Annotated in this window: 54 protein-coding genes (1 of these 54 cut by a window edge); 26 read left to right on the top strand and 28 right to left on the bottom strand. The window is 67.4% G+C overall.

The window, feature by feature from the left end; translation table 11 throughout:
• Positions 1–95: 95 nt before the first annotated feature.
• The 3 genes from G6N34_RS23745 to G6N34_RS23755 form a co-directional block, all read right to left on the bottom strand.
• Positions 96–1,325: a cytochrome P450 gene (locus G6N34_RS23745; RefSeq protein WP_109788486.1), complete on the bottom strand. Its 1,230-nt coding sequence runs from the start codon at positions 1,323–1,325 to the stop codon at positions 96–98.
• 308 nt (positions 1,326–1,633) lie between these two features.
• The gene (locus G6N34_RS23750) at positions 1,634–2,125 is read right to left on the bottom strand and encodes a DinB family protein (RefSeq protein ID WP_085152202.1); all 492 of its coding nucleotides are present in this window, start codon (positions 2,123–2,125) and stop codon (positions 1,634–1,636) included.
• A gap of 44 nt (positions 2,126–2,169) precedes the next feature.
• The gene (locus G6N34_RS23755; RefSeq protein WP_085152203.1) at positions 2,170–3,303 is read right to left on the bottom strand and encodes a glycoside hydrolase 5 family protein; all 1,134 of its coding nucleotides are present in this window, start codon (positions 3,301–3,303) and stop codon (positions 2,170–2,172) included.
• Between the two features lie 383 nt (positions 3,304–3,686).
• Here G6N34_RS23755 and phoU point away from each other — a divergent pair, with 383 nt between their 5' ends.
• Positions 3,687–4,364, top strand: a complete 678-nt coding sequence (gene phoU / locus G6N34_RS23760; protein ID WP_085151973.1) for a phosphate signaling complex protein PhoU — start codon at positions 3,687–3,689, stop codon at positions 4,362–4,364.
• Positions 4,365–4,368: 4 nt separating this feature from the next.
• On the opposite strand, the gene G6N34_RS23765 is transcribed toward phoU, so the two are convergent.
• Positions 4,369–5,826, bottom strand: coding sequence for a phospholipase D-like domain-containing protein (locus tag G6N34_RS23765; RefSeq protein WP_085151974.1), 1,458 nt, complete (start codon positions 5,824–5,826; stop codon positions 4,369–4,371).
• 178 nt (positions 5,827–6,004) lie between these two features.
• On the opposite strand from G6N34_RS23765, the gene G6N34_RS23770 reads away from it, so the two are divergent.
• Positions 6,005–7,282: an MFS transporter gene (locus tag G6N34_RS23770; RefSeq protein ID WP_085151975.1), complete on the top strand. Its 1,278-nt coding sequence runs from the start codon at positions 6,005–6,007 to the stop codon at positions 7,280–7,282.
• Here G6N34_RS23770 and G6N34_RS23775 read toward each other — a convergent pair.
• Positions 7,258–7,842, bottom strand: coding sequence for a TetR/AcrR family transcriptional regulator (locus G6N34_RS23775; protein WP_264016523.1), 585 nt, complete (start codon positions 7,840–7,842; stop codon positions 7,258–7,260). The genes G6N34_RS23770 and G6N34_RS23775 overlap by 25 nt on opposite strands.
• A 96-nt stretch (positions 7,843–7,938) precedes the next feature.
• On the opposite strand from G6N34_RS23775, the gene G6N34_RS23780 reads away from it, so the two are divergent.
• The 3 genes from G6N34_RS23780 to G6N34_RS23790 are packed head-to-tail and all read left to right on the top strand — an operon-like array spanning position 7,939 to position 10,388.
• Positions 7,939–8,769, top strand: coding sequence for a mycofactocin-coupled SDR family oxidoreductase (locus G6N34_RS23780; RefSeq protein ID WP_085151976.1), 831 nt, complete (start codon positions 7,939–7,941; stop codon positions 8,767–8,769).
• Positions 8,766–9,569 carry a mycofactocin-coupled SDR family oxidoreductase gene (locus G6N34_RS23785; protein WP_085151977.1) on the top strand — a complete coding sequence of 268 codons (804 nt, stop codon included), beginning with the start codon at positions 8,766–8,768 and terminating at the stop codon, positions 9,567–9,569. The genes G6N34_RS23780 and G6N34_RS23785 overlap by 4 nt, the downstream gene beginning before the upstream one ends.
• A 24-nt stretch (positions 9,570–9,593) precedes the next feature.
• Positions 9,594–10,388, top strand: coding sequence for a carboxymuconolactone decarboxylase family protein (locus G6N34_RS23790; protein WP_085151978.1), 795 nt, complete (start codon positions 9,594–9,596; stop codon positions 10,386–10,388).
• Here G6N34_RS23790 and G6N34_RS23795 read toward each other — a convergent pair.
• Positions 10,383–11,663: a cytochrome P450 gene (locus tag G6N34_RS23795; RefSeq protein WP_085151979.1), complete on the bottom strand. Its 1,281-nt coding sequence runs from the start codon at positions 11,661–11,663 to the stop codon at positions 10,383–10,385. The two genes, G6N34_RS23790 and G6N34_RS23795, sit on opposite strands and share 6 nt — an antisense overlap.
• Before the next feature lie 25 nt (positions 11,664–11,688).
• On the bottom strand, positions 11,689–11,913 hold the full coding sequence (locus tag G6N34_RS23800; RefSeq protein WP_085151980.1) for a ferredoxin: 225 nt from the start codon (positions 11,911–11,913) through the stop codon (positions 11,689–11,691).
• Positions 11,914–12,019: 106 nt separating this feature from the next.
• Here G6N34_RS23800 and G6N34_RS23805 point away from each other — a divergent pair, with 106 nt between their 5' ends.
• On the top strand, positions 12,020–12,610 hold the full coding sequence (locus tag G6N34_RS23805) for a TetR/AcrR family transcriptional regulator (protein ID WP_085151981.1): 591 nt from the start codon (positions 12,020–12,022) through the stop codon (positions 12,608–12,610).
• 186 nt (positions 12,611–12,796) lie between these two features.
• Entirely contained in the window at positions 12,797–13,636 is an 840-nt protein-coding gene (locus G6N34_RS23810; protein ID WP_085151982.1) for a mycofactocin-coupled SDR family oxidoreductase, read from the top strand.
• A 25-nt stretch (positions 13,637–13,661) separates the two neighbouring features.
• On the opposite strand, the gene G6N34_RS23815 is transcribed toward G6N34_RS23810, so the two are convergent.
• Positions 13,662–14,828, bottom strand: a complete 1,167-nt coding sequence (locus G6N34_RS23815) for a metallophosphoesterase (RefSeq protein WP_085151983.1) — start codon at positions 14,826–14,828, stop codon at positions 13,662–13,664.
• Positions 14,829–15,066: 238 nt separating this feature from the next.
• Between G6N34_RS23815 and G6N34_RS23820 the strand changes: the two genes are divergently transcribed.
• From G6N34_RS23820 to G6N34_RS23845, 6 genes are all read left to right on the top strand, one after another.
• The gene (locus G6N34_RS23820; protein WP_085151984.1) at positions 15,067–15,567 is read left to right on the top strand and encodes a flavin reductase family protein; all 501 of its coding nucleotides are present in this window, start codon (positions 15,067–15,069) and stop codon (positions 15,565–15,567) included.
• Positions 15,564–16,292, top strand: coding sequence for a pyrimidine reductase family protein (locus G6N34_RS23825; protein WP_234812890.1), 729 nt, complete (start codon positions 15,564–15,566; stop codon positions 16,290–16,292). Before G6N34_RS23820 ends, G6N34_RS23825 begins: the two co-directional genes overlap by 4 nt.
• Before the next feature lie 170 nt (positions 16,293–16,462).
• Positions 16,463–16,915, top strand: a complete 453-nt coding sequence (locus G6N34_RS23830; protein ID WP_085151985.1) for an Hsp20/alpha crystallin family protein — start codon at positions 16,463–16,465, stop codon at positions 16,913–16,915.
• 233 nt (positions 16,916–17,148) lie between these two features.
• Positions 17,149–19,269: a catalase gene (locus tag G6N34_RS23835; protein WP_085151986.1), complete on the top strand. Its 2,121-nt coding sequence runs from the start codon at positions 17,149–17,151 to the stop codon at positions 19,267–19,269.
• Positions 19,270–19,315: 46 nt separating this feature from the next.
• On the top strand, positions 19,316–19,981 hold the full coding sequence (locus G6N34_RS23840) for a phosphodiesterase (protein WP_085151987.1): 666 nt from the start codon (positions 19,316–19,318) through the stop codon (positions 19,979–19,981).
• Between the two features lie 40 nt (positions 19,982–20,021).
• Complete coding sequence (locus G6N34_RS23845) at positions 20,022–21,035, top strand: iron-containing redox enzyme family protein (protein WP_085151988.1); 1,014 nt, start codon at positions 20,022–20,024, stop codon at positions 21,033–21,035.
• 67 nt (positions 21,036–21,102) lie between these two features.
• On the opposite strand, the gene G6N34_RS23850 is transcribed toward G6N34_RS23845, so the two are convergent.
• From G6N34_RS23850 to G6N34_RS23860, 3 genes are all read right to left on the bottom strand, one after another.
• Positions 21,103–21,312, bottom strand: a complete 210-nt coding sequence (locus tag G6N34_RS23850; protein ID WP_085151989.1) for a CDGSH iron-sulfur domain-containing protein — start codon at positions 21,310–21,312, stop codon at positions 21,103–21,105.
• A gap of 44 nt (positions 21,313–21,356) precedes the next feature.
• Complete coding sequence (locus G6N34_RS23855; protein ID WP_085151990.1) at positions 21,357–22,046, bottom strand: HemK2/MTQ2 family protein methyltransferase; 690 nt, start codon at positions 22,044–22,046, stop codon at positions 21,357–21,359.
• 181 nt (positions 22,047–22,227) lie between these two features.
• Entirely contained in the window at positions 22,228–23,202 is a 975-nt protein-coding gene (locus tag G6N34_RS23860; RefSeq protein WP_085151991.1) for a hypothetical protein, read from the bottom strand.
• Positions 23,203–23,418: 216 nt separating this feature from the next.
• On the opposite strand from G6N34_RS23860, the gene G6N34_RS23865 reads away from it, so the two are divergent.
• Positions 23,419–23,673, top strand: a complete 255-nt coding sequence (locus G6N34_RS23865) for a metallothionein (RefSeq protein WP_085151992.1) — start codon at positions 23,419–23,421, stop codon at positions 23,671–23,673.
• Positions 23,674–23,686: 13 nt separating this feature from the next.
• Here G6N34_RS23865 and G6N34_RS23870 read toward each other — a convergent pair whose 3' ends face one another.
• Positions 23,687–24,526, bottom strand: a complete 840-nt coding sequence (locus G6N34_RS23870; RefSeq protein ID WP_085151993.1) for an SDR family oxidoreductase — start codon at positions 24,524–24,526, stop codon at positions 23,687–23,689.
• A 104-nt stretch (positions 24,527–24,630) separates the two neighbouring features.
• Here G6N34_RS23870 and G6N34_RS23875 point away from each other — a divergent pair, with 104 nt between their 5' ends.
• Positions 24,631–27,198 carry a DEAD/DEAH box helicase gene (locus G6N34_RS23875; RefSeq protein ID WP_085151994.1) on the top strand — a complete coding sequence of 856 codons (2,568 nt, stop codon included), beginning with the start codon at positions 24,631–24,633 and terminating at the stop codon, positions 27,196–27,198.
• Positions 27,199–27,214: 16 nt separating this feature from the next.
• Positions 27,215–28,228, top strand: a complete 1,014-nt coding sequence (locus tag G6N34_RS23880) for an NAD-dependent epimerase/dehydratase family protein (RefSeq protein ID WP_085151995.1) — start codon at positions 27,215–27,217, stop codon at positions 28,226–28,228.
• Here the strand turns inward: G6N34_RS23880 and G6N34_RS23885 are convergent.
• The 7 genes from G6N34_RS23885 to G6N34_RS23915 are packed head-to-tail and all read right to left on the bottom strand — an operon-like array spanning position 28,172 to position 36,024.
• Positions 28,172–28,771 (bottom strand): TetR/AcrR family transcriptional regulator, encoded by a 600-nt coding sequence (locus tag G6N34_RS23885; protein ID WP_085151996.1) that lies wholly within the window; start codon positions 28,769–28,771, stop codon positions 28,172–28,174. The genes G6N34_RS23880 and G6N34_RS23885 overlap by 57 nt on opposite strands.
• 33 nt (positions 28,772–28,804) lie before the next feature.
• Positions 28,805–30,355 carry a fatty-acid--CoA ligase FadD4 gene (gene fadD4, locus G6N34_RS23890; protein WP_085151997.1) on the bottom strand — a complete coding sequence of 517 codons (1,551 nt, stop codon included), beginning with the start codon at positions 30,353–30,355 and terminating at the stop codon, positions 28,805–28,807.
• Between the two features lie 43 nt (positions 30,356–30,398).
• Positions 30,399–31,427 (bottom strand): spirocyclase AveC family protein, encoded by a 1,029-nt coding sequence (locus tag G6N34_RS23895; protein WP_163645490.1) that lies wholly within the window; start codon positions 31,425–31,427, stop codon positions 30,399–30,401.
• On the bottom strand, positions 31,424–32,428 hold the full coding sequence (locus G6N34_RS23900; RefSeq protein WP_085152207.1) for an LLM class flavin-dependent oxidoreductase: 1,005 nt from the start codon (positions 32,426–32,428) through the stop codon (positions 31,424–31,426). The genes G6N34_RS23895 and G6N34_RS23900 overlap by 4 nt, the downstream gene beginning before the upstream one ends.
• A 12-nt stretch (positions 32,429–32,440) precedes the next feature.
• A complete protein-coding gene (locus G6N34_RS23905) occupies positions 32,441–33,295 on the bottom strand; it encodes a mycofactocin-coupled SDR family oxidoreductase (protein ID WP_085151998.1) in 855 nt (284 codons plus the stop codon).
• 12 nt (positions 33,296–33,307) lie between these two features.
• Positions 33,308–34,864: a class I adenylate-forming enzyme family protein gene (locus tag G6N34_RS23910; protein ID WP_085151999.1), complete on the bottom strand. Its 1,557-nt coding sequence runs from the start codon at positions 34,862–34,864 to the stop codon at positions 33,308–33,310.
• The gene (locus G6N34_RS23915; RefSeq protein WP_085152000.1) at positions 34,858–36,024 is read right to left on the bottom strand and encodes a thiolase family protein; all 1,167 of its coding nucleotides are present in this window, start codon (positions 36,022–36,024) and stop codon (positions 34,858–34,860) included. Before G6N34_RS23915 ends, G6N34_RS23910 begins: the two co-directional genes overlap by 7 nt.
• A gap of 44 nt (positions 36,025–36,068) precedes the next feature.
• On the opposite strand from G6N34_RS23915, the gene G6N34_RS23920 reads away from it, so the two are divergent.
• Positions 36,069–36,509, top strand: a complete 441-nt coding sequence (locus tag G6N34_RS23920; protein ID WP_234812891.1) for a Zn-ribbon domain-containing OB-fold protein — start codon at positions 36,069–36,071, stop codon at positions 36,507–36,509.
• A gap of 13 nt (positions 36,510–36,522) precedes the next feature.
• Here G6N34_RS23920 and G6N34_RS23925 read toward each other — a convergent pair whose 3' ends face one another.
• The 5 genes from G6N34_RS23925 to G6N34_RS23945 all read right to left on the bottom strand — a co-directional run bounded on the left by G6N34_RS23925 (position 36,523) and on the right by G6N34_RS23945 (position 43,492).
• The gene (locus G6N34_RS23925; RefSeq protein WP_085152002.1) at positions 36,523–38,688 is read right to left on the bottom strand and encodes an acyl-CoA dehydrogenase family protein; all 2,166 of its coding nucleotides are present in this window, start codon (positions 38,686–38,688) and stop codon (positions 36,523–36,525) included.
• Positions 38,652–40,091: a phosphotransferase family protein gene (locus tag G6N34_RS23930; RefSeq protein WP_085152208.1), complete on the bottom strand. Its 1,440-nt coding sequence runs from the start codon at positions 40,089–40,091 to the stop codon at positions 38,652–38,654. The genes G6N34_RS23925 and G6N34_RS23930 overlap by 37 nt, the downstream gene beginning before the upstream one ends.
• Positions 40,088–40,927 (bottom strand): enoyl-CoA hydratase/isomerase family protein, encoded by an 840-nt coding sequence (locus tag G6N34_RS23935; protein ID WP_085152003.1) that lies wholly within the window; start codon positions 40,925–40,927, stop codon positions 40,088–40,090. The genes G6N34_RS23930 and G6N34_RS23935 overlap by 4 nt, the downstream gene beginning before the upstream one ends.
• Positions 40,924–42,195 carry an FAS1-like dehydratase domain-containing protein gene (locus G6N34_RS23940; protein WP_085152209.1) on the bottom strand — a complete coding sequence of 424 codons (1,272 nt, stop codon included), beginning with the start codon at positions 42,193–42,195 and terminating at the stop codon, positions 40,924–40,926. Before G6N34_RS23940 ends, G6N34_RS23935 begins: the two co-directional genes overlap by 4 nt.
• 70 nt (positions 42,196–42,265) lie before the next feature.
• Positions 42,266–43,492 (bottom strand): cytochrome P450 family protein, encoded by a 1,227-nt coding sequence (locus G6N34_RS23945; protein WP_085152004.1) that lies wholly within the window; start codon positions 43,490–43,492, stop codon positions 42,266–42,268.
• 146 nt (positions 43,493–43,638) lie between these two features.
• Here G6N34_RS23945 and G6N34_RS23950 point away from each other — a divergent pair, with 146 nt between their 5' ends.
• From G6N34_RS23950 to G6N34_RS23980, 7 genes are all read left to right on the top strand, one after another.
• Positions 43,639–44,472, top strand: coding sequence for an enoyl-CoA hydratase/isomerase family protein (locus G6N34_RS23950; RefSeq protein ID WP_085152005.1), 834 nt, complete (start codon positions 43,639–43,641; stop codon positions 44,470–44,472).
• Positions 44,473–44,476: 4 nt separating this feature from the next.
• Positions 44,477–45,907: a FadR/GntR family transcriptional regulator gene (locus tag G6N34_RS23955; protein WP_085152006.1), complete on the top strand. Its 1,431-nt coding sequence runs from the start codon at positions 44,477–44,479 to the stop codon at positions 45,905–45,907.
• An 83-nt stretch (positions 45,908–45,990) separates the two neighbouring features.
• Entirely contained in the window at positions 45,991–47,556 is a 1,566-nt protein-coding gene (locus G6N34_RS23960; RefSeq protein ID WP_085152007.1) for an AMP-binding protein, read from the top strand.
• A gap of 31 nt (positions 47,557–47,587) precedes the next feature.
• A complete protein-coding gene (locus tag G6N34_RS23965) occupies positions 47,588–48,028 on the top strand; it encodes a Zn-ribbon domain-containing OB-fold protein (RefSeq protein WP_085152008.1) in 441 nt (146 codons plus the stop codon).
• Positions 48,025–49,230, top strand: a complete 1,206-nt coding sequence (locus G6N34_RS23970) for a thiolase family protein (RefSeq protein ID WP_085152009.1) — start codon at positions 48,025–48,027, stop codon at positions 49,228–49,230. The genes G6N34_RS23965 and G6N34_RS23970 overlap by 4 nt, the downstream gene beginning before the upstream one ends.
• Before the next feature lie 92 nt (positions 49,231–49,322).
• Positions 49,323–50,432, top strand: a complete 1,110-nt coding sequence (locus G6N34_RS23975) for a DUF7064 domain-containing protein (protein WP_085152010.1) — start codon at positions 49,323–49,325, stop codon at positions 50,430–50,432.
• A gap of 31 nt (positions 50,433–50,463) precedes the next feature.
• On the top strand, positions 50,464–51,672 hold the full coding sequence (locus G6N34_RS23980) for a CaiB/BaiF CoA transferase family protein (RefSeq protein WP_085152011.1): 1,209 nt from the start codon (positions 50,464–50,466) through the stop codon (positions 51,670–51,672).
• An 8-nt stretch (positions 51,673–51,680) separates the two neighbouring features.
• Here G6N34_RS23980 and G6N34_RS23985 read toward each other — a convergent pair whose 3' ends face one another.
• Complete coding sequence (locus G6N34_RS23985; RefSeq protein ID WP_085152012.1) at positions 51,681–52,475, bottom strand: FadR/GntR family transcriptional regulator; 795 nt, start codon at positions 52,473–52,475, stop codon at positions 51,681–51,683.
• Positions 52,476–52,513: 38 nt separating this feature from the next.
• On the opposite strand from G6N34_RS23985, the gene G6N34_RS23990 reads away from it, so the two are divergent.
• Together G6N34_RS23990 and G6N34_RS23995 are read left to right on the top strand one after the other, a co-directional pair.
• Positions 52,514–54,019, top strand: coding sequence for an aldehyde dehydrogenase family protein (locus G6N34_RS23990; protein ID WP_179965797.1), 1,506 nt, complete (start codon positions 52,514–52,516; stop codon positions 54,017–54,019).
• A gap of 24 nt (positions 54,020–54,043) precedes the next feature.
• Positions 54,044–54,487 carry a DUF2599 domain-containing protein gene (locus G6N34_RS23995; protein WP_085152013.1) on the top strand — a complete coding sequence of 148 codons (444 nt, stop codon included), beginning with the start codon at positions 54,044–54,046 and terminating at the stop codon, positions 54,485–54,487.
• Here G6N34_RS23995 and G6N34_RS24000 read toward each other — a convergent pair.
• The 3 genes in view from G6N34_RS24000 to G6N34_RS24010 are tightly spaced (at most 25 nt apart) and all read right to left on the bottom strand, a layout consistent with a single transcriptional unit that may run on beyond the window.
• Complete coding sequence (locus G6N34_RS24000; RefSeq protein ID WP_234812893.1) at positions 54,477–55,214, bottom strand: DUF3298 domain-containing protein; 738 nt, start codon at positions 55,212–55,214, stop codon at positions 54,477–54,479. The two genes, G6N34_RS23995 and G6N34_RS24000, sit on opposite strands and share 11 nt — an antisense overlap.
• A gap of 14 nt (positions 55,215–55,228) precedes the next feature.
• Positions 55,229–55,870: an Rv1363c family protein gene (locus G6N34_RS24005; protein ID WP_085152014.1), complete on the bottom strand. Its 642-nt coding sequence runs from the start codon at positions 55,868–55,870 to the stop codon at positions 55,229–55,231.
• A 25-nt stretch (positions 55,871–55,895) separates the two neighbouring features.
• A protein-coding gene (locus tag G6N34_RS24010; protein ID WP_085152212.1) for an MlaD family protein crosses the window boundary here: on the bottom strand, positions 55,896–56,819 show its 3' portion. It continues 318 nt past the right edge of the window; only the last 924 of its 1,242 coding nucleotides appear in the window; its start codon lies beyond the right edge, outside the window — the gene reads right to left on this strand; its stop codon occupies positions 55,896–55,898.

The following is a 56,819-nucleotide window of genomic DNA, read 5'->3' on the forward strand; positions in this document are numbered from 1 at the left end:
GGCGCGAGCCGCACATCACTGTCGGGGCTGCCCGCTGTATCGAGACGTTCACCGATCACATCGGCATGCCCGCAATCGCGGGCATGACTCGACGATCATGTCGGGGTGGATCCAGCGCAGGCTCCGGGGGTGAATGCGATGGGCAGCACCGACGGGCCGGTGTTGCCGCTGTCGGGCAGCCACCGATCGCCGGGGAGGCGTCGCGGTGAGGTGAGTCGCTGGGCGAGCAGGTGAAGGGCTTCACTCATGTCGCTGCGTGCCACGAAGTGGCCGAGACAGTGGTGCATCCCGCCGCCGAACCCGAGCTGGGGACGCCGTTCGGCGGTGATGTCGAAGGAAACCTCGGCGCCGTCGGTGTCATCGGTTCCCGCCAGTCCGTTCAGCAGGTGGACTGTCGTGCCCTTGGCGATGTGCACGCCCTGGAACTCGAAGTCCTCCAGCGCCTCACGGGTCACCCAGGTGACCGTGGGAGCGACGCGCATGACCTCTTCGACCGCCGCACGGCCGAGTTCGGGCCGCTGGGCCAACAGCTTCCACTGGTCCGGGTGGTCGATGAAGGTGGTCAACGCAAGGCTGAGCTGGTTGCGAGTGGTGTCCATGCCGGCGAAGATCGCGTGGGCCAGCGCGGTGCGCAGTTCGTCGTGGGTGATGGTGGATTCGTCCCGCGCGGCCTGGACCAGTTTGGTGGTGAAGTCGTCTCCGGGGTTGGCGGTGCGGTCGGCGATCAGATCGTCGGCGTAGCCGTAGAGGCCGGCCAATGCCTTCTCGATCTCGTCGAGGTCGTCCCGGATGGTGACGGTCAGTGCCAGGCCGACCGCTGAGGACCAGCTGGCGATCGTCTTCCATTCGGACTCCGGGATGCCCAGCAGGATCGAGATGACCCGCGCCGCATAGGGTTCGGCGAACTCTGCGACGAAATCGCATTCGCCGCGGTCGATGAACGCGTCGATCAGTTCGTTGGCCAAGGCCTGGAATCGGGGCACCAGACCGTCGATGAGTCGCGGCGAGAACCCCGGGTTGTGCAGTCGGCGCAGCCGCGCGTGGTCGGGACCTTCGTAATTGATCACCGCGGTGCGCCAGAACTGGTGGAACAGGCCGTCGGTGACCCCGTTCTTCTCGGGCCAGGCGTAGCTGCCCTGCCGCAGTTTGCGGTTCTTCAGCAGCTTCGACATCTCCTCATAGCGCAGCACGGCCAACCCGTAGGGCGTGCGGGCATACCAACTCTGCGCTCGCGCAGCGCGGGCCTCCGCGGAGTCCATGGAGAAATTGGGGTCCGACAGGTCGAGAAATGGCACGTCGTTGGCGGTGGCGGTGTCCAGGCTCATGCTCTGACTCCTTCGCTTGGCCGGCGGGGATGCCTGCGGTGGATGCGCTGGCGACGATGACGCGTGCGAGAGGGCGAGCCGACCCCTCGGATGCCAAAACCCTACACATGGAGTTTTTAACGGCACGTATCGAGCAGAGCCGCTTCACGCGGCGGAAACGTCACTGGGACCAGCCGGCCAGTTTCGGCTTATTCCCTTGGGGCTGTTGTCATGCCGGTGAATCATCGGCGATCACCGGCCTGAACTTCCGATTGCACCGGTGAGCGCTCACCACGGTTCTTCAGTCACCACACACACCCAACCTGCCGTCAGACGCCGGCGGCCCCGTCGATGCGTTCACGGATCAGGTCGGCATGCCCGCAGTGGCGGGCATACTCGGCGATCATGTGGGTGTAGATCCAGCGCAGGCTGACCTCGCCACCGACGAACGGGCTGGTGTCGTCGAGCGAACGCGACGCGCAGTTGGTGCGAGCATGTCCGATCTCGTCCTGCCAGATCTGCGCGGCGACTCGGTATGACGACTGCGGCGTCACGTCGAAACCGCCTTCGTGGCCCTCGGGATGATCTCGTGGTCCGAAAATCGGTGGCGCATCCTCGCCGGTGAGCACCCGGCGAAACCAATTCCGCTCCACCTCCGCGGCGTGCTGCACCAAGCCCAGCAGGGTCAGCGCCGACGGCGGCACCGACGCAGCGCGCAACTGCTCGTCATCGAGGCCCTCGCATTTGGACGCCAACGTCACCCGATAGAAGTCGAGCCAATTCTCCAGCGTCGTGCGTTCATCAGCGTTCAGCGGCGGCATCGGCCGCTCCAGCGACGTCACGCCCACCGATGATGCCACCCCATTCACCCCGTGTGGGTCTGCGTCAGCTTCTGAATCAGCTCGATCTCGCGCGGCCGGTAGGCGGTGCCGTCAGGATTCAAGAGGTCGTGGAACCACGTCTTCGGCGGCTTCGGGTACGGCCGCCGCCACGAGTCCCACGGCAGATTGGTCTGGGTCTTGCCCGCCACGAGTCCCCACGCGTACGCACCGACACCGCGCCGCTTGGCGATCGGAAGGATGCCCTCGACGGTGCTGCCGAGGCTTCGGGCCAGGAACTCCGTGCACAGGATCGGCCGCCCCAGCGGTGTGAGTTCGGCGATGCGCTTCTCGAAGCCCACCGGCCCGGCATAGCTGTGAAACGAGATCACGTCGGATTCAGCGAGCTGAATGGCGGAGGCCGCCGTGCGGCGGGCCGGATCCGACCAGTTGCCCTCCCAGACTCCGCTGGTCAGCGGCTGGGACGGGGCGACGTCCCGCGCCCAGCGGAACACCTGGGGAAGCAGGTCGGCGACCAGCTTCTCCTTGTCCGGCCGTTCATACCGCTTGTACTGCGGTGCGGGGTTGTCGGGCTCGTTCCACAGGTCCCACGCCAGCACCCGATCATCGTCACGGAACTGGGCCAGCACCCCCATGACGTAGTCACACAGCAGGAGGCGCTGCCGGCGGTCGCCTAGTCGTTCGGCACCCGGACTCTGCACCCAACCCGAGTTGTGCACGCCGGGCCGGGGTGCCCGCTGCCTGCCCAGTTTCGGCGCGGGATCCCAGCACGAGTCGAACAGCACGAACATCGGCTTGATCCGGTGCCGCGCCGCGATCGTCACGAACTGCGCCAGTCGGCGCTGAAAACCGGCGCGATCCTGCGCCCACAGCTGGTCGTGCAGGAAGACCCGCACGGTGTTGAGTCCCGCCAGCCGCGCCCATCGAAGTTCTCGGTCGATGCGCAGCGCGTCGTAGGTGGCCGGCTGGAACATCTCCAGCTGGTTGACCGCAGTGGACGTGATGAAGTTTGTGCCGACCAGCCAGCCCTGCCCGTCGTACCAGCGACGTGCCCGTTCCGGGGACCAGCGTCCTGGCGCGGCGGAGGCCACGCCAAGCCGAGACAGCACCACTGCGGGCGCCAACAGCAGGGGCAGTTTCAGAAAGTTTCGGCGGTGCAGCGGGGAGGTGAGTCGTGGGGGCTCGGGGAGCAAACTGCAGTCCTTTGGGGCGTCGTCGTCACACGTTTCGCGCAGCAGAACTCAAAGGGTTCATCACCTCAGAGCGGGCGCCGGAACGCCTCAAGCGCGAGATCGAGTCGCGCGCACCTGAACTGGTCGGCGCCACAACGTCATTGAGCGGCGCACCGGTTCCGCCGGCAGCCGCGAGTCTACTGGGCCAGACACCCACCTGGCACATCCACAGGTCAGCGCGGGTCCCCACACCGGCGCGCGCGAAACCCACTTGACGTCAAGGCATATAAGCAGCAGGTTTATGGGTATCTGCCTGTTGTGGCGCTGATCACTGCGTGTGGCCGCCACCCAGGCAGGACAGGAGAAGCGCGGTGCGCTCTGAATTTCATCGACAGTTGGACGCACTCAACACGGACCTGGCACTGATGTGCCACACGGCGGGTGCGGCAATGCATTCCGCCACCGAGGGGCTGGTGGCGGTGGACGTGGACGCCGCAGAACAGGCGCTGTCCACCCTCGACGAACTGTCCCAGATGCGGCGCACCGTCGAACACAATGCGCTTGCACTGCTCGCCCTGCAGGCCCCCGTGGCCAGCGACCTTCGCGCGGTCGTGGCGGCCGTACACATCGCGTCGGACGCCGACCGGATGGGCGGACTCGCAGCCCACGTCGCCCGCACGGTGCGACGACTCCACCCCACCCCCGTCCTCCCTCATGAGGTGGTCGGACAGTTGGCCGAGATGGGCAACCTGGCGACCGACCTCGCTGAGGACGCCGCCGCGGTCATCAAGGACGGAGATCCTGTTCGAGCCAGCCGCATCCGCGACGACGACGAAGCGATGGACAACATGAACCGCGGCCTGTTCGCGATCGTGATGTCCCCGCACTGGCATCACGGGGTGGCGGCCGCCGTCGATCTGGTCCTGCTCGGCCGGTTCTATGAGCGGTTCGCCGATCATGCGGTGGCGATCGCTGCCCGGGTCCTTTTCCGCAGCACCGGTCGCGGCATCGTCAACCACGCGCCGCAGGCCCGTGGCCAGGCATCCTGACCCGTCAGCGGGTCAGGCCGGTGATGAGGCGGCGCAACGCCGACGTCAGCGACCGCGGTACCCGATCGGGGTCCATCAGTTCGTTCTCGGCTAGCGGACTGGCCTCGCCGGCCACGATGTCCTCGGTGAACGGTCGCAGCGTCCGGCCCTCGCCGCGGAGGTCCTCGATAGCCCGCAGGAACGACGCACCTTCCCGCACCCGCTGCTCGAACTCGTCGACTGTGACGCCGAGGTGCTCGCAGACGAGTCCGCGCCGCACCGACCTGACGACGGTGCGGACGTCCTCGCCGGCCGAGCTGTCGTGCGCGGCCTCGATGGCCACATCGCACTCGCTGTCGAACCCCATGGAGCGGTTGTTGAGGTTGGAGGACCCGACCCTCAGCAGCACGTCGTCGATCACCAGGACCTTGGAGTGCACGTAAATCGGCGTTCCCCCGTCGGTCACGGGCCAATACACCCCCAACCGACTGTGGGCGTCGGCCTCCCACAACCGGTGCAGCAGACGTTGGCGCGCGCTGTCCATCGACGCCTGTTCGAGACGGCTCTCCGATCTGCGCGGGATCACGATCACGACCTCAGGCCCGTGTGGTTCGGCCAGTCGCGCGGCGAGGGCGTCGACGACGGTGCGCGACGCGAGGTACTGGTTCTCCAGGTAGATGACCTGCCGGGCCGCGGCAATCGCGGCGAGATTCAGGGCCTCGATCTCGCGGATCTCGCGCTGTGGCTCGAGCCGTGGCATGGTGCGCGCCATCCCGACCTCGACGGCCCGCAGGTCGGGGTCCAGCCCGCGGGGCCACGTGGAGTGCGCGACCTCGAGCGGGGCGAGGGCCTGGCCTGTGGCGGTGCGCCAGCGGTCCCGCGCGATCTCTGCCAACGCCCTCGCCGCGGCGCCATCGACGGCGACGGCGACTTCGTGGCGCGGACCGTAGCCGCGCCCCAGCGTCCGACGGTCACGGCCGGCATCGGCGTGGGCCGTGGTGTCCCAGCGATCCAGGGTCATATCGATCCCACCGCAGAACGCCACGGCGTCGTCGACGACGACGATCTTCTGGTGGTGCACGGCGCCGGTGGGGTGCGCGCCGTCGACCGCGAGGTGCATTCGGCTGCTGCTGAGGCGGTTCACCAGACCAACTGGGGTCAGGCCGTACCAGAGATCGCCGAAGGCCGGCAGCAGGCGCAGGTTCGACTTCAGGACGTGGACATCGAGTGCTGCCCGCTTCCAGAGCAGCCAGTACAGGAGCGCCCCAAGTTGGTTCGGACCCGCCAGCGTGCGATCCCCGCGTTCGAGTGTGGTGCGGGAGTCGAAATCCCAGCCGATCAGGATGATGCGCCGACGTGCCCGCAGCAGGGCGGCCTTGACGTGCCGAAAGTAGTCGGCGCCGTCGACGATGTGGGCGAACCGCTCAGCGCGCTCGACCCGCCAGCAGGTGTGGCCCGGGACCAGCACGCGGTCGTCGGGCATGGGCTAAAAGCGGGCTGCACGGGCCATTGCGGACACAGCGGTTGTCTATCACAACGCGCAGGCCAGCGCCCGGCCAGCGAACACCAGGTGGCCGATAAATATTGATGTGCTATGCATATTCGGTGATCCCTCCGCGGTACGTCCGCCGCCGCGAATCCGCCCTGGGAAGGGTTCGCGGATGACGGCCGACAAGAAGCACGGGCTGGGTCGAACGCAGCCACGCAACGCGGCGGGGCTGATGTTCGACCCAGTGTTCGGCGTGCTGTTCTGGGGCAAGGTGTTCTCCGTCGTGGCGGTGTGGACACACAGCATCGTCGCGGCGATCGTGATGTACGACGCGACCCAGTCGGCCCTGATGGTGGGTCTCGTCGGCGTCATGCAGTTCGGCCCTCAGTTGATCCTGACCCCGACGAGCGGCAAATGGGCTGACACCGGGAACCCGGCTCGCCAGATCCTGCTCGGCAGACTCCTGTGCGTCGCCGGGTCGGGTTCCACCGCGACATGGTTCTTCGTGTCCCCCGCGATGCAGGGCATGACTGCTGCCATTCCCGTGCTGCTGGGTTCACTGCTGGTGGGACTCGGCTTCGTCGTCGGCGGACCGGCCATGCAGTCGATCGTGCCGAACCTCATTCGCCCCGGTGAACTGTCCACCGCAATGGCACTGAACAGCATGCCGATGACCATCGGACGCATCATCGGTCCCGCGGCAGGGGCCTACCTCGCGGCGCACCTCGGGCCTGCGGTGGCCTTCGCGGTCAGCACGGGCCTGCATCTGCTGTTCGCCCTCCTGCTGATCGCGGTGCAATTCCCGGCCCCGCGTCCGCTGCGCGAGGGCGCGGACTACCGGGTGCGGGTCGCGGTCCGGTACGTCATGCGGGACCGCCCCCTGCTGCTGGCTCTGCTGGCGGTGACGACGGTCGGTGTGGCGTCCGACTCCTCGATCACGCTGACTCCGTCGATCGCCGACGCACTCGGGGGCGGCCCCAGCCTGGTCGGGACGTTGTCGGCGGTGTTCGGTGTCGGCGCGGCAGTCGGCATGGGCATTCTGGCCCTGCTGCGGGGCAGGATCGTCTCGGCCCGCGTGTCGTCAATCGGCCTCATCGGCCTCGGCGCGGGGTGCGCAGTGCTCGCGGCCGCGTCAGTGCCTGCGGTCGCCGTCACGGGATTCGCACTCGCCGGCCTGGGCTTCGGCTGGGCCATGACGGGGCTGAGCACGGTGGTCCAGGAACGCGCGCCCGAGGAGTTGCGTGGCCGGATCATGGCTCTGTGGCTCGTCGGCTTCCTCGGTTCGCGGCCGATCGCGGCCGTGGTGCTCGGCGGGACGGCGGATGCCGTCGGCGTCTACGCGGCCTTCGCCGTCGCGGCCGCGCTGTGCATTGCCGTCGCGCTGTGGTGCCGGCCCGCGACCCTGACCGGCCCGCTGCCGTCTCCTCAGGGCGTTCCGGGCGCCTCGTAGCCGCGGGTCATCCAGTACACCGTGCGGTCGAGCGCGGGCAGGATGTCCGTGACGGCGATCTCGCCGGCCACGAATCGTCCCAGCAGGCCGTAGACCACGCTGGTGACGACGTCGTTGAGGTCGGCGGCGAACGCCACGTCGACCCCGTCGAGGATCTCCCGACCCGTGGGTGCCACGAAGTCCAAGCCGAAGCGGAACAGCTGCTGACCGTTCGGCGACGACCTGGCACGGAAGTACGCGGTCAGCATCCCGGGGTGACGTTCCCAGGGTTCGAAGATCGTGCGGAAGAGTTCCATCAGGCCCTCGTAGAGCGAGGCGCCCGGTTGTTTCGGCAGCGGGGTGATATTCGAGTAGCGATGCCGCTGCGTCCAGGCCTGCAGCGCCGCGAGGATCAGTTCGTCGCGGGTCGCGTACCGCTTGTAGATGGTCGCCAGCGAACTGCGGGCCCGCCGCGCGACCTCGCGCAGTTGCACGGCGTCGTAACCCTCGGTCTCCAGCATCTCCATGACGACGGCCAGAATCCGGTCCTCGCTCCGGTTGCCGTCGCCGGCGTCGGCCACCACTGATCACCCCTTGTCGCCGTCGAGTAACTCGGTTACAGTACGCGCAGTAACACGGTTACTCCACATTTCGCCCGCGCATCGAAGCGAGGTTTCATGGGTTCTCTCGACGGCAGGGTCGCGTTCATCACCGGAGTCGCGCGAGGACAGGGTCGCAGTCACGCGGTCCGCCTCGCCTCCGAAGGCGCGGCCATCATCGGTGTCGACATCTGCGCCGACATCGCCTCCAACGGCTACCCCATGGCGACACGGGACGAACTCGACGAGACCGTCGCACTGGTCGAGGCCGCGGGCTCGAAGATGCTCGGATCGGTGACCGATGTCCGCGACTTCCACGCGGTCAAGGACGCCATGGACTCCGGCGTCGAACACTTCGGTCGCCTCGACATCGTCTGCGCCAACGCCGGCATCGCGCCGACGGCGTTCCGCGAGATCGACATCCTCGAGGAACTCGACATGTGGAACGACGTCGTCGACGTCAACCTCTCCGGGTCGTTCCACGCGGCCAAGGCCGCGATCCCCCACCTGATCGCCGGTGCGCGCGGCGGATCGATAATCTTCACCAGTTCGACCGCGGGACTGCGCGGATTCGGCGGCATGCAGGGCGGCGGACTGGGTTACGCGGCCTCCAAACACGGGATCGTCGGCCTCATGCGTGCCTTGGCCAATGCCCTTGCGCCATACAGCATCCGGGTGAACACCGTGCACCCGACGGCGGTCAACACCATGATGGCCGTCAACCCCGCCATGACGGCGTTCCTGGAGGCCTATCCCGACGGAGGCCCGCACCTGAAGAACCCCATGCCGGTCGACCTCCTCGAACCCGAGGACATCAGCGCGGCCATCGCCTACCTGGTCTCCGACGCCGCGAAGTACGTGACCGGCGTGACCTTCCCCGTCGACGCCGGATTCTGCAACAAGCTGTGAGCGGGCGAATCACCGGAAAACGGGTGCTGGTGACCGGTGCAGCACGAGGGATGGGCCGCAGCCATGCCGTCCGGTTGGCCGAAGAGGGCGCCGACCTCATCCTGGTGGATATCTGCGAATCGCTTGCCGAACTCGAATATCCGCTTGCCACAAGGGAAGACCTCGACGAGACGGCCCGCCTGGTGGCCGCCCAGGGCCGACGCGCGATCACCCACGTCGTGGATGTCCGGGACGCCGAGTCGATGTCCGCGGCAGTCGACGACGGGGTGCGTCAACTCGGCGGACTGGACGCCTCGGTCGCCAACGCGGGCGTGTTGACGGTGGGCACGTGGGACACCACGACCTCAGCGCAGTGGCGCACCGTTGTCGACGTCAACCTGATCGGCACGTGGAACACGTGCGCCGCCGCCATCCCACACCTGGTGGAGCACGGCGGGAGCCTGGTCAACATCAGTTCGGCGGCAGGCGTCAAAGGCACTCCGCTGCATACGCCGTACACGGCCTCCAAGCACGGGGTGGTGGGACTCAGTCGCGCGCTGGCCAACGAACTGGCCGTGCACAACATCCGGGTCAACACCGTTCACCCGACTGGCGTCGAGACCGGGATGCGACCCGAGTCGCTGCACGGCGTGCTGGCCGAGGGCAGACCGGATCTCGTCCCCATCTTCCTCAATGCCATGCCCATCGTGATGGCCGAAGCCATCGACATCAGCAATGCGGTGCTGTACCTGGTCTCCGACGAGTCCCGTTACGTCACCGGCCTGGAACTCAAGGTCGACGCCGGCGTGACGCTGCGCTGACCGACACCTCGACGAAGGACACCCATGAAAACCAGCCCCCTCGACCGCTGCCGACAGGCGTTCGCCGATGTGATGACCGTTCCGGCGCCCGCGGATATCTCCGCAACGACGGCCACGATGCTCGAGTTTGTCTTCGCCGACGTGTGGCAGCGACCCGGATTGACCCGGCGTGAACGACGTTTCGTCACGCTGCCGTGCGTGGCCGCCGCCGACGCCGAGGGACCGTTGCGGGACCACGTGTACGCGGCACTCAACAGCGGAGATCTCAGCATCGTCGAAATGCAGGAAGCGGTCCTGCATTTCGCGGTCTATGGCGGTTGGCCGAAGGCATCGCGCTTCAACATGGTCGTCGACGAGCAGTGGGCCCGCATCCACGACGAGCGCGGCCTGCCGGTGCCCGCCGCCGAACCACTGCTGCCGCTCACGACCGCCAGCGATCCCGAGGAGCGCCTGACCGCGGGCGAGCGAGCTTTCCGGGAGGTCAACTGCCTGCCCTTCGCGCCGACTCGGGACAACCCATTCCACGGCGCGGGCATCCTGAACTTCGTCTTCGGCGAGATGTGGCTGCGCCCGGGCCTCGGCATGAAGGAGCGCCGACTGATCACGGTGGCATGCGTGGCCTTCCAGGACGCGCCGTATCCGATCCTGAGCCACGTGTACGCGGCATTGAAGAGCCGCGAGGTGTCGTTCGACGAGATGGACGAACTGGCACTGCATTTCGCCGCGCACTACGGTTGGCCCAAGGGGGCCAACCTCGCGCAGGTCATCAGCGAGCAGAAGGTGCGCGTCAGCGCCGAATGGGCCGCCGAGTCCTCATGACCGGCTGAACTCGATGCGCAACTCGCTCAGGCCACGCAGCAGGAAGGTGGGCTCGTAGCGCAGGTTTCGAGCCCCGGCGGGACCGTGGACGGTCTCGTCGAGCCGGATCTCGCTCATCCGATCCAGCATCCGGCGAATCGTGATCTGCCCCTCCACGCGCGCCAGCGGGGCACCGGCACAGGTGTGGATGCCACGGCCGAACGCGATGTGCTCACGCACGTTCTTCCGGTCCGGCCGGAACTCATGGGGATCCTCGAACTTTCGGGGATCACGGTTGGCCGCCCCAAGGCACAGCATGACGATCGTCCCGGCCGGCAGCCGCTCACCACCCAACGTCGTGGTCCTGCGCACCAGGCGGAAGTCGACCTTCGTCGGCGAATGCATCCGCAGCGCCTCTTCCATGAAGGTCGGTATGCCGTCCGGGTTCTCGCGCAGCTGCTGTTGGAACTCAGGACGGTCGGCGAGCACCAGCACTGCGGCACTGAGCAGCTTGGTCACGGTCTCCTGCCCCGCCGCGAACAGGAATGTGGCGGGCTTGACCACCTCGATGAGTTCGGGCGTCGATCCGTCGGGATAGAGCGCGGAGGCCATTCCCGACAGCACGTCCTCCCGCGGCTCACGGCGCCGCTCGGCGAGGTACCCGGCGAACTTGTCGTCGAGGTACTGCAGCGGATCGAGACCGACCGGCTCGCCGTCGAGCGCGCCTACGCGATTGCCCTCCCGGGGCTCCCCCGCGCCCAGAGCGGCCAGGAACTCGGGACGGTCCTCCTCGGGCACACCGAGCAGGTCGATGATCGCCGACGTGGCGAACGGCTTGGCGTACTCGGACAGGAACTCGCACCGGCCGTTGTCGATGAACTGGTCGAGTTGGTGGTCGACCAGTTGCCACATGTAGTCCTCGTTCTCCTTGAGCCGGCGCGGCGTCAGGAGCCGGCTCAGCAGGGAACGGGCCTTCTCGTGGGCCGGCGGGTCCATCACGACCATGTGCTCGTGGATGGGGAACTCGTGGCGGTGCGCCTCGATCAGGTCGCTGATGTCGTCGCCGACCGGCTCGAACGGCAGCGGGGGGAACGGGCCGCCGATCGCGTTGACCGCCGAGAACGTGTCATGGTCCTTGAACGCCGCCATGACCTCCTGATAGCCCGTCACCGCCACGACGCCGTAGTGCGGCTCCCGGTAGACGGGGTTCTTCTCACGCAACGCGTCGAAGTAGTCGTAGGGGCTCTGGGCGATGTCGGGGTCGGAGAAGAAGTCGGCTGCTGCCAGGTCCGTCACGGCTGGGCGTCCTTTCGTTCGGTCGTCAGTGGTCGGTGTCGGGAAGTTCGGAATCGACGACGCTCAGCGCCCCGCGGGGGCACGCGTCGATCGCTGCCAGTGCGAGCGGCCACAGGTCGTCACTCGGCTGTTCGGCGCACTCCGCAACCTCGTCGTCGGACAGGACGAACAGGTCCGGCGCGGACTCGATACACAGCGCGTGTCCCTCACACAGGTGCGCATCAACTCGGATTCGCTTGGACCCAGCCATCGCCGCCCTTCCGCCTCTGATCGATCGACCAAATTGATAGAATGCGCCCATGCTTAGCACGGCGCGCCGAAGCCGGTCAAGAATCCGCCTTGCGGGGCGGCCCTGAATGGCCACGTCCCGCAAGGCGAAGACCACCGACCACGGCGCACGTCAGCGACTGATCGAGGCAACCGCCAAGATCATGCGCGACGAGGGTTACGCGGCGGCGACATCGCGCCGGGTGGCGGCCGAGGCCGGCGTCAAGCAGGCCCTCGTGTACTACTACTTCCCCACCATGGACGACCTGTTCGTCGAGGTGCTGCGGTCGGGTGCGGAGGCCTCGTTGGAACGCATGCGAGAGGCGCTGACCCACGACGATCCGTTGTCCACGCTGTGGGCACTCAACAGCGACTCCCGAACCACCGGACTCAACACGGAGTTCATGGCACTTGCCAACCACCGCAAGGCCATCCGCGCCGAACTGAAGGCCTACGCCGAGCGTGTCCGCGACATCGAGTCCGCAGCCGTCGCGGTGGCACTGCGCACCCGCGGACTCGACCTGTCGGAGTACCCGCCGGTGGCCGTGTCGATGTTGATCGCCCAGACCGCCCGCAGCCTGTGCAATGAGAGCGCCGTCGGCGTGACCCTCGGGCATCAGGAGTTGCGCGAGTTCGTCGAGCGCCAACTGGCCGCGCTCGCGGCGCACCCCCAGCCCTGACCCGCGAGCGGGCAGGGGTCCCCGCTTGTGGGGCGTCTGCACGCCCCTTCTCGGCGTGTCCCGTCCCAGGGCGGCCGCTCGCGAGACACCACGTGGGGCACGAATGGTTGACAGTTGCACCCTCTGGTGCCACGCTTCCTGATCGATCGACCAAACAATCCACATCTCAGAAGCGAGGTATCCCCGGTGGGCGGACGAGTAGAAGGAAAAGTTGCGTTCATCACGGGCGCGGCACGCGGCCAAGGACGCAGTCACGCCGTGCGACTGGCCGAAGAAGGCGCCGACATCATCGCGATCGACGTGTGCAAGCGCATCAGCAGCACCGAGGAGATCCCGGCCTCCACGCCCGACGACCTGGCCGAAACCGCTGACCTGGTCAAGGCCCTGAACCGGCGCATCGTCACCGCCGAGGTGGACGTCCGCGACTTCGACGCCGTCAAGAGCGCGGTCGACAGCGGCGTCGAGCAGCTCGGCCGCCTCGACATCGTCGTGGCCAACGCCGGCATCGGCAACGGCGGACAGACGCTGGACCTGACCAGTCAGGACGACTGGGACGACATGATCGACGTCAACCTCTCGGGGGTCTGGAAGTCGGTCAAAGCCGCGGTGCCGCATCTCCTCGCGGGAGGCCAGGGCGGCTCGATCATCCTCACCAGCTCGGTCGGCGGGCTCAAGCCCTACGCCCACACGGGCCACTACATCGCCGCCAAGCACGGCGTCATCGGATTGATGCGCACGTTCGCCGTCGAGTTGGGCCAGCACTTCATCCGGGTCAACGCCGTCTGCCCGACCAACGTGAACACACCGTTGTTCATGAACGAGGGCACGATGAAGCTGTTCCGTCCCGACCTGGAGAACCCGGGCCCCGACGATATGGCCGTGGCCGCGCAGTTCATGCACGTGCTGCCGATCGGCTGGGTCGAGCCTGTCGACGTCAGCAATGCCGTGCTGTTCCTGGCCTCTGACGAATCCCGTTACGTCACAGGTCTTCCGGTCACCGTCGACGCGGGCAGCATGCTCAAGTAGTGCCGCAGATCGTGGCCCGGCCGGGTCAATCGTGTTCGCTTTGCAGCGACACCACGGTGATGTCCGGCCGGGCTCCGATCCGCACCGGCGGTCCCCAGTAGCCCGCCCCTCGCGTGACGTACAGCTGAGTGGAGTCCACCCGCGACAGCCCGGCGAGGGAGGGCTGCACCATCGACACGACGTGATGGAACGGCCACATCTGACCGCCATGGGTGTGGCCGGACAACTGCAGATCAACGCCACGCTGGGCGGCTTCGGTCACCTGCACCGGCTGATGGGCGAGCAGCACCGTCGGCCGGACCGGGTCAGCACCGGCCAGGGCCCGCTCGAAGTCGGGCCCATCAGCCCGCCGTGCGCCGACGATGTCGTTGACCCCGGCAAGGGTGAATGCCCCGCGACCCCGCCGGATCGGGGTGCTCTCATTCCTCAGGGTGTTCACCCCCAGTCGCTCGAGTTCGCTCAGCCACGACTCCGAGTCCTCGGTGAAGTACTCGTGATTGCCCGTCACGAAGAACGTCCCCTCCGGCGCCGCCAGATCACCCAATGGCGCAGCCGCGGAACCGAGTTCAGCCACCGTGCCGTCGACCAGGTCGCCCACGATCGCGACCAGGTCCGGCTCGGCCTCGTTGATCATCCGGACGATCCGTTCGGTGTGCCCGCGCCCGGCCAGCGGCCCGAGATGGATGTCGGAGACGACCGCGATCCGGAAGCCTGCCAACGCCGGATCCAATCGGCGTAAGCGGACGGGCACGTTCAGCACGTCGGGCCGGCCCAGCGCGGTCGTGGTGCCGACTCCGATCAGCCCGACCGACACTGCTCCCGCCGCGGCGGCGCCGGTGCGGGCCAGAAAGAGCCTGCGGTCCAGCGAGGGCCCGGACTCGGGTGCAGCAGGCGGAGTGCGCTTGACCCAGCCCCGCAGTGCCAGCCGGACCGGTTCGAGGGCCAGAAGCACGAGGAAGAGGTACGCCGCGAGCCCGAACCACAGATAGCCCGGCCAGGCGTACCAGCCCGCGCCGGTCAGTCCGGCCACCCGGGGCCCGAGCAGGGCACAGACGATGAGGACGAACCCGGCGGCGATGGCCGCGGTGCCGATCCGGCGGGACCGACCGGGCGCTGCGGTGTCCTTGACGAGGCGTTTCCACAGGTAGGCGTGCATGAGGGCAAGGATCACTGCGAGGACGACCAAGAACACGAGGCTCCTTGGGGACGGGGCGGACACCGGTGACGCGCGGCTGTCACCACCAGCAGCCTCCCACCCCGGCGTCTCACCGATCGGCACCGACCTCTGATTCACGTCACAGTCGCGTTACCCCTTACGTGGACCGGGGTATTGAATCCCTGACCGACGGGACGCGAGGGTGAGCGACCAGTTGGTACGCCGTGCCGGGTGGACCTCAGTGGCCGCTCGCGAGTAGCCGAAGGGGCCGGAAGTGCAGGAAGAAAGCGAGTCTGAGCCGTTCGAGAAGATCGTCTCGGCACTGGACTACCCGGTGTTCGTGGTGACGACGACGAGCGGTGACGGCCCATCGGGGTGTCTGGTGGGATTCGCCAGCCAGACCAGCATCCACCCGCCACGCTTCCTCGTCGGCCTGTCGCGGCGCAACCGCACGTACCGCGTCGCCCAAGGCGCGACACATCTGGCCGTCCATCTGCTCGGTCGAGAAGCCGCTGACCTCGCGGCGCTCTTCGGGGGCCAGACCGGTGACCGAGTGAATAAGTTTGATCAATGCGAGTGGCACGAGGGTCCCGCCGGGATGCCCATACTCGACGGGGCCGCCGCCTGGTTCGTCGGCGAGATCCGTGACCGCTTCGACCTCGGGGATCACGTCGGCCATCTGTTGCAACCGACTGCCGGCACGGCGCCGGACGGCCTGCAGAATTGGCTCAGCTTCGCCGATGTCCGCGACCTCGAACCGGGTCATGACGCGTGAGCCGCCCCGACGACCCGCACGTCGAGATCCTCACCGACAGCACCGGACTGCGCGAGTTCTATCGAGACGCACCCTTCGGGGTTCGAGCCAACATGATCTTCAGCGCCGACGGCGCCGCGGCGTTCGCCGGGAGAGCGGGGCCGCTCTCCTGCCCTGCGGACCAACGACTGCTGGTTGAGCTGCGTGGATACGCCGACGTCGTGCTCGTCGGAGCGGGCACCGCGCGGGCCGAGGGGTACGGACCCGCGCGACTCTCCGAACAGCAACGGGCCGAACGTGCCGCCGAGGGCAGGTCGCCGCTGCCCCGCATCGCCGTGGTGAGCCGCACCGGGCGACTTCCAGAGTCGCTGTTCACCGATCCCAGGCAGCGTCCAATCCTCATCACCAGCGCACATGCCGCGAGGCGGTACGGCCTGCGCCCCGACTCGCGCCACGAGGTCGTCCTGGCCGGCGACGAGTCCGTCGATCTGAGGGCCGCCGTCGAGACGTTGACCGACGCAGGCATGGGGCGAATCCTGTGCGAAGGCGGCCCGACTCTGCTGAACGACATGGTCACGGCGGGCCTACTGAAGGAGCTGTGCGTGACGACGGCCCCGAAACTGGCTGGAACTCAGCCGGTGGGTGCCGCCACGATCAGCACGCTCCTCACTCCCGGGGCGCTTTCATTGCGCCACGTCCTGGTGCATGAGCAGTTCCTGTTCAGCAGGTACGCCCTAGCCGGCTGAGACCTGGGGCCAATCTCCCTGCGGAAGAACACCTTCGGGGGAATGCAGGTGCCAAATTTTCTACAGAACACCTTTGGCACTCTCGACTGTCGAGTGCTAATCTGGCTCTCGCACAGTGATTGAGTCGCCCGCCAGGGTGGCGGGCTTTCATGTCGAGGAGGTGGATTGCTGTGCTTCGTTTCGATCCGTTCAGTGACCTTGATTCGGTTGCCCGGGGACTGCTGACGAACCAGGCCGGATCAAGTCGCGCACCCCGTTTCATGCCCATGGACCTGTACAAGGTCGACGACCACTATGTCCTCACCGCCGACCTCCCGGGCGTCGATCCCGGATCGGTCGACGTCGGCGTCGACAACGGGACCATGACCATCACGGCACATCGGACCGCCCGTTCCGAGGAGTCCGTCCAGTGGCTGTCCAACGAACGGTTCTCCGGAACCTACCGGCGCCAGTTGTCACTGGGTGAAGGTGTCGATGCCGAAAAGATCACCGCCACGTACGAGAACGGCGTGCTGACGATCACGATCCCGCTGGCCGAGCGCGCCAAGTCGAGGCGCATTGAAGTCACCCATGCGGCGCAGGCCCGCTCGATCGAACCGACGACAGTCGACGCCGACAACTAGAGCGGCGCGGGGAGGTGGCCACGGTCCACTGGATTCGTGGCCACCTCCGCCGCAACCCGCGAGTGATGACTCTCCCCAGGCCTCGATCCGTGCACCCGAATCCGTGCGCTCAGCTCCCCAACATGAGTTTGCAGGCATGACGTGGCGGGTATCTCGCAGTGGCGCCCCTTGGCCCGCGGTGTTCCCGAATGCGCGGGCCATCCCCCGTGGCGCAGCCCGACGCTGGAGGAGATATGGCCGCAACCCCGAAGTCCGCAAATGACATCGCGCCCGTTCCCGGTACCGACCTGCAGGGGGCGGTGGGGCCGGGCTCAAGTGGTTATCTGACCACTGCACAAGGGCTTCGGATCCCCGACACCGACCATTCACTCAAGGCCGGGGAACGCGGTCCCACCCTTCTCGAGGACTTCCACCTGCGCGAGAAGATCACCCATTTCGACCACGAGCGCATCCCCGAACGGGTCGTGCATGCACGCGGCGCCGCGGCCCACGGCGTCTTCGAGTCCTACGGCACCGCCTCGCGCTACACCCGCGCCGCCTTCCTGGGCGCCAAGGGCACCAAGACCGACGTCTTCTGCCGCTTCTCCACCGTGCTGGGGTCACGCGGGTCTGCCGACACCGTCCGCGACACCCGGGGGTTCGCGGTGAAGTTCTACACCGACGAGGGAAACTTCGACCTCGTCGGCAACAACATGCCGGTCTTCTTCATCCAGGACGGCATCAAGTTCCCCGACATCATCCACGCCGGAAAGCCGCACCCGGACAGGGAGATTCCGCAGGCGCAGTCGGCGCACGACACGTTCTGGGACTTCGTGTCCCTGCACCCCGAGGCCACCCACCACGTGTTCTGGAACATGAGCGACCGCGGCATCCCCCGGTCGTTTCGGACCATGGAGGGGTTCGGTGTGCACACGTTCCGCCTGGCCAATGCCAAGGGTCAGACGGTGCTGGTGAAGTTCCACTGGAAGCCCGTGGCCGGTGTGCACTCGCTGGTCTGGGAGGAGGCGCAGATCGCGGCCGGGTGTGACCCGGACTTCCACCGCCGGGACATGGCCGACGCCATCGATGCGGGGGCATTCCTGGAGTACGAGTTGGGGATTCAGGTGATGCCGGACGACGCCACCCACACGTTCGAGGGCATCGACCTGCTGGACCCGACCAAGATCGTGCCCGAGGAACTCGCAGAGGTTCAACTCGTCGGCAAGCTGACGCTGAACCGCAACCCGACGAACTTCTTCGCCGAGACCGAGCAGGTGGCCTTCCACATCGGCAATCTGGTGCCCGGCATCGAACCGACGAATGACCCACTGCTGCAGGCCAGGCTGTTCTCGTATCTCGACACACAGTTGACTCGTCTGGGCGGACCGAACTTCACCCAACTGCCCATCAACCGTCCGCACTGCCCTGTCAACGACATGCTGCGGGACGGTATGCACCAGACCGGCGTTCACACCGGGGTGGCGCCGTATCGTCGCAACAGCCTCGATGACGGTCTTCCGGAGGTCGCCACGGCCGCCGAGGGGGGCTACGTCCCCACACCACGTGCGGTCGAAGGTCCCGTCGTCCGCGCGCAACCGCAGTCCTTCGACGACCACTTCAGCCAAGCCGCGATGTTCTATCACAGCCTGACCCAGGTCGAGCAGGTGCACCTGGTCGAGGCGTTCACGTTCGAGTTGGGCAAGTGCTACGAGCAGTCGGTCAAGGAACGTGAACTGCAGGTGCTCGCGAATGTCGACGCCGACCTGTGCGCCCAGGTGGCCGCGGGCCTGGGGCTTCCCGCCCCGAAGGGCACCCCTCCCGCGGACGTGACGCCATCGCCCGCACTCTCCCAGGTGGTCACGGTTCCGGGCCCGATCACCGGGCGCCAGGTGGGCATCATCGCCGACTCGGAATCGGATCTGGCCGGGATATCGCAGCTGGTCAAGGTCCTGATCAAGGCCGGGGCCGTCCCGTTGGTGACCGCCCCCACCGGCGGCATCCTGAAGAAGGGCCGTCGCAGCCTCGTAGTCGAACGCACGCTGCTGACGGCACGGTCCATCGAGTTCGACGCCGTGATCGTCGCGGGTGGCCTCGAAACGCCCCCCGACATCAAGCTCGTCCTGCTGCTGCAGGAGGCCTACCGCCATTGCAAACCGGTCGGTGCCTGGGGTTCGGGAACCAATGCCCTTGCGGCGGCCGGTATTTCCGAGCAGGACCCCGGCGTGCTGGTGTCCGCCGAGGCAGACCGCGCTTTCGCCGACGCGTTGACCGCAGCGCTGGGCATGCACCGCGTGTGGGAGCGGGCGGAGCAGATCATGTCCTCGGCCGCGCCCCCGGTGCGCAGCGCACCCGTGGTCAAGCGCCGCAAGCGGTGACCACGGGCGTGGGTTTGACCACCCTCAGCATGGGCACCCGAAGGGCATGAAAGCCTCCGAAGTTGCTGCACTGCCCTTCCGTGCCGGCGCCGCGATTCGGCACGCCAGGTTGTTCCACCCCGACGGTGTGCTGTGCGGGGGAACACTCCGCCGCAGCGCGGCCTCGGGCGTGGGCCTGCCGCTCGCCGACAGCGATGTGGTGGGGCGTCTTTCGAAAGGGGTGGGCACACCCGACGGACTTCCCGACTTCGCGGGCCTGGCGTGGCGCGCCCACGCACAGGGCAGCGCCCAGCCGTGGGATGTGTTGATGGTCTCGGCCACCGCGCGCCTGCTGCTGCACCCGACAGGGTCGTGGTCTTCGCCGACGTTCTCCACGCTCATGCCCTACGGATACCGTGGCGGGGTGTTCTGGCTGCGCGCCGGCTTGACGGCGCCAGGGGATCTCGCTGGCCTCGACGTCGATGCACTGCGACGCCACATTGCCGCTGACGCGATCGTGTTCCAGATCGAGCAGGCACAGGGCCGCAACAGCTTCGAACCGCTGGCCACACTGGAGTTCGGGCGTGAACTCGACAGTTCATGGCCGCCTGAGGATGTGTCGTTCGACCCGACCCTCAACACCGCCCCAGAGGTCACCCTGTTGCCCCACTGGTTGGCTGCGGTGCGGCGTCGCGCCTACCGCAGCAGCCGACAGGGCCGCGACGCCGAGTAGCAGGCGTTTTCCGGTCCGCCGATCTGGGTATGTGCAGCACATGCTCACTGTGGTTGCTCCGCGCCTGCCCGAGGCCGTCGGTCCTGTGTCCAGTCAGGTCGTCGAGGCCCTGCACACCGGCCGTGCTGACGCGCTGACGGGCACGTCTGCGTCTGCCTTGGCGGACGAGACCGACCCTTACGGCTTGGACCTGCACTTGGCGCTGTACACCTGCTACGAACTGCACTATCGCGGCTTCGCCGACGTCGATCCCGGGTGGGAATGGGACCCCGCCCTGCTGGGCCTGCGGGCTGGCCTGGAACGGACCTTCCTCGACGCGGTGCGCACCGAAGTCGGGGAGATCGAGGACGATGCGACCGCGGCCGACGAGATGGCGGCCCTGGCGGTCGAACCCGCCGAGGGCAGGGGGTTGTCGTACCACCTGCGCGACAACGGATCCTGGGATCAGATGCGGGAGTATTTCGTCCACGGCTCGCTGTACCACCTCAAAGAGGGCGACCCGCACGCATGGGCGATCCCCCGACTGACGGGTCAGGCCAAAGCGTCCTTCGTCGCCGTTGAATTCGACGAGTTCGGTGGCGGCCACGGAGCTCGCCTGCATCAGCAGTTGTTCGCCGATCTGTTGGATGCCGCAGGGTTGGACTCCTCCTACCTCGGCTATCTCAACGACGTGCCGGCCGAAACGCTGACGGTGGTCAACCTGATGTCGCTGTTCGGCCTTCACCGACGTTGGCGGGCCGCAGCCGTCGGGCATTTCGCCGCCACCGAGATCACCTCTCCGCCCGGCTCGCGCCGGTTGGTCGAAGCCATGGAACGCCTCGGCGCACCTGAGGTCTGCGCGGCGTTTTATCGCGAGCATGTGGAGGCCGATGCGGTGCATGAGCAGGTGGTCCGCACTGATGTCGTCGGTGACCTGGTCGCACGTGATCCCAGCCTCGACCATGACGTGGTGTTCGGCATCCGCGCCCGTGACGTGGTGGAGGGCCGCCTGGCGGCCCACATGATGGCGCGATGGAACGAAGGTGCGACCTCGCTGCGACGCGACGTCGGATGACCGCTGCGACGGGATGTCACCGAACGTCGACTACGACACGACATCCGGCTTCGTCTTGACGTGGGCTTTACGAAACGACGTCGGCTGACTGCTCGACGGATTGCGCCGCCTGCTTTTCAGATCGGGCGGCCGCGCCTCGCGCGCGACGCCGGTGGCTGGTGTCGCACAGCGGATAGTTCTTGCTCCGGTGGCATGCGCAGATCGCCACCATGAAGCGGTCGGATCGCACGGTCGTCCCGTCGGCCATTTCGATGCAGACCGGACCTTCGACCATCATGGGCCCCCCAGGCACCAGTCGGACCAAACGGGGCTCGGGCGCTGTCACAGTTTGTCCGCGCGAATCACGATGAGTTCCTCGACCCGCCGACCGAGTTCCAGCAGACGAGTCCGTTCGAGCCACGCGGCCCGGGCGTTCAGGACGGGACCGAATGGAATCATCTGCCGAGCAACGACATCGGCGCTCAGCCCGGTGCCGCGAAGGAGGTTCAAGGATCGGTCGACCCCCGAGAACTCCGAGTGCACGAGGAAGAAGGTGCCATTGGGCGCCAACAAGTCCGCGACCGACAGACACAGCGGATCCAGGATCGCGCGGCCGTCGTATCCACCGTTATAGGACTGCGGTGGGCCTGCGAGCGTCGGAATGCGCTCCCGCTCGTCCTCGAAGTCGGGGACGTACGGCGGATTACTGAGCACCACGTCGAACGGCGCGAATTCAGCAGCGCGAGTCCACGGTCCGAGGTGAACGTTCATATCCACGCCCGCCACCGCGGCGTTGGTCTTCGCCTCGTGCACTGCGCGGGGGCAGATCTCGAAGGCTCGGACGTCGGCAGCCCCCTCAGCCGCCGCGGCGATTCCCACGACGCCGCTGCCAGCACACAGGTCGGCCACGCGTTGGCCGACGATCCTGCCACTGCTCACGGCGGTGTCGATCAGCAGTTGTGAATCCTCCTGTGGGGGATACACGTCCTCTGGCACCGAGGCCGGCCAGATGCCACGTCGCGCAGTCGTCACAGGTTGCCCCTCTGTCGGTCGAGCGTAGTTCAGTTCTCACATGCCCCGATCCAGCGCTGGCCAAACGTTTCTCGGCAATGACTGGGAAACTCCGACGCAACATGCACCGCCCCGGGACCGTGTGGCCCCGGGGCGGTGTGCACGTCTGCAGGCGGGTCGGCTGTACTCAGCTGATTCCGACTCAGCTGATCCCAACGACCTCCTGCGCGATGGCCGCCAGTCGGGTCTGAGCCGCGGAGACCACGCGGGCGCGATTCTTATGCGCCTCTTCGTAGGCGATGATCACGCGGATGTCGGCCGGATCGGTGAGATCCTTGACGGCCGTCGCGGCATCGTTGACGTTGAGGTCGTCGTAGTCGGCGATGGGAAGCTCGTCGGCGTCGAGGACACCGGCGGCACTGCGGGTCGCGTGGATCGCCTCGGCCGCACGTCCGGCACCCTCGTTGCGGGTGATCTTCTCAGCCGCCTCGAGCGCCGAATCACGGGCTCCCACCAAGGTTTTAGTCGCAATCTCGGTGGTGCGCTGCCCGCGGTCAACCAACTCGGAGACAGTCGGCCGGACCGAACGCACGGCCTCAGCCGCCCGCTCCACACCACGCGCGGACCACGTCATCGGCAGGTTCACGACCCGCACCACCGCTCCCGCGGCGGCCTGGACCGGAGTACGCCGCAGCGCGGCGGGTCCCCCGAGCGCGTCCTCGGCCAGAACCGTCGTCAACCAGTCGACGGTGGCGGAATGCGCCGTGATCAACCTGGTCGCGAGCTCCTCGACGTCCTTGTTCTTCGCGGCGACGGCCAGCGCCTTGATGTACCGGGACCGGTCCAGCAACTGGTTCTCGAGCGCGAGATCACCCAGAAGTGCCTCGTCGAACGGTTCGGCCTGCTCGGTCAGCGCCTTGACGGCGGCTGCCGCGCGGCCCAGGAACGGACCGATCACATCCGGGAATCCGCCGAGGTCGCGGATCGCCTTCTCGATCGCCTCCGCACGGATTCGGCCGTTCTCAGCGTTCTGCGTCAACTCAGTGCGCACCGCTTCGGTGCGGGCCTGCGCCACTCGGGTTTCAGCGACCTGGATCTCGGTGTGCGTGAGGTCCAGGACGGTCCGGAGCTGAGCCAACAGGGTTCCCGTGTCAACCTGTGTCTTCGTCGTTGCCATAGTTCTGTTCCACCCCTTGTTTGGCTTGGTGTGTCAGCGGGCGTCGTGCACCGCTCCCTGGGTCGGTTACCCGAACCCGCAGCCGGGGTAACCGGATCAGCGAGGTGTGACAAAAGCCTCGAACCGTGTAGCGCCCGGTATATGCGGGAAGCCGCGCGGCCTGGCGGGTAGTGGCAGGGGCGCGCGCGAACCGAAGCCGATGAAGGAGAAACACCCATGACCATCTGCGCCACCTGCGGCAACGACTATGACAAGGCGTTCACTGTGACGTGGCCTGATGGCCGCGCCGAGACATTCGACAGCGTGGAGTGCGCCGCGGCTCAGCTGGCCCCGGAGTGCCGACACTGCGGCTGCCGGATCCTTGGCCACGGCATCGAAACCGACGCGGGCATCTTCTGTTGCGCCCACTGCGCGCGCAAGGACACCAACGCCGACGTCAACGACCGCGACCCCGTCCCGGCGGGCGGGTGACGGGTCGCCCGAATCAGACGGGGTGGGCGGCGCTGCGTGCGCGTTCACGCATCGACGCGATGACACCGCCGTCGTTGAGGATGTCGGTGCCGGTCAGGTAGCTGGCCCTGGCGCTGGCGCAGAACGCCAGGAGTTCGGCCATCTCCTCGGCTCGGCCCCATCGGGGCACTGCCGCGTCGGCCACCATGGCACCCGCACCGGCCTGCTCCTCCAGCCTGCCCATCTCTGTGTCGATCGACCCCGGCGACACCGACACGATCCGAAGTCCACGACCGTTGAAGCGCTCCGCCTGCGCGCTGCTGTACCACTTCACGTAGGCCTTGCTCAGCGCATAGCTGATGCCGGACCGCGCCTCCTCCGGGACGATGTTGCAGGCCGCGAGCAGTTCGGACATGAACTCATCCGGGCTGTGCTGGGCGAGCGGGAACCGGGCGACCGGAATCAACTCGTCGGGCAGCATGTGGGCGGCCATCGACGCGACGTTGACCACCGCTGCACCCTCCGGGGCGGCCCCGAAGAATGCCTCGTTGACGTTCACGGTGCCCAGGGCGTTGGTCCGCATCACGTATTCGGCGTCCCCCATGCTGGGACTGACCCCCGCCGTGTGGATCACCGACACCAGCGCACCGAGTTGGGCCGCCACATCGAACACCTCTGAGACGGCCGCGCGATCGGTGACGTCGGCGTGGACGATGATCGGGGTGATGCCCAGGTCGCGCAGTGTGGCGTCCGCGAGGTCCAGGCGGTCTCTGCGGTTGTCGCAGAGCACCACGGTGTGCTCTCGGCCCACGATCTTCGCTGTGGCCACACCCATACCGCCGGCCCCACCAGTGATCACCGAAACGCTGCTCATCAGCCGAACGTATACCGTGCCTCGTCCGGTAACACCGACGGGGTGATTCGTCCCGCTCAGCGCGGTTTCCCCCGGGGTTCGGCATCAGGCAGGCTGTTCCCACGATGAACTCCTCCCCCGCCGCCCTCCTCGACGACCCGTCGAACCTGTCGCCGCTGCACGCACTGGGGGCCGACGCCGACGCGCTGTACACGTCGTTCGCCGCGTGGGCCGAGGCGGCGGGCACGACGCTCTACCCCCATCAGGAGGAGGCGCTGATCGAACTGGTCAGCGGGGCCAACGTCGTCCTGGCCACGCCGACTGGATCCGGTAAGTCCCTCGTCGCCACCGGCGCGCTGTACGCAGCGCTGGCGGGACGGCGGCGCAGCTACTACACCGCACCAATCAAGGCGCTGGTCAGCGAGAAGTTCTTCGCACTCTGCGATGTCTTCGGCGCTGCGAATGTCGGCATGCTGACCGGCGACGCATCGGTCAACGCGGATGCCCCGATCATCGCCTGCACCGCCGAGATTCTGGCGAACGTCGCGCTGCGAGAGGGCGGAGTCCGGGGTGGCGGCCTCGACGCCATGGTCGTCATGGACGAGTTCCACTACTACGGCGATCCCGATCGGGGCTGGGCCTGGCAGGTTCCGCTGCTGGAACTTCCCGACGCCCAGTTCCTGCTGATGTCGGCCACCCTGGGCGATGTCGAGTTCCTGCGCGAGGACCTGACGCGGCGGACCGGCCGACCGACCGCGCTGGTCGCCACCGCCGAACGCCCAGTGCCGCTGTTCTACTCGTACGCGACCACCGCCATGCACGAGACCATCGGCGAACTGCTCCAGACCCATCAGGCGCCGATCTACGTCGTGCACTTCACGCAGGCCTCCGCGCTGGAGCGGGCCCAGGCCTTGATGAGCGTGAACGTCTGCACCAAGGAGGAGAAGGCCGCGATCGCCGAACACATCGGCGCCTTCCGCTTCTCCACGGCGTTCGGGTCGACGCTGTCGCGGCTGGTCCGGCACGGCATCGGGGTCCATCACGCCGGCATGCTGCCCAAGTACCGCCGGCTCGTGGAGCAGCTCGCGCAGGCCGGACTTCTCAAGGTCATCTGCGGCACCGACACTCTGGGCGTCGGCATCAACGTGCCGATCCGCACCGTAGTCTTCTCCGCTCTGTCCAAGTACGACGGCACCCGCACGCGCCTGCTCAACGCCCGCGAGTTCCATCAGATCGCGGGACGGGCCGGACGGGCGGGATACGACACCGTCGGCAATGTCGTCGTGCAGGCGCCCGACCACGAGGTGGCCAACCTCAAACAGTTCGCCAAGGTCGCCGACGACCCCAAGAAGCGACGGAAGTTGGTGCGCCGCAAGGCGCCCGAGGGAATGGTGCCGTGGGGCGAGTCCACCATGACCCGATTGGTGGAGGCGACGCCGGAGCAGTTGACCAGCAACATGCGGGTGTCCACCGCGATGCTGCTCGACGTCGTCGACCGACCAGGCGACCCGTTCGAGGCTATGCGACGCCTGTTGACCGATAATCACGAACCACGGCGCCGGCAACTGAAGCACATCCGCGAGGCCGTCGGGATCGCGCGTTCGCTGTTGCAGGCCGGAGTCGTCGAACACCTCGCCACACCCGAACCCGACGGGCGCCGGTATCGGTTGACCGTCGATCTGCCAACGGATTTCGCGCTCAACCAACCCCTCTCGACGTTCGCGCTGGCCGCTCTCGACATGCTCGACCCGGAGTCGGAGACTTACGCCTGCGACGTCGTGTCGGTCATCGAGGCCACCCTCGAAGACCCGCGGCAGATCCTGGCCGCACAGTTGAAGAAGGCCCGGGGCGAGGCGATCGCGGAGATGAAGGCCGACGGCATCGAGTACGACGAGCGCATCGAACTGCTCGACGACATCACCTATCCCCGCCCGCTCGACGAACTTCTGCACCACGCCTTCGCGGTGTACCTCCAAACCAACCCGTGGGCCGCCGACGGTCATCTGTCGCCGAAGTCCGTCGTCCGCGAGATGTGGGAGCAGGCCTGGTCATTCCGCGAACTGATCAGCGCCTACGGCCTGACCCGATCCGAGGGCGCCGTGCTGCGCTACCTGTCCGATGCGTTCAAGGCCCTGCGCTCGGGTGTCCCCGCCGCGACGCGCACCGAACAGGTCACCGACATCGTGGAGTGGCTGGGCGAATTGGTGCGTCAGGTCGACTCGAGCCTGCTCGACGAGTGGGAACAGCTCACCAGTGGCGAGGAACCGCACGCCGTTTCCGCGCCGACGACGCCACCCCGTCCGCTGACCGCCAACGAACGCGCGTTCACCGCAATGGTCCGCAATGCGCTGTTCCGTCGCGTCGAGTTGTTCGCCAGGGAGCGCTGGGAGGACCTCGGCGTCCTCGACGGCAACGACGGGTGGACCGCGGAACGCTGGAGCGAGGTCGGGGACGACTACTTCGCCGAGCACGACGAGGTCGGCACCGGCGCGGACGCGCGGGGTCCGGCCCTGCTGGTCTTCGACCGACAGCGCGACCGGTGGCGGGTGCGGCAGATTCTGGACGATCCGGCGGGTCACCACGACTGGGGCTTCACGGTCGAGGTCGACCTGCGCGAGTCCGACGAGCAGGGCGCGGCAGTGCTGCGCGTCACCCACGCGGGCCGTTTCGATACCATTGGCTTCGAAATCTGAGGGGAGGGACCCACCAGTGCGTATTGCGGTCACGGGAGGCACGGGTTACCTGGGCGCCCATTCGGTGAAGGCCATGCTCAACGAAGGGCACGAGGTCAGGCTGCTGCTCGCCCCCGGGGACACCGGCGGTGCCGTGCTCGACCAGTTTCGACTGCTCGGTCCGGTGACGGTGGTCTCCGGCGACATCAGGGCCGATTCAGCGATCACCGAGCTCCTCTCCGGCGCGGACGCCCTGTTCCACGCCGCGGGCATCGTCGGGACCAGTGAGCGCCAGGCAACGGCGATGTGGGAGATCAACGCCTACGCGACCGAGAAGATCCTGTCCCGCGCGGTCGACGCAGGACTCGATCCGGTGGTGTCGGTGAGCAGTTACAGCGCGTTGTACCCGCCACCGGACGGCGTGATCTCGGCGGATTCGCCGACGGCCTCGGGGCGCAGTGCCTACGCCAAGACCAAGGGTTACGCCGACCGCGTGGCCAGGCGTCTGCAGGCCGACGGCGCGCCCGTGGTGGTGACCTACCCGTCCAGCGTCGTGGGTCCGGCGTTCCACACCGCGGCCGGGGTGACCGAACGCGGGTGGGCCCCCATCATGCGCTACGCCGTCGCACCGAGTGTGCGGGGTGGGATGCAGATGATCGACGTGCGCGATGTGGCGGACGTGCACACGCGCATCATGACGAAGGGCCGTGGACCGCATCGCTATGTCTGCGGGGGCGTGCTGCTGACCTTCGATCAGATGATCGACGCCGTGGCGGACGGCCTGGGCCGACCAGTTCGCCGAATCCCCCTGCATCCCAGTGTGTTGCGTGGGCTCGGCCGGGTCGGTGACGTCGCCGGGCGGTTCCTGCCCCTGGGCGACGGGCTCAGCTACGAGGCGGCCATGCTGCTCACCTCGGCCACCCCCACCGATGACCGCAGCACGCGTGAGGACCTGTCGCTCACATGGCGCGATCCGCGCGGAGCCATCGCGGAGTCAGTGCGCGGACTGTCCGCTGGCAGCGGTCAGCAACTCGGCGATCCGCGCGCGTAGTTCCTCGGTGTTGTCGTCGACGGCGACGGTCGTCAGGAACAACGAAGCCCCCGCGGCCAGCACCAGCAGCGCCCGCGCGTCGAGTTCGGCGTCGCTGCGCTGAGTCGACGTGGCGGCCGGGACGTGTTCGGTGTACAGCGCCACGGCCGGGCCACTGAAGCTCCCCCACAGGGTGTTCCGCAGGGCTGGGTTCTCCTGCAGGGCGAGCAGCAGCCCCGGGACCGCGACCCGCACATCGGGCTGCGAGAACAGTTGGTGACTGCCCGCAGCCAGCCAGCCGATCCAGCCGTTCAGATCAGTTCCCGAAAAGGGTGTCAGGTCGGGGGTCTCGCCGAGGATCGCATGCAGCACCAACTCGGCCTTCGACGCCCAGCGCCGGTCCACGCTGGACCGCCCCACTCCGGCCCGCGCCGCGACCAGGCGCATGCTCAGCTCATCCCAGCCCACCTCGAGAAGCAGCTGTCGGGTCACCTCCAGCACCCGATCGTCGATCGAACTGTCGCGCGGCCTTCCAGCGGATCGTTCCGGGCTGCCGTCGCTCATGAGACCCATTGAACCGCACGGCGGCGGCGCGCGTTATGCGGGCGTTGTCACAGAGTGGCTTTCGTCCGCGCTGTATCGGGCCACGAGGTCGCGCTTGATCATCTTGCCCGTCTCGGTCCGGGGCAGCTGGGCCTCGAAGGAGATCGAGCGCGGGCATTTGTAGTGGGCCACCCGTCCGCGCAGCCATTCGATGAGTTCCTCCGCGAACTCATCGGTGGCGTCCGCCGGGTCCAGCGTCTGGACCACGGCCTTGACCGACTGACCCATGGCGGCGTCCGGGATGCCGAAGACCGCGGCGTCGAGCACACGGGGGTGCCCGATCAGCAGATCCTCGACCTCCTGCGGGTAGATGTTCACCCCGCCCGAGATGATCATGTGGTGCCGACGGTCGGTCAAGTACAGGTAGCCGTCGGCGTCGAGGTGGCCGATGTCACCGACCGATGCCCACCCGCGGTCGTTGCGCGCCGCGGCGGTCTTCTCCTGGTCCTTGAGATAGCTGAACGGCAGACCGCCTTCGAAGTAGATCTCGCCGGGTTCGCCCGGGGGAAGCTCTTCGCCGTCCTCTCCGACGATGTGCGCCGCACCACCCAGGGGCCGGCCGACCGAACCCGGGTGCTGCAGCCACTCCTCGGCGCGGATGAAGGACACGCCCACCCCCTCGGACGACCCGTAGAACTCATCGATGATCGGACCCCACCAGTCGATCATCGCGCGCTTGACCTCCACCGGGCACGGTGCCGCCGCGTGCACCACACGCCGCAGGCTCGACACGTCATAGCGGTCACGGACTGCGCTGGGCAGCTTGAGCATTCGGACGAACATGGTCGGCACGAATTGGCCGTGCGTCACCCCGTGGCGCTCGATGGCCTCAAGCGCGCCCTCGGCGTCGAAGTGTTCCAGCACCACCGTGGTGCCGCCCAGCGCCTGCACCGACATCGACCAGAACGACGGCGCGGTGTGGTACAGCGGGGCTGGACTCAGGTACACCGACGTGCCGTCGATGCCGGCTGCGCCCAGCAGCGGCGTCAGCATGACCCCGGCCTGTTCGGGCGTCACGTGCGGCAGTTCGCGACGAATCCCCTTGGGCCGCCCGGTAGTTCCCGAGGAGTACTGGAGGAGGTCGCCCTCCCGCTCGTCGGGCACCGGGGTCGTGGGATGGTGCGCGACGCAGTCCGGGTAACGCTGCCAGCCGTCCAGGTCGTCGTCGGCGAGCAACCGCAGCTCCGGAAGCGCGTCCGGCAGATGCTGTTCCAGCGTCGCGCACACGTCTGCGGTGGCACGCGATCCGATGATCGCGGCGGCCTCGCTGTTGTCGACGATGTAGGCCGCCTCCGCGGCGTTCAGGTGCGTGCTGATGGTGGCGTAGTACAGCCCGCATCGTCGAGCCGCCCACATCACGGCGTGCATGTGCTCGTTGTTCTCCATGAGCACGGCGACCGTGTCGCCCTCCCGCAGGCCCGCGGCGCGGAAATGATGCGCAAGCCGGTTGGCCCTGGCTTCGAGTTCGGCGAAGCTGAGCCGCGTTCCGGAGGGATGCAGGATGACGGCCGGTCGCTCGGAGTCAATCCATTGCCTTATCTGCATGTCAGCTCATTCCCTTCCCCGCGAGCGCTGGGTTCTGCGGAGGTCACGCCGGCAGCGGGCACGGCGGGTTGTGGCCGATGCCGCACATGTTGTGGTGCACGTAGCTCGGGATGTCGTCAGCCGGAGGCTGGGTGTCGGCGTGCTGGTTGATGAAATTGAAGCCCAGCATGAACACCATCATGATCAGGTTGAACACCGCGGTGAGCGCCAGGATGCGCACCACCGGCACCCAGCGGGTGTTGCCGAGGCGTTCGATGCCCTTGTCGGTGATCATCAGGCCGTTGTTGTCACGGAAGCAGTAGATGCCGATGGACAGCACAGTCACCACACCTCCGAAGAAAACGCCCTCGTAGAGCGGGAATTGGTGCATGGTGCCACTGAAGACCGCCCAGTCGGCATTCACCCGCAGATAGTGCCAGGCACCGATCCGGTGGAAAAACTGCTCCAGCGTGATGCACAGGAACGTGAACAACGCGATCATGAACACGATCACGCCCGCCCTGTTGATCCGCGGGAACCGCTTGCGCACCGTTTCGATCAGCTTGTCGATGCCCATGATGGCCAGCGGTGTCAGCACGATGTAGCTGGCCAGGAAGTAGATGATCGGCTGCGGGTTCTCCGCACCCTTCTCGACCCAGCCGGGGATGAACTCGCCCCACGTGCCCATGTTGAAGAAGCCGCCGTTGTAACCGAACACCGGTCGGACCGCGTTGACGCCGACGTCCTGCCAGGCTGCCAGCAGCCAGGCCAGGACGAAGACGCCGAGAGTGGGGAACTCCCTCTCCCTGCGCATCTTTCGGATGATGAACCAGAAGAGTCCCACGCCGAGCACCAGGCAGCCGATCTCCCAGAACCGGATCCACGCCATGGTGGATCCTGGGATCTCGTCGGGCCCGTTGGGCGCAGGCGTGAACTTGTCGGAGAAGATCCAGCGCAGGTAGACGTACATCTGGAAGACGACGAACACCGCGCCGAGCCTGGCCAGCCAGACGATCGGGGGTGAGTCCTTGGCACCGGTCCACAGCCGATCGAAGTTCTCCGGTTCGGTCCCGGTCTTCGGATCTGCGGTCATTCCTGCACTCCTGCCTCGGTGAAAAGTCTGACGACCTGAGTTCCGTAGTGGTTGCGACGCCGCGGGCTGACAAGGAAGCCCGGAGCCGAACAGAATCCGATGTCGGGCAACCGGTTCCGGGCGGCGAGCATCTCCTTGGCCTGATCGAGCCCGCCGCACACGGCGATGGCCCACAACATCTCCTCGGAGACGTGTCTGCCGAGGTTTTTCAAGTCACCGGCTGCGAAATCGGCTCGGATGGCGGCGACCTCGTCCTGCCACCCATGCAACTCCACGAGGAAGTCGTAGGTCCGGACGGTGAGCTCGAACGCGATCTGGCGCTTGGCATCCTCCACCGCGCGCTGCGGGTCGTCGTCGTCGATCGCGGTGGTGATCCAGCCCCAGCGCCGCAGACCGGCGGAATCACGTCCGACTCCGTCCGCACCCTCGCGCAACTGCGGATCGACCACCTCGGTCCACCACCGGTCGGTGAACAGCGGATGGCCGAGTACGCCGTCGGCCACCCGGCCCGCGGTGCGGATCATGTGCTTGTTGAACGCGCCCAACAGGATCGGCACGTCGATGCGGCCCAGCACCGGCGCCCGAATATGAGCGTTGAGCGAATAGAACTCACCGTCGAAGCTGATCTTCTCGTAGTTCTCGGCCTCCAGGAAGGCCCGGATGCACGTGACGAGCTCAGCCATCCGGCGGGCCGGGTGGCTGGAGTCCACCCCGAACCAGTCCCGGTTCATCCGTGCCGTGCCCGCGCCCAATCCCAGAAACACCCGGCCCGGCGCGATCTTGTGCAGATGCCGCATCGAGGACGCATGCACGAACGGGGATCGGGCGAACGCGTACGCGATGCCCGGCCCCGAGAGGGCGGTCGTGGTGGACCGCGCCATCTCGGTGGCCGTCACGTACGCGCTGGTGTCGGCGAACTCGCCGGAGCAGAACGCCGACGCGCACGCCTCCTCGGCGGCGCTGGCGAGTTCAGCACCCGGCCACGGCATCCCCCATCGCATCACGGTCGACCGTCAGAACTTCACGCTCGCACCGCCGTCAACCTTCAGCTGAACCCCGGTGACGTACCGGGATTCGTCAGACGCCAGGTAGCAGATGGCGTTTGAGACGTCCTCGGGCTCAACGTACGGAATCGGCATGCCCTGCAGCATCGGGAATGTCAGCAGCGCGTCGTCGACGGTGGGGTTGGGCAGGTCAGGACGGAACATCTTGTACATCTGCTCGTTGTGCAGCATCGGGGTATTGACGTTGGTGGGATGAACGACGTTGGCGCGGATGGACAGCGGCGCAAGTTGTGCGGCCAGCGCCATCGTGTACCGGTCGACGAACTGCTTGGCCAGGTTGTAGCCCGCACCGCCGGCGCCGTTGGGTCCCATGCCGCCGCCCGCACCGGCCTTCTCGGCCAGCAGACCGGCCACCGAACCCACGGTGATGACCGACGCGCCCGCGGTCAGGTACTCCAGTGCCACGTGCACGGTGTTCACCACGCCGAGGAAGTCGACGTCAAAAGCGTTGGCGAAGGCGCCGATCGGCTGCCCCTGACCCAGCGGACAGATGCCCGCGTTGGCCACCACCACATCGAGCTTGCCCAACTCGGCGACCGCGGGTGCCAACGCGGCCTGCAAAGACTCGCGGTTGCGGACGTCAACCTCGGCCGAGATCACCCGGTGCCCGGACTTCTCCACCTCACGGCAGGCCTCTTCGAGATCATCCTTGGAGGCCAGCGGGTACGAGTTGTGCTCGATGTCGGCGCAGATGTCCAGCAGGATCAGGTCTGCGCCCTCCTCGGCCAACTTGACCGCGTGACGACGTCCCTGACCCCGCGCCGCACCGGTGACGAGCACCACTTTTCCTTCGACACGACCCATCTGCTGCACCTTTCAGTTCGATCCATTGGTGTGATCCAGTTGCGCTCTCAGCAGGTGCTTCTGCACCTTTCCGCTGGCCGTCCGCGGAAGTTCCGGGACGAGCACGATGCGCTCGGGAGTCTTCTGCCGAGCCAGTCCGCACTCAGCGAAGTGTCTGGCCGCGTCGGCAACCGCGAAATTCCTGCCCGTGTTGACGACGACGAACGCACACACACGTTCGCCGTAGGTGTCGTCGGGCGCACCGACCGCGGCCGCCTCGGCGACGGCGGGATGCGCGCTGAGCACGTCCTCGATCTCCTTGGAGGAGATGTTCTCCCCACCACGGACGATGATGTCCTTCTTGCGATCGGTGATGGTGAGGAACCCGTCGGCGTCGAGTCGGCCGACATCGCCGGTGCGGAACCAACCGTCGAGCATGCTCACCGCGGTGTGCCGGACATCGGTGTACCCGGTGAAGAGCTCCGGCCCGCGGGTCAATATCTCGCCTGCGCAACCGGATTCGACGTCACGGCCGTTGTCGTCGACGATCCGCACCTCGGTGCCCGGGGTGATCCTGCCGTCGGTGTCGGCCCGCTTGTCCAGTGGGTCCTCGGGCCGGCCCGAACTGATCGTCGGATGCTCGGAGGATCCGTAGCAGCGGTAGGCCCCCACTCCGAGTCCGGCGGCGCGACGGATGAGAGCACCCGCCACCCCCGCGGCGCCCGTGGTGTACTCCCGAAGGCTGGTCAGGTCCAGCCCATCACGCTCGGCGATGTCCAGGATGCCGCCGAGGTGGATGGGCGCACCGCCGGACGTCGTGACACCGTGCCGGTCGATGAGCCGTGCCGCCCTCTCGGCATTCCACGCGTCCAGCGCCAGCGTGGTGCCCGGCCGGCAGAACATCCGCAGGATTCCCAGCGTGCCTGCGATGTGCCCGGCCGGGAAGACCGACAGCGTGGTGGACTCCGTGACGGCCCCGCGCATCTCATCCATCGAGGCCAGCTCACCGAGCAGGCTCGCGTGGGTGTGCTGGACGCCCTTGGGTTCCGCGGTGGTTCCAGAGGTGTACACCAGGAGGCACCGGCTGTGGGGGTCGACGCCGGTGACGGGCGTGAACCCGGCCGCCGACGTCTCGGCGAGGTCGGAGTAGGACACCGCGCCGGGCAGTGGATCACCCACCACGACGCGCACAGCGAGATCGGTGGCGGCATCGGCGGCCGCGAACACGTCGGCGGCGTCTCTGTTGCGGATCTGCCGTGCGGTGATCAGCGCGCGCGCACCGGACTGCCGGACGATGAACGCCACCTCGGCGGGACCGTAGATCGGCACGATCGGCAGCACGACGGCACCGGCCAGCCAGAGGGCCGCGTGGGCCGTGAAGCACTCCCGCCAGTTCGGCAGTTGGACCGCGACCACATCGCCCGGACCGATGCCGTGCGCGGTCAGGCCCGCCGCAACCCGGCGGCTCTCCTCGAACAGTTCCGCCAGATCCGAGGAGTGGGGCCGGATGTCGCTGTGGACCTCGACCCGCGATCCCGGGTGACTTCTTGCCGTCGCGCAGATCTCGTCGGCCACGGTGGCGGTCAGCATGTCAGCAGCGCACATCCCGCGATCGGGCCGCCCCCGGCGGAGATCACCGCGACTTCGGGACGACGAGGCACCGCGGTCGGCCCCGCCAGTCCCCGAAGCTGTTGGCAGGCCTCATGCAGAACCCAGTAGCCGTGCATGCGACCAGCGGACAACTGACCGCCGTAAGTGTTCAGCGGCAGTTCTCCGTCGAGCGCGATCCGCCCGCCACCGTCGACGAACGAACCGCCCTCACCGTCGGCGCAGAAGCCCAAGGCCTCGAGCCAGGCCAGGGTGAGGAAGCTGAAGCCGTCGTAGAGTTCGGCGATGTCGACGTCGGCCGGGGTCAGGGCGGTCTTCGACCACATGTCGGCCGCCGCGTCGGTCGCTGCCATCTTGGGATAGTCGGGCCGGTTGAACCAGCCACCCGTGCCTGGCGCGCCGCCGGTCGCCTCGACCGTGACCGCACCGTTGGGGGCGTTGGCCGAATGCTCGGGGGTGGACACCACGACCGCGATCGAACCGTCCACGGGCACATCGCAGTCCAGCAGCCCGAGCGGTGACGAGATCTGCCGCGCGGCCAGGTAGTCGTCCATAGTGATCGGATCCCGGTACACCGCAAGCGGATTGCGGCCCGCATTACGGCGCGCGTTGAGCGCGATCCAGCCGAGTTGCTCCTTGGTGGTGCCGTAGAGGTCCATATGCCTGCGGCAGTGCATGGCCAGCCAGTTGGCCGCCGAGTACGCGTGCGCGGCGAGGAGGTGTCCGACGTCGGCACCCATGGCCGGCATCTCCGACATGCCCTTGGCTCCGCGCTGCTTCGGCGGACCGGCGTCGGCCGTTCCACCCATCATCTGCACGGTCCGGTAGACGAGAACATGTCGGGCCCGCCCGTCCGTCACCGCCTCGCACGCCTGGACCAAGGGGGTGAGCAGGCCGCTGGGCCCGAACGGTTTGCCGAGTTCGGCGGGCTCCGGGATGCCCAGTCGGACAGCGGCTTCGGCGGCCGGAGTGTCTCCGAGCGTGCAGATGGCGTCGATGTCGGCCGGTGTCAGGCCGGCGTCCGCGATCGCTGCCTGCGCCGCCTCCGCGGTCAGTTCCACTGCCGGGATACCGCTGCGGCGTTTGATCTGGGAAATGCCGGTGCCCGAAATCACCGGGGGGCGTCCGCCCGAACCCACCATCCGAACCCTCCGTGGATAAAGTTAATTCAGTGTACTCTTCATTCGTGACCAGATCGCCCGTATCAGCCGAATCGGCCGCTGTGGCCCCGGCACCGCGGATCCTGCCCGAAACGGACGAGACGACGCGGCCGTACTGGACGTCGGGAGCGTCGGGGCAGTTGCGCATCGCGCACTGCGGGGCCTGTCGCCGCTTCATCCATCCGCCGCCGCGTGTGTGCCCGGACTGCTCGGGCCCGATCACGTTCGAGGCGGTGTCCGGATCCGGGACCGTGTTCACCTACACCGTGGCGCATCAGCAGTTCCGCCCCGATGTGCCAACACCATTCGTGGTCGCGCTCATCGAGCTCGATGAGCAGGCGGACCTGCGGGTGGTCGCCAACATCGTCGACTGTGAGCCCGACGCGGTGACCTCGGGCCTGCGCGTCTCGGTCCGTTTCGAACAGCACGGCGAGGTGTTCGTGCCGGTGTTCGCCCCGGTGGACTGACCGCACGGGCCCATCACCTGATGAGCGGGTCGCGAGGGAGACCGAGGATGCGCTCCGCGATCTGATTGCGGGTGACCTCCGACGTCCCGCCGGCGATCGTCATGCCACGCGACCCCAGCACGAACAGGCCAGCGACCTTCGCCGGCGGTGCGATCAGCGCGACGTCGGCTCCGTACATCTCGGCCGCAAGTCCGGTCCGCGCCACAAAGTGCTCGGCGGTCAGCAGTTTGGTCACGTTGCCCTCGGAGCCGGGTTCGCCACCGGCCACACTGCGCGCCACCCGGCGCAGGTTGAGCAGCCGCAGCGCGTGATCGTCGGCCAGGAACTTCCCGGCGCGCTCCCCCGCGCCGGCCACGCGGTCGCCGAAACGCTGCGTCACGTCCACGATCGAGGCCGCGCCCCCGCGTCCCGCCGGCACTCCGCTCCCACCGAGGCTGACGCGTTCGTTTCCCAGCGTCGCGCGGGCGACCCGCCACCCGTCGTTCGGCTCCCCGACGACGTCGTGGTCGGGCACGAAAACCTCGGTGAGGAACACCTCGTTGAACTCCGAGACACCGGTGATCTGCCGCAGTGGCCGCACCTCGACCCCGGGCGCCGACATGTCGATGATCATCGTGGTGATGCCGGCGTGCTTGGACGCCGCCGGATCGGTGCGCACCGTGGCCAGCCCCAGTTGGCAGTACTGTGCGCCGCTGGTCCAGACCTTCTGGCCGGTGACTACCCAACCGCCTTCGGCCCGAACTCCTTTCGTGCTGACAGCCGCGGCATCCGAGCCTGCCCCCGGTTCGGAGAACAGCTGGCACCACACCTGCTCGCCGCGCAACGCCGGGGACACCAGACGCTCGATCTGCTCCGGGCTGCCGTGCTGGATCAGGGTCAGCACTGTCCAACTGGTGATGCCGAGTTCGGGACGTTTGACTCCCGCTGCCGCCATCTCCTGTTCAATGACCAACTGCTCGACGGCGTCGGCGGCGCGGCCCCACGGCGTGGGCCAGTGCGGCATCAGATAGCCGGTCTCGATCAGCTTCTCGCGCAACTGCGCGTCATCGAGGCCGGCCCACGTGGCGAACTCCGTGCGGATCTCGGTGCGCAACTGCTCCGCCTCGGGCGGCAGGTCGATCGCGTTGGTCCGCACCACACCCTTGCCCGTCAGCCGATACACGTCCGCCGGGGCCGTTCGGCCGCCGAAGATCCCCCGCAGGGTCAGCGCGCGCCGCAGGTGCAGGTGCGCGTCGTGCTCCCAGGTGAACCCAATACCACCGTGCACCTGGATGTTCAGTTCGGCGTTGTGCACATAGGCCGGGAACGCCAGCGTCGCCGCGACGGCCGCCATGAGCTCGAACTCATCCTCCCCCGCTGTCGCCGCGCGCGCGGCGTCCCAGACCGTCGCGGTCGCCGCCTCGGCCGCCACCAGCATGTTGGCCAGGTGGTGCTTGATCGCCTGGAAGGTGCCGATGGTCCGGCCGAACTGTTCACGCACCTTGGCGTACTCGACCGCCGCGTGCAGGCAGTCGTGCGCTCCGCCGACGGCCTCGGCCGCGGCGATGGTCCGGGCCAGCGCGACCGCAAGCTGCGCTTCACCGGGCAGGATGTCGGCGCCGCCAAGTTCGACGTCGGACAGACGCATCCGCCCCGACCGCCTGGTGGGATCAAGGCTGGCAGGCACGTCCACTGTCACGCCATCGGCCGTGGCGTCAAGGATCACGACGTCGTCACCCGCGATCAGCAGCACCAGATCGGCGAGTCCGGCTCCGAGCACCACGGCCTCACCCGAGAATCGGTCACCCTCAGCGGTCAACTGGGCATCGATCCCGACTCCCGCGGTGACGGTGCCGTCCACCAGGCCGGGCAGCCAGCGGGCCCGCTGCTCGTCACTGCCCGCGGCCGCGATGACCGCCGACGCGATCACGGTCGGCACGAATGGGCCGGGGGCCACCGCACGGCCGAACTCCTCGACCACGACGACGAGTTCGGGAAGCCCGAAACCGGCACCGCCGTACCCCTCCGGCACGTGCAGGCCCAGCCAGCCAAGTTGGGGCAGTTCCGCCCAGTGGCCGGGCCGCGCCTCATCCGCGGCGTCCAGCAGTGCGCGCGCGGCCCCACGTGCGCCGCGGGCCTGAAGGAAAGATTCTGCGACAGCGGCTATTTCACGGTGGTCTTCAGTGATGGCGATGCCCAACTGTCCTGCTCTCCCAACTTGCTCTGATGGGTCAGCGGCGGCCACGTCCGCCGGCCGAGTGCACCCGAGGCGGTGCGGGTCAGGTAGTCGTCGCGTTTGATGCCGCGCCACAACTGTGCGACGTAGTCGCGTTCGTCCACACCGCCGCGGCTGGCCAACTCCGCCAGCGCCGCGCGCCCCTCCGACACCGACGACGGGACCGTGCCCAGATAGGCCGCCAGTTCGGCGGTCTCGGCCGCGTCGACGACGGCACCGATCCGATCCACTTCAGCCAGATACTTGATGAGCCGCGCGGCACCCTTGACGTAGCGCGTGGCCAGCGCATCGGAAGATCTCGCGGCGGCACCTGCCATGGCCGACGCCGCGGCCTCGTACACCGGCGCGTTCTCGGAAACGTGTTCCTCGTCGGGGAATTCCACCCGCACTTCCGGGATTCCGACGACGTGCGCCAACGACTCCACCAGGAGGCGCCGATGCAACATTCCATAGATCAGGCTGTTGCCCGCATCGGGTGATCCCGACGGCGCTGAGGCGCGGATGTCGATGCTGCCCGGGCTGACCGAGGCCAGCCTGGTCTCGGCGAACAACCGGTAGTACCAGACCCTTTCCTCGTCGATCCGGTGACCGGACAGCTGCTCGTATTCGGCCAGCCTCGCCGGGAAGTCGGTGAAGGTGTCCTGCACAGTGCGCAGCGACAACCAGGCGATGTCGTCCATCGGGTCGCCGAAGTGCGCCAATTCCCAGTCGACGATGGCCGTCACGGCGCCATCTGCGTACATGAAGTTGCCTGGGCCGGTGTCGCCCTGCACCAAGACGGTCGGGCCGTCGTAGGCGGGAATGTTGCGTTCCAGCCAGTCGATGCAGAAACGCAGCAGCGGTGCGGGTTTGCCGTATCGGTCGACGCGCCTGCGCATGGCGTCGATCTCGGCGCGCACATGGGTCTCGACGTGTCCGGCCGGACCAAGGCTGTCGATGCGCAGTTCGGAGGCGTCGATCCGATGCAGCGCAGCGAGTTTGGCGATGAAGTCCTGGGCGGTACGCACCTGCTCACCCTCGTCCTGGATCAGGCGGAACCAGGTCTCGCCGCCGACCCGTTCCATCAGAACAGCCTGCGCGACGGGATGCGCAGCGATCACATGCGGCACCGTGACACCGTTCCGGTGCAACTCGGCCATGATGTCGGCCTCGACCTGCAGGGGGTGGAAAGCGCTGCCGGGCTCCGGATCTCGCGGGTCGTACCGCAGGAACAGCTCCTGCCGGTCGGCACCGGTACCCGCATCCACGAACCAGGCCTGGCGGCTCGCGCCGCCGGACACCTGCTTGACCTCGATGTGCTCGGCACCGCTGATCTCGCCGATCCACCGGAGCAGGTCCTCGGGGACCTCGGGTTTTCCCCTGCTCATCTGGGCGCCCCCGATTTGGATGCGGCGGCCAGCCACCGCTTGACGGCTTGGCGGTGCTCCTCGGTCAGCGCGCTGCGCACCATTCGCTCACTCTCCCGCCGCAGTGCGACGTCCAAGGGAAGTTGTTGGGCATCAGCGATGTTCGCCTTGACCCCGGCGAAGGCGAAGGTGGGCCCCGCAGCGATCTCGGCTGCCCAGCGCAGCGCGGCATCGGGCAGTTCATCATCGGAGACCACCCGATTGAACAGACCCAGCCGCTCCCCCTCGACGGAGTCGATCGGGGCGTCGGCCACCAACAGTTCCAGCGCTTTGGACGGTCCCAGAAGCCTGGTCAGAAACCACGCGCCGCCGAAGTCTCCCGAGAACGCGAGCTTGCTCCACCCCGGGATCAGTTTCGCCGAACGGGCCGCGATGCGAAGATCGGCGGCCAGCGCGATGCTCATCCCGGCGCCCACGGCCGCGCCGGGCAGCGCCGCGATCGTCACCTTGGGAATCTCGTGCAGCAGCTGGACCATTCGCGCGTTCTCGGTGAGCAGGTCGCTGCGCGCCGCCACCTCAGCCTCGGGGTCACCGCTGGACACCTGCCGTGCCGATCCGCCGTCGCGCACATCACCGCCGGCGCAGAACGCGCCGCCCGCTCCCGTGATGACCACCGCACCGATGCCGTCGTCGGCGCCGAACCGCTCGAGCAGGCGAGGCACGGCCTCGTAGATCTCGGTGTGCAGCGCGTTGCGCCGGTGGGGCCGGTTGAGCGTGACGACTCCGACACCGTCGACGACCTGTGCCAGGACGGTGTCGGTGCCCGTCTCGATACGGTGAGTGTCGGCCTGGGTCACCGCAGCGTTCCGTGGGCCAATTCGTTGTGACGGGCCGTCATCGCAGCCGCCTTGCGTTGGAGTTCCTCACTGGGCCGCGGCAGCACCACGGGCCCGAGTTCGCGACTGGGCAGCGCCACCGTGGCGGTGGCGGGCGCGGTGATCTCCCCGCGCTGACTGGTGGCCCGGAACTCGACGTCAACGACGCCGTTGCCATTTTCGACGCGCTTGCCGACGACTTCGCCGGTGATGATCTGGACGTCACCGATGAAGTTGAACTTGCGCATCTCGTCGTGCTGACGCACCAGCCAGCCGTCGTCACCCATCCAGTCCGTGAGGTAGTGGGTCAGCCAGCATTCCCGCATGACGCCGTAGTCGTAGGCCATCGGGTTGCCGATGGACTGCGACCACTCGTTCTCCCAGTGCAGGCGCTGCGCCACGTCGGGAATGCCCGCGGCGTTCTTGATGTAGAACTTCGGCGCGCGCTGGCGGTTCTTGTAGCCGACGCGGGCGGGACCGATGCCGTAGGGCGCCAATCCGTATCCGCCGGTGTGGAAGCAGATCATGTCGGTGAGGGTGAACGGACCCTTGGCCATCTTCGGCAGCACATCGCCGACGTTCACGTCCTCGTAGTAGCGCGGTTCGGCGCCGCGAGGTCCCTCGGCCGCGTAGATCTCGTCGATCTCGGCGATCTCGGCGTCGGTGTAGGTCGCGGCCTTGAGATCCATGTACTTGCCGCGTTCGCGCGACTTCTTGCGTTCGGTCGCGATCAGGATCATCCGCGTCACCGCCACAACCTCGGCCCGCTGGTTCACCCGCACCGAGCGGATGATCCGGATGATGGAGCGGCCGGCGTACTCGCTGGCCTTCTCCTCGATGGATTCCAGGCCGCCGAAACCGTAGAGGGTGTCACCCGGGTACACCGGGGCGAACCATTCGGTGTCCTGACCCGAGACGAACATATGCACGCCCGAGAACAGGCCCCTGGTGGCCTTGCGGATGTCGTCCGGGATGGGATCGCCCAGCATCTTGCGCGACATCGCGATGTGGATCATCGGTGGCGCAATCGGACCGCCCCAACGGGTTCCCGCCGCGTACTGGGGATCCGCGAACAACGGGTTGTCGTCACCGTAGGCGCGGGCGAAGTTGCGGATACCGTCGGCGCTCAGTTCGCGGTAGTACTCGTCGATACTGGTCGGGGCGTCGACACCCAGGAGCAGCTTGGCGCGCTCGATGTCCTCGTCCTTGATCGCGTGGTCGAAGTCCTGGGCCTGGTCTGTCTGTGTCATCGTCTCCTCTTCCCAGTCGTCTCGGTGCTTCCGCACGGGGTCGTTCTCAGTGCCTCAGCACGGGGTCGTATCAGTACATCCGGACTGGTAGCTTCGTGAGCCCGCGAAGTGACACCGTGGGCTTGTAGCGGAGGTCGTCGGGCCGGGCCGCGAGTTCCCAGTTCGGGAAACGCTCAACCAGCGTCGCCAGGGCCGTACGCCCCTCCAGCCGGGCCAGTTGGTGTCCCAGGCAGTAGTGGATTCCGAATGCAAACGCCAAGTGTCGGTTCGGCTTCCGGGTCAGATCCAGTTCTTCGGGTTTCTCGAACACCGATTCGTCGCGGTTGGCCGAGGTGATCGCGCCCAGCACCTGCGAGCCCCGCGGGATCGGCACTCCGTGGATCTCCATGTCCTCCAACGCGAACCGCGCTGCGCCGTCGGCCACCGGCGAGGTGAAGCGGAGCAGTTCCTCGATGGCGGTCGACTCCAGCAGTTCTGGCTGCGCGCGCAACAACTGCTGCTGGTCCGGATTCTCGATGAGGGCCAGCACGCTGCTGCCGATCAGGTTGGCCGTGGTGTCATGACCCGCCAGCAGCAGCAGGAAGACCATGGAGACGAGTTCTTTGTGGCTCAGCCGGTCACCGCCCTCGTTGGCAAGGACCAGTTCGGAGATCAGGCCCTCGTCCGGATTCAGGCGTCGGTCGTCGATGAGCTCTTCAAAGAGCTTGGCAAGCTTGCGCGCGGTCGGGAACCCGCGCAGCATGTTGCCCTGCTGGTTCCCCAACTTCTCGACCAGGAACTGAAACTTGTCCCGGTCCTCGTCGGCGACGCCGAGCATGGTGGCGATCACGGCCATCGGAAGCCGGACGGCGTACTCGTGCACCAGGTCGACATCGCGCATCGCGGCAACCTGATCGGCGAGTTCCTCGGCGATCTTGCTGACGTCGGCCGCCATGGTCGAGACCAGCTTCGGCGTGAACGCCTTGTGCACCAGCGTGCGTAACCGCTTGTGGTCGGGGTCGTCCTTGAACACCATGGTCTGGGCCAGCATCCGCAGGCTCGGCGGCAGCAGCCAGATGAACTTGCCCGCCGGCGAGTTCTTCATGACGTCGGTCGAGAACCGCTCGTCGCTGAAGACGAATTGGACGTCGTCGTAACGGGTGAGCATGTAGCCACCCTTGCCCTGCAGGAGGCCAGTCGCCGTCGCCCAGGACACGGGGTGGTTCTCCCGCAGATGGGCGTAGCGCGCATGCGGGTGGTCGAGCATCTCGCGACTATCAAGATCGGTCTTCTCCAGTGTGCCAACCACTCTGGACATCGCTACTCCCATCGACACGCCGCTCTCGCGTGAAGTCCCATCGGTCGGCGGGGCGCCTCGGGGACCGAACCGGCCCGTCCGGACACCTCATTGCCGCACTCCGCAATCCCCGTCGTTCACTCCGGTTTATTAGTACACTGATTTCCATGATTCCCGCTACCCCCCAGGAAGATCTGGACGCAGGCCGGCTTGAGTCCGGCACGCTTCGGGCCATCGAGTTCGAGGTGTCGGAGAACGTCGCCACGATCACTCTGAACCGTCCGGACGCACTGAACGCCATTTCCGGCGAGATGGCTCATGAACTGTCGTGGGCGTGGCAGACCGTGCGCGACACCGACGACATCCATGTGGCGGTGTTGCGGGCCGCGGGAGATCGCGCGTTCTGCACGGGCGTCGACGTCAAGGGGGACGGCAGTTGGTTCTTCAGATCCAACGTGTGGAACACGTTCGATCCGGGCACCGTCGTCTCCCCCAAGATCACCCACCGCTGTTGGAAGCCCGTGGTCACCGCGGTCAACGGACTGGCCGCAGGCGGCGCCCAGTACCTCATCAACGAGTCCGACATCGTGATCTGCGCCGACGATGCGGCGTTCTTCGACCCGCACGCCAACGCCTCGATCGTCTCGGCGCTCGAGCCCATCGGGATGCTGCATCGCGGCGTCCCACTCGGTGAGGTGCTGCGCTGGGCCCTGATGGGCACCGAGGAGCGGATCACCGCGGACACCGCCCTTCGCATCGGCCTGGTGTCCGAAGTGGTGCCGCGCGAACAGCTGTGGGCGCGCGCGCACGACATCGCGGCGTCCATCGCAGCGCGAAGCCCGCAGGCCATCCAGGGCACGATCCGCGCGATATGGGAATCTTTAGACATGACCCGGTCGACCGCTCTCCAGAACGGCATGGCCTACACCCACATCGGCAATCCACCGCTGGCCGAACGGCGCGCCGCCCCGCGCCGCAACGGGCCGCCGACGCTTCGATGATCTCGTGAGCGAACTGATCGCACCGCGGATCGATTCGCGGAAGGCCAAGCTGGCCGGGCGGGCCGCCGAACAGATCGTCTCCGACGTGATCGAGTTGGGCTGGCCAGTCGGCCACGTCCTGGGCTCGGAGGCCGAACTGCTCGAACGCTATGGCGTGAGCCGTGCGGTCCTGCGCGAGGCGGTCCGACTCGTCGAGCATCAGCGCGTGGCGCGGATGCGGCGCGGCACCGGCGGCGGCCTGGTGATCGACGAACCCGACATCGAGGCCGTGATCGGCCCGGCGATCATCTACCTGCTGCGCGTCGACGCCACGCTCGACGAGATCTTCGACACGCGGATCCTGCTGGAGGAACTTGCCGCCGAGATCGCCTCGCAGCGCGCAGGCGAGTCCGACATCCCCCTGCTCCGGGCAACCCTGGAGCGCGAGGCCTCCGGCGGGCCCGCCGACCACCGCCTGCTGCACTCGCAGGTCGCGGCCCTGACCCTCAACCCGGTCCTCGAACTCTTCGTCGAGACCTTCAGCCGGGTGAGCAACTTCTACTTCGCCGACGAGGCGGCCGTACCGCCCGAGGTCGCCCGCGAAGTCCACCGAGCCCACGACGCCATCGCCAAGGCGGTGCTGTCCAACAACCCCGGCCTGGCGCGCGAGCGCATGCGTCGGCACCTGCGCGCTGAAGGCGAGTTCATCCGGGCCCAACCCGACACCGTGCAACGCCTCGATCCGGCGGTCGCACTCGCCGGGTCCGTCGGCGACAAGCGCGGTGAGGCGCTGGCACGTCAACTGTTCGCCCAGATCGTCTCCACGGGCGCCCAGCCGGGGGCCTTCATCGGATCCGAGACCACGCTCATGGAGCGGCATCAGGCCAGCCGCGCGGTGGTGCGCGAGGCCATCCGCATCCTTGAGTACCACCAGATCGCGCTGACTCGGCGAGGTCCCGGCGGTGGGCTCTTCGTGGCCGAACCGGACAGTTCGGCGTTGGCGGACGTCATCACGATCTACCTTCGGCGACGCGGCGTGGAGTTGCGCCACATCGCCGATCTGCGCACGGGTCTGGAGTTGGCGGTGGTTGAACGCGCCGCCGCGAGGTTGTCCGAATTGCGGGCCGACGACATCGACGCGCTGCAGCGCTCCCTGCGCACCGAGGCTCAGCAGGGCCTGGAGATGGCGTTCGCCCAAGCCGAGGACTTCCACTCGATGCTGGCCAGGTTGACGGGCAACCGCGCGCTCGAACTCGTCCATCGCGTGACGATGCGGTTGGGCTGGCAGTTCTACTCGGAACTGGCCACGGCCAATCCACGGGTCAGCGCCCTGTCCGCACCGGCCGTCATCGAACCCGCCCACCAGGACATCACCGATGCCCTGGTGGCGGGCGACGCCGAACTGGCGATCATGCGGATGCGCGCGCACATGGCCGCGACCGCCAGCCCCTCCTGAAGGTGAGGAATGCGGCCTGCCGAGACTTTCCAGATTTCTGGATTAAGGATACTGTTCTATCCAATTGAATCTTGGGAGGGTGGATGCAGCATCCGTGGGATCAGCGCCTCGGCGTGTGGTGGATAGCGGAGGACCATCCGGACGCGCCGGCGATCGCCGAGTCCCCCAGCGGTCGCACCCTGACCTTCGGCGAGTTGACGTCCGCCGCGCACCGGGTGTCCCACGCCCTGCGCGCCCATGACCTGCAGACCGGCGGTGTGGTGGCCTACGCGCTGCCCAACGACGTCGACGCGGTCATCTGGCAGTTGGCCACCAACCAGATCGGGTTGCGCTACCTGACGCTCAACACGGCGCTGTCGGCCGAGGAGTTCGCGTCGATCCTCGAGCATTCCGGCGCCACGGTCCTGGTGAGCCACGCCGACTACCTCGACCGATTCCCGGCCCTGCCTGACGACATCACCCTGCGCATCATGGTGGGAGACCACGAGGCGGGCGGCGGCTTCGTCGCCGAGGCGGACTTTCTCGCCGGCCACCCGGACACCCCGCCGGCCGATCGCACCCAGGGCGACGCGATCCGCTACTCGTCGGGAACCACCGGCAAACCCAAGGGCATCGTCAGGGCGCTCGACGGCAGAGAGGCGTCCGAAGCCGCCAACGCTCTGGCGATCTTCGGCCGCGCGTTCGACTTCCGCCCCTTCGACGGCACGCACCTGGTCTCGACGGGCATGCACCACGCCGGATGCCAGAGCTTCTACCTGGGCGCGCTCAACGTCGGGCAGGCCTTGGTCATCCAGGGCCGGTTCGACGCCGAGAAGACCCTGTCCGCCATCGAGCAGCACGGGGTGACCACCGCGTACATGGTCCCCACGCAGTTCGTCCGCATGCTCAAACTGCCCGCCGACGTCCGCGAGAAGTACGACGTGTCCAGCCTGCGCTCGGTGGTCCACTCCGCGGCACCGTGCCCGCTGCAGGTCAAGAAGGAGATGATGGCCTGGTGGGGCCCGGTGATCTGGGAGACCTACGGCGGCACCGAGGGCCCGGCGACCATCGCGAAACCGCAGCGTTGGCTGGAGAGGCCCGGCACCGTCGGTCGCCCGATTCGCGGCGTGCGGGTCAAGATCCTCGACGACGGGGGGCGTGAACTGGGCGCGCATGACATCGGGGACGTCTACATCGAACGAACGGACGGACAGAGTTTCGAGTACCGGAACGACGCCGAACTCACCGAATCGGTGCACCGCGGTACCGCGTTCACGATCGGCGACGTCGGGTACCTCGACGACGACGGCTTCCTGTTCATCTGCGACCGCGCCAAGGACATGATCATCAGCGGCGGCGTGAACATCTATCCCGCCGAGGTCGAAGGCGTGCTGTCCAGTCACCCCGCAGTCGCCGACGTCGCCGTGATCGGCATCCCCGACCCGGAGTGGGGTGAACAGGTCAAGGCCGTGGTCGAACTGGTTCCGGGCCACGAACCGGCCACCGGGTTGGCCGACGACATCATCGCCTTCTGCCGGGCCCGCCTGGCCGGCTTCAAATGCCCCAGATCAGTCGACTTCGACTCGGCGCTGCCCCGCACCGAGGCAGGCAAGCTCGTCAAACGCCAGATCCGCGACGTGTACTGGGCCGACGCGGGCCGCCAGGTCTGACGTCCCCACCGCAGGAAGGAAGACCACGGTAATGACCGAGACGACCGCGACGGCGGCCGACCCCATCCCGATCGTCGGCTATCTGCATCTGGGTGAGTCTCCCCATCTGACCGCGACAGTGTGCGCGGACTGCGGCGCCTACTACTTCGATCACCGGGACGCGTGCGCGTCGTGCTTCGGCACGTCCTTCACGACCACGCCGGTGTCGACGACGGGCACGCTGCAGACCTTCACGGTCGTCGCGGTCGCGGCGCCGGGCGTCGCGGTCCCCTATGTCGCAGGCGTGGTCGACTGCGACGGAATCTCGGTGCGGGCCAACGTCGTCAACGTCGAGCCGACCGTGGACGCCGTCCGGCTGGGAATGCCGTTGCGGCTGACCACCTTTCCCATTGACACCGACGACGAAGGCCGAACCGCGATCGGTTTCGGCTTCGAACCGGCAGTCGGACCCGAAGGAGGCGAGGCACGATGAACGGCGACATCTGGATCCTGGGCATCGCGATGACAAAGTTCGGCAAGCGCCCCGACCGCGATGCGGTCGGCCTCGGCGTCGACGCCGCGAGCGCGGCGCTGTCGGACGCCCGTGTGACGGTCGGCGACATCGACGTCCTCACCGCGGGCAACCTGCTCGGCGCGCCCGGTTACGGGCAGGCCGTTCAGAAACAGCTCGGCCAGACGGGCATCCCGGTCTTCAACGTGGCCAACGCGTGCGCCACCGGCGCCACGGCGCTGCGCACCGCGATTCTGGCCATCAAGGCCGGCGAGGCCCATCTCGGACTCGCCGTGGGCGCCGAGAAGCTCGCCGGAGCCGGAATGCTCGGAGCCGGCGGGAAGTCCCGCTCCGGGGCCAAGACGTGGCAGCCCACCGGCCGACTGGACGCCGTCACCAGCCTCGAGGGACATGTCGGAACGGACCTGATGCCAGGGGTCTTCGCGCAGATCGGGATGCAGTACCTGCATCGTCACGCCTACGAGGGCACGCCGCTGGACCTGTTCGCCCGGATCAGCGAGAAGAACCACTTCCACTCGACGTTGAACCCCCTGGCGGCGCACACCAAGGCGATGTCGGCCGAACAGATCCGCAATGACGTGATGATCGCCTACCCGAACACCAGACCGATGTGCTCGGCCAACTGCGACGGCGCCGCCGCCGCGGTGCTGGTGAGCGATGAGCGACTGCAGACCCTGTCCGCCGAGCAGCGCCGTCGCGCGGTCAAGATCAGCGCGTCGGTGCTGACCACCGACCCGTGGGAGGAGGCGTGCCAGATCCTCCCCAACGTCAACACCGTCACGCGCAACGCGGCCGTGCAGGCCTATGAGCAGGCCGGTGTCGGCCCCGAGGACCTGGATCTGGTCGAGTTGCACGACTGCTTCGCGACCGCCGAACTGGTGCACTACGACAACCTGGGCCTGTGCGAACCCGGTGGTGCGGTGGACTTCTTCGAGAGCGGCGCACCCTGGCGGGACGGTCGCCTCCCGGTCAACGTCTCGGGTGGGCTGCAGTCCAAGGGGCATCCGATCGCCGCGACCGGGATCGCCAATGTCTGGGAGGTCTGCCAGCACCTCCGCGACGAGGCCAAAGAACGCCAGATCGAAGGCGCGCGAGTCGGTTTGGCGCACGTGATCGGACTCGGTTCCACGTGCGGCATCCATATTCTGGAGCGGGCCGCGTGACGGTTGCCCGCGCCTCCGCCGTGGGCTGAGTCGCTGGTATGCAGTTTCATCGACTATTCCCTAAATTAGTATCCTTTAGTTAGGATTGCGCCATGGTGCGTGCAGCCACCCCGGACGCGGCGGAGTCGACTCCGCCGGTCACCGCCGACACCCCGTTCGTGGCGGCGGACGACAACTTCCACGCGTCTCCCGACGGCAATCCGTACTGGGCCGAGACCACGTGGTGGTCGTTCAATGTGCCCGAACGCAAGCTGGGCGGTTGGCTGCACGCGACGTTCTACACCAACCAGGGTTTCGTGATCTGGCGCGTGTACGTGTGGGATCCACGGGGTCCGCACCGCGAGCAACTGCGGTATTTCCGTATGGAGGAGAAGGTGCCGGTGACCGACCCGGCGCCCGACCTGCGCGACATCACCATTCCCGGCGGCGGGTTCAGCGTCAGGATGCTGAAACCGCTTCGGGACTACCAGATCGAGTTCGCTGATCCGGCTTCGGATTTCGCGATCAGTCTGCACTTCGCAGGGGTGCACGACCCCCGCCGTTACACACCCGGCGAACCGCCCTTCATGGATCACACTCATCTCGACCAGCTCGGCCACGTCACCGGCGAGCTTCGTCTGGACGGTGAACTGATTCCCATCGACTGCTATTCCATCCGCGACCGGTCCTGGGCTCCACGCGGGGAACCCAGGCCGCCGTCGACCAAACCCGTCGCGCCGGCCGATCCGCCGCAGTCGCGCGTGCTGCATCCGGGTGGTCCGCCGTGGCGGGAGATCGAGCGGGAACGCGGCCGTGGCCGAATCCAGTACATCTTCGGGCACGCCGGGCCCGACACCGGCTTCCTGGCGTTCGTCCGGGTCGCCGATGGCGACGCCGACGGCTGGTCACCGCTGAACCACGGCTGGCTTCTGCGCGACGGACGCTTCGAACGTCTGGACAAAGCCACCAGCGTCATGAAGAACTACCGAGATCCGTTGACGGGCTTGAGTTCCCATATGCAGGTGCGACTCGTCGATCTCAGTGGCCGGACCATGGACGCCGAGGGTTACACGGTCAGCCACATCTGCGAACGGGCTGACAGCGGCAGTACCGCGCTGATGCGGTGGGACTTCGACGGCCAGATCGGGTGGGGCGAGGATCAGGACATCTGGCATCCCAAACATTTCACGCGTATGCGCGAGGCGCTACAAGCGGTGCGCTGAGCCCTCAGACACCGCAGAACAGGAGAAGACTATGACCGGACCGTTCGAGGGTGTGCGCGTCATCGAGGTGGCGTCGTGGACCTTCGTCCCCGGTGCGGGCGCGATCATGGCCGATCTCGGCGCCGACGTCATCAAGGTCGAACCGCCCACCGGCGATCCGCAACGCGCCCTCCGCAACGCGCTCAACGCCGATGACTCGGCACCCAATCCCTTCCTGCAGGTGCCCAACCGGGGTAAGCGCAGCATCACGCTTGACCTGCAGACCGAGGCCGGGGTCGCGGCGCTCATCCGGCTCACGCAGGGCGCCGACGTGTTCCTGACCAACTATCTGCCGAAGGTCCGCACCAAGCTCGGGATCGACGCCGACACCATGCGTGCTGCCGATCCCCGGCTGATCTATGTCCGCGGAACAGGCTGGGGCAGCCAGGGGGCCATGGCCGACACCGGCGGGTTCGACTCCGCCGCGGCGTGGTCGGCGGCCGGCGTGCAGAACAAGCTCACCGATCCCGGTGCCGCCACGCCGGTCCCGCAGCCCGCGGCGTTCTACGACTTGCAGGGCTCCAGCGCCATCGCGGGTGCGGTGGCCATGGCGCTGTTCCGCCGTGAGCGCACGGGCAAGGGCGGGGTCGTGGACGTGTCGCTGCTCGGCACCGGCATGTGGACCATGGGACCGGACCTGGTGGCGGTCGCGGCCGGATCGGGCGAACTTCCGCGGCCGAACCGTTTTGACGCGCCCAATCCGATCGTCAACTACTACCGCACAGCCGATGACCGGTGGCTGAATCTGGTGTGCCTGCAGGCGGATCGGTTCTGGGCCGAACTGTGCAAACTCATCGAACGACCGGACCTCGCCGACGACGAACGCTTCTCCGACTCCATCAAGCGCTTCACCAACCGCAGCGCGTGCATCGCCGAACTCGACAAGGCATTCGGGTCGCGACCGCTGGCCGAGTGGCGCGAGGTGCTGTCCGGATTCTCCGGCGTCTGGTCGGCCGCGGCCACCTTCGAAGAGGTGCTGAGCAATCCGGCGGCCACCGACAACGGCTATCTGCCCGAGGTCGTCGGCGCCGACGGTCACCCGTTCCGGGTGGTCGCACCGCCCTATCAGTTCGACGGTGTGCCCGGCGCCCCCGCGGGTCCGGCGCCCGAACTGGGTCAGCACACCGAGGAGGTGCTGCTGGACTTCGGGTGGGATTGGGACGAGATCTCGACGCTGCGCGAGGACGGCGTGCTGGGGTGACGGTGGAGTCAGAAGTACAGGTCGATCACGGACTCGGTGGCCAACTGGCCCCAGAGCATCTTGCGGCCTGCGTGACTCATATGGGAGGCCCACAGGGCACGCGCCCCGTCGGCGTCCTTGGCCTCGACCAGCGCGATGAACTTGTTGAAGTTCCGGAGCGTCTGCTTGAACTGCTTCTCGATGACGGCGGGATCGGTGGTCGAACTGACCACCCGCTCCATGTGACGCGTGACGACTTCGCGCAGCACCGCGCTGATCAGGGCCACCGTGGTGTTCCCGGACCGTTCCATGATCAGGTCGTGGAATCGGAAGGTGGCCGCGGACCACTCGCTCAGGTCGGCGTTCTCGGTGCCCTCGTTGACCATGCTCGCCAACTCACCCGCCGCGGCCTTGAGGTCGGCGATGTCGTTCGACGTCGCACGCGTGGCCAGCATTTCGGCCGCCGCGGGCTCGAGCACCATGCGGGCCTCGTAGACATCAGCCAGCGTGGTTCCCGACATCTGCAGGAGGAGCCCGAAATCCCGCGCAGCGACCGAGGTTTCGGGCGAGGACACCAGCACACCGCCGCGGGAACCACGCCTGACCACGATCAGCGACTCGCTCTCCAGGATCCGAAACGCCTCCCGCAACGTGGGGCGGGACACCCCGAACTGCTTAACCAGTTCAACCTCGGTCGGCAGCGCGTCGCCCTTCTTGAGCACGCCGCGCACGATTCGACTGCGCAGTTGATCGGCGATGAGTTCCGCGGTCTTCGGTGCGCGAACCAGTTTGGCCGCCGCACCGCTTCTGTTCACCACGTCCATTCCTTCGCCCGCTTTCCATTCCGTCAATCTCTTAAATCATGCTACTCAATCAGCGCACCCAGGAGGACATCGTGACGTCGACATCACTGGACACCCGCAAACTCTTCATCGATGGCGCCTGGACCGAGGGAGCCGGCGACGAGACGCTCGAAGTGCTCAACCCGGCGACCGAGGAGATCATCGCCGAGGTGCCCCAGGCCACGCCGGCCGACATCGACACCGCGGTGGCCGCGGCCCGCAGGGCGTTCGACGAGGGCCCCTGGCCACGGATGAGCCCGGCCGAACGCAGCCGCATCCTGAGCGCGATGGCTGACGAACTCACGCGGCGGCGCGCCGAACTGGTGGAGCTCAACATCGCCGAGGCCGGTTCCACGCGCATGCTCGCCGACTTCCTCCAAGTCGGCACTCCCATAGATCATTTCGCCGATATGGCCCACCGGGTTCTTCCGCAGTTCGCCTTCGAGGCACCGGTGGCTCCGATCCTGGGCCAGGGCATCGGCCAGGGCGTGGTGGTCCGGGAGCCCTACGGGGTGGCCGCACTGATCACGGCGTTCAACTTCCCGTTCCTGTTGAACCTGGCCAAGGTTGGGCCCGCGCTGGCCGCCGGCTGCACGGCCGTGCTCAAATCGTCGCCGTACACCCCGCTTGAGGCTCTGGTCCTCGGTGAGATCGCCCAGACCGCCGGACTGCCGCCGGGCACGTTGAACATCGTCACCGGCGACGTCGCGGCAGGTGAGCGCCTGACCCAGCACGCGGGTGTCGACATCGTGAGCTTCACGGGTTCGGATGCGGTGGGGCGCAAGGTCTATGCACAGGGTGCGGAGTCGATCAAGAAGGTCGTGCTCGAACTCGGCGGCAAGTCGGCCAATGTCATCCTCGACGACGCCGACCTCGACAAGGTGCTGGAATCCGTTCTGGGCGGCTTCATCACACACGCCGGACAGGGGTGCGCACTGCAGACCAGGATTCTTGTGCACGAGTCCCTGCATGACGACCTGGTGGCCAGGATCGTCGGCACCCTCGGGTTCATCAGCGTGGGCGACCCCTCAGATCCCGCGACCGTGATGGGACCCCTGATCCGTGAGGTGCAGCGGCAGCGCGTGGAGGCCCTGATCGCCTCGGGCGTCGAAGAGGGCGCGCAGATCGCCTTCGGCGGCAAGCGCCCGGCTCATCTGGAGCGCGGATTCTTCCTCGAGCCAACGCTGTTCGTCGGTGTCGACAACGGTATGCGGATCGCACAGGAGGAGTTCTTCGGCCCCGTGGGTGTGGTCATCCCGTTCAAGGACGATGCCGATGCGGTCCGGATCGCCAACGACAGCCGCTACGGGTTGTCCGGCGGCGTGTGGTCCGGCGATCCGCTGCGCGCAAGTGCGGTCGCGCACCAGTTGCGCACGGGAATGGTCGTCATCAACGGCGGCGGCGGCGGACTCAACCCGAACTCGCCGTTCGGCGGTTACAAACACAGCGGCATCGGTCGTGAGTTCGGGCAGTTCGGCCTGGAGGAGTACCTGCAGCACAAAGCGCTTCAATGGCCGGTGGGATGACCGGTTGACGAGGAGGATGAGGCCATGCGCATTCCACTGCGATTCGCAGCAGCGGCGACTGCGGGCCTCATCAGCGCTGTCGCCGGGGCGACCTCCGGGCAGGCCCAGCCGTTGCCTGCCCGGCCGCCCGGCTCACCGCAGTACATCGACCACGTCGCCTGGGAGTACCACGGCGAACGCGCGACGCTGCGCATCTTCCCCACCATGTGGGGATGGTCGGCGGCCGGCATTTTCACCAACGGCGCTCAGAGTTACGACGCGTGGGCCGAACTCCTCGAGCATGCGCCGGAGGCCAACACGCTGAGCATGCAGCATCAGTTCTTCTGCCACTGGCAGTTGGCGACCTTCACCAATCCCGGCAAGGTCGGCACCTGGAATCTGGAGCCCTGGCGAGAGGTCGTCAGCGACACGATGCTGATCAACTCGGGGTGCAATCCTGGCGGACCGGACGACGTGCTCAACTGGTGATGCCGGCGAACGCCGGAGCGATCAGGTCGGACACACCCGCCCACGGGATGGTGATCGTCCGCCGTTCCCGGCCGAACTGGCCCTCGAGGAAGTGCAGTTCGATTCCGGCCGCGGTGGGAATCCAGAACCGATAGTTGCGTTCGATCGGCGCCATCGAGGGAGAGTACTCGGCCCATCCGCCTAGGGGCGGCGTCGGATAGGTTGCGGGCAGAATCTGTTTCGTGAGCTCTGCGAGCCTGACCAGACCCGCCTGCCGGTCAACAAACAGGTTGTCCCAGACGATCTGAATTCCGCTGCGGGAGTCGAACACCCGGGTGGCGACGGCGTCGACCGGCATGTTGGGCAGGTTGACCGCGTCGTACTGCCCGAGGAACAGCGCCGAGATGGTCATCGGGCGGAACAGGAGCCTGCCCTGCGTGTGGAACGTCCACGGTGAGGTCTTGCTGGCGCTGGCGGCGTAGAGCCACACCTGCCCGTTGGCCTCGTCGTCGAGGATGCGGTTGATCGTATCGGCGATCGCGGGGTCACCCCCGGCCACCTTCTCGTAGTTCACGGTCCAGTCGCCCAGGCCGTTGGGGCTGACGCCCGCCCGCACGTCCGGGACCACGGTGTAGGTGACGCCGTTGGAGACGGTGTCGGCGTGCGCACCCGGCGCCGTCCCGAGTGCGACCGTGATGGCGAGGCCGGCCGCAGCGAAGGTGCGCCCGATTCGACTGCGACTGTGCACTTTCCGTCCTCCAATCACGGTATCTCGACGTTGCTGGTCAGCCAGCGGCCGTCGACCTTCTCCATCGTCATGATGATTCTGCTGCGGTCGACCCGCGGTTCCGGATTGGCCGAGTTGGTCACCGACTGATCCACGAAGAGCATGACCTCGACCCTGTCGGGGGTCGCGGACTTCACGCCGGCGGCCACCACGGTGCCCTTTGCCGCGGCCTTGTTGTCGATCAGCACGGACTTCAGCTGCGCACTCGACTGGCTGTACATGTTCTTGAATTCTCCTGTGGCGCCGTCCAGTACGGCCGCGAAGTTGGAGTCCAGCTTGGCCCCGTCGAGGCTCGTGAGAGTGACGGCGTACTGCTGTGCGGCCGCCGTCGCCTGTTCGGCGGCGGTGCTGATCTCGCGTTCGGACCTCAATTCCCACACCAGCACCACGGCCGCGGTCACGGCGGCGAGCAGCACCGCGACGCCCGTACCGAGGGCCAGCACTGTGCGTGTCGGTCGCCACGACCTGCTGGCTGCGGCGGACTCGTCAGATCCTTCGGCACCGGAGCCTCCGGCCGGGTCCTGACCGGCGTCCTGGTCTGCCGCTTCGTCGGCGTCCCTGGGGGCCTCATCGACGTCGTCGTGGACGTCCTGCAGCACGTCATCGGTGATGCTCATCTGGCTCCTTCTCGGCACGCCCGCATCAGGGACCGTGCGGCGCTGGGGGCAGCGGGAGGTTCGGTCCGCCGTAGGGGGTCGGGATCGTCAGCGGCCCCATCGGCGTCGGATCGGCGCGCTTGAGCGGATCAGAGCCCGGCGGCGGCCCCGCGGTGTCGTCACCGGGCGGACGGGGGGCATTCCGGGCACCGCGCACCAGGTACTTGGGGTCCGGATTGGGACAGTAGGTGTACAGATAGGGCTCGGGGAAGTCCGTGACCGTCGGCGGGGACTTCGGCAGGTTGTAGTCGCAGGAGTACCGCTGGTAGAGGCTGACCGCGCCCCACACGCCACCGTCCCGGAACGAGCTGCCGAGTTCCGCCAACGCCGATCCCTGCCGATACTTCGGGAAGAAGAACTCCTCCAGCGCAGGAACCCGCAGGTACATCACCTGGGACGCCGTGGTCAGATTGCCCAGCAGCTGCACCATGGTCGGCGAGTTGTCGGCGATCAGGTCGTCGATCCGCTGCATCGTCCCGGGTCCCTGATCCAGCAGGGTGCGGTATCCACCATCCATGCGCTGCACGCCACCGAGGATGCCCGCCAGATTGGTCGATGTGGTCTCCAGCCCGGGACTGACATCGCGCACCGTTCCCAGCACCACCTTGCTGGTCCGCAGGAGGCTGACGGTCTGCGGCAGAACCGAATCCAGCGTCGACACCAGGAACGATCCACCGTCGAGGATCGCCCCGAGCTTCTCCGGCCCCTGCGGGCCGACTTTGAGTTCGTCGAGCACCGCGCGGAGTTTGTCGGGCTCGATCTGCTGCAGCGTGCCGTCGAGGTTGCCCAGCAGAGTTGCCAGCGACACCGGCGTCGACGTTCTGTTGCTGTCGACCTCGTCCCCGTCGGCCAGGTATGGGCCGTCGTTGCGGTCGGCCCGGAAGTCGAGGTACTGCTCTCCGGCCGGGGA

This window comes from Mycolicibacterium confluentis, assembly GCF_010729895.1.
GTDB classification, from domain to species: domain Bacteria; phylum Actinomycetota; class Actinomycetes; order Mycobacteriales; family Mycobacteriaceae; genus Mycobacterium; species Mycobacterium confluentis.

What these genes read in the sequence shown, in the direction of transcription:
- G6N34_RS23745 (WP_109788486.1), bottom strand. Translation starts at nt 1,325, where the DNA reads ATGAGCCTGGACACCGCCACCGCCAACGACGTGCCATTTCTCGACCTG.
- G6N34_RS23750 (WP_085152202.1), bottom strand. Translation starts at nt 2,125, where the DNA reads ATGCCGCCGCTGAACGCTGATGAACGCACGACGCTGGAGAATTGGCTC.
- G6N34_RS23765 (WP_085151974.1), bottom strand. Translation starts at nt 5,826, where the DNA reads ATGCCCGACGACCGCGTGCTGGTCCCGGGCCACACCTGCTGGCGGGTC.
- G6N34_RS23770 (WP_085151975.1), top strand. Translation starts at nt 6,005, where the DNA reads ATGACGGCCGACAAGAAGCACGGGCTGGGTCGAACGCAGCCACGCAAC.
- G6N34_RS23780 (WP_085151976.1), top strand. Translation starts at nt 7,939, where the DNA reads ATGGGTTCTCTCGACGGCAGGGTCGCGTTCATCACCGGAGTCGCGCGA.
- G6N34_RS23790 (WP_085151978.1), top strand. Translation starts at nt 9,594, where the DNA reads ATGAAAACCAGCCCCCTCGACCGCTGCCGACAGGCGTTCGCCGATGTG.
- G6N34_RS23800 (WP_085151980.1), bottom strand. Translation starts at nt 11,913, where the DNA reads ATGGCTGGGTCCAAGCGAATCCGAGTTGATGCGCACCTGTGTGAGGGA.
- G6N34_RS23805 (WP_085151981.1), top strand. Translation starts at nt 12,020, where the DNA reads ATGGCCACGTCCCGCAAGGCGAAGACCACCGACCACGGCGCACGTCAG.
- G6N34_RS23835 (WP_085151986.1), top strand. Translation starts at nt 17,149, where the DNA reads ATGGCCGCAACCCCGAAGTCCGCAAATGACATCGCGCCCGTTCCCGGT.
- G6N34_RS23840 (WP_085151987.1), top strand. Translation starts at nt 19,316, where the DNA reads ATGAAAGCCTCCGAAGTTGCTGCACTGCCCTTCCGTGCCGGCGCCGCG.
- G6N34_RS23845 (WP_085151988.1), top strand. Translation starts at nt 20,022, where the DNA reads ATGCTCACTGTGGTTGCTCCGCGCCTGCCCGAGGCCGTCGGTCCTGTG.
- G6N34_RS23850 (WP_085151989.1), bottom strand. Translation starts at nt 21,312, where the DNA reads ATGATGGTCGAAGGTCCGGTCTGCATCGAAATGGCCGACGGGACGACC.
- G6N34_RS23860 (WP_085151991.1), bottom strand. Translation starts at nt 23,202, where the DNA reads ATGGCAACGACGAAGACACAGGTTGACACGGGAACCCTGTTGGCTCAG.
- G6N34_RS23865 (WP_085151992.1), top strand. Translation starts at nt 23,419, where the DNA reads ATGACCATCTGCGCCACCTGCGGCAACGACTATGACAAGGCGTTCACT.
- G6N34_RS23870 (WP_085151993.1), bottom strand. Translation starts at nt 24,526, where the DNA reads ATGAGCAGCGTTTCGGTGATCACTGGTGGGGCCGGCGGTATGGGTGTG.
- G6N34_RS23875 (WP_085151994.1), top strand. Translation starts at nt 24,631, where the DNA reads ATGAACTCCTCCCCCGCCGCCCTCCTCGACGACCCGTCGAACCTGTCG.
- G6N34_RS23885 (WP_085151996.1), bottom strand. Translation starts at nt 28,771, where the DNA reads ATGAGCGACGGCAGCCCGGAACGATCCGCTGGAAGGCCGCGCGACAGT.
- fadD4 (WP_085151997.1), bottom strand. Translation starts at nt 30,355, where the DNA reads ATGCAGATAAGGCAATGGATTGACTCCGAGCGACCGGCCGTCATCCTG.
- G6N34_RS23895 (WP_163645490.1), bottom strand. Translation starts at nt 31,427, where the DNA reads ATGACCGCAGATCCGAAGACCGGGACCGAACCGGAGAACTTCGATCGG.
- G6N34_RS23900 (WP_085152207.1), bottom strand. Translation starts at nt 32,428, where the DNA reads ATGCGATGGGGGATGCCGTGGCCGGGTGCTGAACTCGCCAGCGCCGCC.
- G6N34_RS23905 (WP_085151998.1), bottom strand. Translation starts at nt 33,295, where the DNA reads ATGGGTCGTGTCGAAGGAAAAGTGGTGCTCGTCACCGGTGCGGCGCGG.
- G6N34_RS23910 (WP_085151999.1), bottom strand. Translation starts at nt 34,864, where the DNA reads ATGCTGACCGCCACCGTGGCCGACGAGATCTGCGCGACGGCAAGAAGT.
- G6N34_RS23915 (WP_085152000.1), bottom strand. Translation starts at nt 36,024, where the DNA reads ATGGTGGGTTCGGGCGGACGCCCCCCGGTGATTTCGGGCACCGGCATT.
- G6N34_RS23930 (WP_085152208.1), bottom strand. Translation starts at nt 40,091, where the DNA reads ATGAGCAGGGGAAAACCCGAGGTCCCCGAGGACCTGCTCCGGTGGATC.
- G6N34_RS23940 (WP_085152209.1), bottom strand. Translation starts at nt 42,195, where the DNA reads ATGACACAGACAGACCAGGCCCAGGACTTCGACCACGCGATCAAGGAC.
- G6N34_RS23945 (WP_085152004.1), bottom strand. Translation starts at nt 43,492, where the DNA reads ATGTCCAGAGTGGTTGGCACACTGGAGAAGACCGATCTTGATAGTCGC.
- G6N34_RS23950 (WP_085152005.1), top strand. Translation starts at nt 43,639, where the DNA reads ATGATTCCCGCTACCCCCCAGGAAGATCTGGACGCAGGCCGGCTTGAG.
- G6N34_RS23960 (WP_085152007.1), top strand. Translation starts at nt 45,991, where the DNA reads ATGCAGCATCCGTGGGATCAGCGCCTCGGCGTGTGGTGGATAGCGGAG.
- G6N34_RS23965 (WP_085152008.1), top strand. Translation starts at nt 47,588, where the DNA reads ATGACCGAGACGACCGCGACGGCGGCCGACCCCATCCCGATCGTCGGC.
- G6N34_RS23970 (WP_085152009.1), top strand. Translation starts at nt 48,025, where the DNA reads ATGAACGGCGACATCTGGATCCTGGGCATCGCGATGACAAAGTTCGGC.
- G6N34_RS23975 (WP_085152010.1), top strand. Translation starts at nt 49,323, where the DNA reads ATGGTGCGTGCAGCCACCCCGGACGCGGCGGAGTCGACTCCGCCGGTC.
- G6N34_RS23980 (WP_085152011.1), top strand. Translation starts at nt 50,464, where the DNA reads ATGACCGGACCGTTCGAGGGTGTGCGCGTCATCGAGGTGGCGTCGTGG.
- G6N34_RS23985 (WP_085152012.1), bottom strand. Translation starts at nt 52,475, where the DNA reads ATGGACGTGGTGAACAGAAGCGGTGCGGCGGCCAAACTGGTTCGCGCA.
- G6N34_RS23990 (WP_179965797.1), top strand. Translation starts at nt 52,514, where the DNA reads ATGCTACTCAATCAGCGCACCCAGGAGGACATCGTGACGTCGACATCA.
- G6N34_RS23995 (WP_085152013.1), top strand. Translation starts at nt 54,044, where the DNA reads ATGCGCATTCCACTGCGATTCGCAGCAGCGGCGACTGCGGGCCTCATC.
- G6N34_RS24005 (WP_085152014.1), bottom strand. Translation starts at nt 55,870, where the DNA reads ATGAGCATCACCGATGACGTGCTGCAGGACGTCCACGACGACGTCGAT.